This window comes from Burkholderia arboris (assembly GCF_902499125.1).
Classification (GTDB): Bacteria; Pseudomonadota; Gammaproteobacteria; order Burkholderiales; family Burkholderiaceae; genus Burkholderia; species Burkholderia arboris.
The window spans coordinates 1-56708 of sequence record NZ_CABVPX010000045.1 but is presented as its reverse complement, the minus strand read 5'-3'; the positions used below and the strand labels follow the sequence as shown (position 1 = coordinate 56708).

The window sequence follows — 56708 nt, the reverse complement described above, 5'->3', positions numbered from 1 at the left end:
CCCACGGAGGCCGCTGTCGACGTGAGCGCATGGACGTGCCGGCGAGACGACCCGCACCGCATCGTCCCGATCGGCCGCCCCATCGCCAATGCCCGCCTTCATATCGTGGACGCGCAGCTGCAGCCCACGCCGCTCGGCGTGGCGGGCGAACTGCTGATCGGCGGCACGCCGGTCGGGCTCGGCTATCACGGCGAACCGGAACTGAGCGCGGAGAAGTTCATCGCGGACCCGTTCTCGACCGACCCGCGGGCACGCCTTTACCGTACCGGCGATCTCGCGCGCTACCGCCCCGACGGCAACATCGAATTCCTCGGCCGCATCGATCACCAGATCAAGCTGCGTGGCCTGCGCATCGAGCCCGGTGAAATCGAGGCCGCCCTGCGCACGCATCCGTCGGTCGACGACTGTGTCGTGATCGCGAAAACGGAAGGCATCCGAACGTTCCTGATCGCCTATGTCGCGACCGCAGCGCCGGACCTCGCCGATCTTCGCGGCTATCTGGGCGGCAAGCTTGCGGACTACATGGTGCCGTCGCAGTTCGTCGCGCTGGCGTCCTTGCCGATGCTGCCCAACGGCAAGATCAACCGCAAGGCGTTGCCTGCGCCCGCGGACACGATCGACGCGCCACGGCCGCACGCGCCGGCCGTCACGCCCCGGGAAATCCTCCTGGCGTCAATCTGGCAAGACGTGCTGCAACTGCCTTCGGTCGGCATCCACGACAACTTCTTCGAACTGGGCGGCGATTCCATCCTGAGCATTCAGGTCATCGCGCGCGCCAATCGCGCCGGACTTCGTGTGACGGCGAAACAGCTGTTCCAGTACCAGACGATCGCGCAGCTGGCCGCCGCGCCCGAGGAGCGGGCAACGTATGCGTCGAGCGTCAGCCCGCTGGGCGATGCGCCGCTCACACCGGTGCAGCACTGGTTCTTCGAGCAGGAGACCGATGCGCCGTCGCACTACAACCAGACGGTCCTGATCCAGGTGCCGGCGGATATCGACGCGTCGAGGCTCGCCGACGCGTTCCGGCAAGTCCACGACCATCACGACGCATTGCGCCTGCGTTTTTCGCGCAGCGCGGGCCGCTGGACCCAGGAAGTCGTCGCCGGCGGCGAGGCGCCCGCCTGCTTCGCGAAGCGGGAGATCGCCGGCGACGCCGGCGAGCGCCTGGCGGCGATGCGCGCCGCCGCCGCCGAAGCCGAACGCGACATCGACATCACGCACGGCCCGCTGCTGGCGGCCCGGCTCTTCTGCGTGGCCGACGAGCCGCTCGCCCGCCTGTTCGTGTCGGTCCATCACCTGGCGGTGGACGGCGTATCGTGGCGCGTGCTCCTCGAGGATCTGCATGCGGCCTACCACGGCCAGCCGCTGCCCGAGAAGACGACTTCGTTCCGCGAATGGGCAATGCACCTGCAGCAACTGAGCCGTTCGCCGGCCATCGGCGCCGAAGCCCGGCTGTGGCACGCCCTCGTCGCGCAGCCCGTCGAACCGATGCCGGTCGATTATCCGGCCGCGGGTGCGGCCAGCAACGCGGTCGGCGACGCGGCGTCCGTGTCGTTCGAGCTGGACGAAGCCGCCACGACGGCATTGCTGCGCCGGCTGCCGCGGGCCTACGACACCCGCATCAACGACGTCCTGCTCGCCGCGCTGGCGCAAGCCTGCAGCATGGTCACGGGCAACGCCCGCACCCGGATCGATCTCGAAAGTCACGGGCGCCACGTGTCGGATGCGCCGCTCGACCTCACCCGGACGGTGGGCTGGTTCACCTCCATCTACCCCGTCGTGCTCGAGGCCGACGCTTGGCACACGCCTGAGGAAGCGCTGCGTGCCGCACGGCAGCAGTTGCGCGAGATTCCGGCCGAAGGCTTCAGCTATTCGCTGCTCCGCTACCTGAGCCCCGACGACGCCGTGCGCGACAGCCTCGCCGCGCTGCCGAGCGCCGATATCCTCTTCAACTATCACGGGCGGCTCGACACCGTGTTGCAGCAATCCGAAGGCTGGCGCCCGGCGGCCGAGGACCTCGGTTCGCTGCGTGCCGAGCGGTCGCAGCGCACGCATGCGTTCGAGATCGTCGCCGCCGTGGTCGACGGCAGGCTGCAGGTGGACTGGCGCTACGGCGAGCGGCTGCACCGGCGGCAGACGGTCGAGAACCTGGCCGCGCACTTCAAGGACCGCTTGCTCGACTTCGCGGCGTCGGTCCAGGACGCCGCATGGGACAACATCGAGGACAGCTACCCGCTCTCTTCGCTGCAGCAGGGCATCCTGTTCCATTCGCTGTACGACCTGGATCCCGCCGCCTATTTCCAGCAGTTCAGCTTCGTCGTCCGCGGCCCGCTCCAGGTGCCGGCGCTCCGGCAAGCGTGGGGCAATGCGCTCGCGCGCCATCCCGTGCTGCGCACCGCGTTCGCGTGGGCCGATCGCGATCAGCCCGTCCAGACCGTGCTGCACGCGGTCGACCTGCCGTGGACATTCCTCGACTGGCGATCCCGCGATGCGTCCCGCCGTGCGCAGGACTTCGACGCCTTCCTCGCCGATGACCGGCGGCGCGGCTTCGATCTTCAGCGCGCGCCGTTGTTCCGCTGCACGCTGATCCAGGAAACGGACACGCGCCATCGCTTCTGCTGGAGCGCACACCACATCGTTCTCGACGGCTGGAGCACCGCCATCCTGATGAAGGAAGTGTTCGACGACTACCTGTCGCTCGTCCGCACCGGCGCGCCCGCGGTGACTGCATCGGCGCCGGGATACCGCACGTACATCGACTGGCTCGCGCGCCATCCGCGCTCGGCCGACGAGACCTGGTGGCGCGCCGAACTGGCGGGGTTCCATGCCGCCACGCCGATCGCGGCCGGTCCGGCCCGGCAGGCCGCCGGCGACGCCGCGCGGCAGGCTACGCGCCGGACACAGCAGTTCCTGCTCGATGAGACCCTGGCCGCGCGGCTGCAAGCGCTCATGCGCACCCATCGCGTCACCCTCAACGTCCTGGTACGCGCTGTCTGGGCATTGGTACTGCGGCGCCACGCCGGCACGGACGACGTCGTCTTCGGCGTCACCGTGTCCGGTCGCCCGCCGATGCTCGACGGCGTCGAGTCGGTCGCGGGGCTGTTCATCAACACGCTGCCGTTGCGCTTGCGCATCGCGCCGGAGCGCCCCTTCACCGCATGGCTGGCGGAGATCCACGCAGCCCAGACGGCCATGGAGCCGCATTCGTACAGTTCGCTGGTCGATATCCAGTCGTGGAGCGAACTGCCCGCCCGCGACAGCCTGTTCGACAGCCTGCTGGTGTTCGAGAACTTCCCGGTTGCCGCTGCTCCCGATCTCGGGCCGGACGACCTCGAGATCCTCGACACCCGCGCCTTCGCGGAATCGAATTACCCGCTGACCCTGACCGTGCACCCGAACGAGCGCATCGGCTTCGAAATTTCGCACGACGCACACCGCGTCGCGCCCGACGTGGTGCGGCAGATGCTGGACACCCTCCGCGCAATGCTGGAGCGATTCGCCGCCGAGCCTGACCAGCCGACCGGCCAGCTCGCCGATGCGCCGGCTGCCGGTGGCCAGCCGGGCGCGCCGCGCGGCGTGGCCGCCCCTGCCGTCCAGCCCGCCGCCGGTCCGGTTACGGCGGCCCGCGCCGTCGCGCCGACGGCGCACGAAAGCACGTTGCTGGAGATCTGGCAGCGGATCTTCAAGCGAAACGACATCACGGTCAGCGACAACTATTTCGATCTCGGCGGTCACTCGATCATCGCGATCCAGCTGATGGCCAATGTCGAGAAGGCGTTCGATCGCCGGCTGCCGATTTCCTGTCTCTTCGAGAACCCGACGATCGAGAAGCTGGCGGCGGCGCTGGCCACGCAGGAACCGTCCGCGCCCGCCGGCGGACTCGTGCCGATCCGCGACGGCGGTCCCGCCGCGCCGCTGTTCCTCCTGCCGGGCGCCGGCGGGAACGTGGTCTACTTCCACCCGCTCGCGAACCGCCTGAGCGGCGCCCACGCGATTCACGGGCTGGAAGCGCTCGGCCTCGACGGCGCCTGCCTGCCGCTCACCCGCGTGGAAGACATCGCGGCCCGCCACATCGAACGCATCTGGCCGCTGGTGGGCGCGGGCCCCTACTACCTGGCCGGCCACTCGTTCGGCGCGCAGGTGGCGCTCGAAATGAGCCGGCAGCTCGTCGCCAAGGGCGCCGTCGTGAAGCTGCTGGCGATCTTCGATGCGTCCGCACCCATCGACTGCCCGGCCGCCACCTACTGGCGGGACTGGGACGACACCGACTGGCTGGTCGCGATCGCTCACGAAATCGGCACCTTCCTCGGGACCGACCTGCAGGTGACGCGAGACGACCTCGTCCCGCTCGATCCCGACGGCCAGGCCGGCCTGATCCTCGACCGGATCGGCGCCCGCGGCAGCTGGTTCGCGGACGCCGGACCCGACCGCCTGCGCGCCTACCTGCGCGTCTATCAGGCCAACTTCAAGTCGCACTACGTGCCGCAAGCCTCCCCGCTGCCCGTGCCGATCGCGTTGTTCCGCAGTACCGAGCGCGATCCCGGCGACTACGATCCGTCGCCCGAGATCGCGCAGCTTCGCCTGGACCCGGCCTGGGGGTGGTCACGCTTCTCGGCGCTTCCCGTCGAGGTGACGGACGTCCCCGGCGACCACCTGACCATGCTGCTCGATCCGCATGCCGGTGTCCTCGCTGCCCATGTCAATCAGTTCCTTGAAAAAAAGCCCTCATGAAATCAACGCCGACGATCGACAACACTTTCGCCCGCAAGGTCTGCATCAACCTGGACCGGCGTCCCGATCGCTGGGAGGCGATGCAGCGCAAATTCGCCGAGCAGAACATCCTCACGGTGGAACGGCTGCCCGCGGTCGATGCAAGACTCGTGAGCGTTCCGGAATCCTTGAGCCACATGCGTCCGCAGGACTACGGCTGCACGATGAGCCATCTCGCCGCCGTGCAACAGGCCAAGGCCGCCGGCGCGAGCGAAGTCCTGATCTTCGAGGACGACGCGTTCTTCGCCGCCGATTTCGCCGCGCGCTTCCCCGACTTCATCGCGCAGGTGCCGGACGACTGGCACATGCTGTTTCTGGGCGCGTATCACTTCGCGCCGCCCATTCCCGTCGCGCCGAACGTCGTCAAGACCGTGGAGACGCTGACCGCGCATGCGTACGTCGTCAGGAACTCGCTTTACGACGCGTTCATCGCGATCAACGAGCATCCGCCGGCCATCAACGACCGCAACAACCTCGTCCTGCAGAAGACGTTCAACTGCTACTGCTTCGAGCCCAATCTGGTCGGCCAGGAGTCCGGCTACTCCGACATCATGGACGAAGTCATGCCGGAAAAGCCGCTGACCTATTCCATGCCCATTCCGGATGGCTGGTAACGCCTGCGGTCCACGCTCGCCGCAATCCATCACTCGACAGGCCATTGAACATCATGCAAATCACTACCGTTGACCATGAGGCGGCGTTCGTACAGGCCGCGCTGGATGCGCTTCACCGGGACCGCAAGCTCGGCGAGGCGATTTCGCTGGCTTACGGGAAATGCGAATCGACCGCCGGCGTGATCGACCTGATTTTTCCGTTGATCACGAAGAAACTGCGGATCGATTACATCCTCATGTACAGCATCGAAAGCAATCCCCGCACGCTCCTGAAATTTCTTCGGCTGATCGAGTCGCAGCTGATCCGGAACGACAGCTGGACGGCCGCGTCGGTCGAGGCCGCGTTGCAGGGCGTGGCCGATTCCATGAACGTCGGCTGGGACCGTGCGCAGCGCCTGCTGAAGTGCTGCATCCTGTTTTCCGATTCGCCGCTGGAAATCGTCGAAAGCATCACGTTTCTCGGAAGGCACGAGGCGTCGTCGAGATTGAGATCGGCGGCACACACCATCGAACTCAGTCACCTGGTCAACTGAGCCCTTCCCGTTTTCACGCCTCTCCAAAAAGCGACTCATGGACTCCGCCCAAAGCAAATCGCCGCCGTGGCACTCAGCCGTCACCCTGATGTGGCGCAGTCATCCCTGGTTGACCCTGGGCACGGTCCTGACGGGCCTCATCAGCGGCGTGGCGTCGATCGCGGGCGTCGGCCTGATCAGCCGGGTGCTTCACGACCAGGACGATCGGCCGATGCTGTTGATGCTCTTCATCGCGGTGAACGTCGTCGCGGTGATCTGCCGGAGCGGCGCTGCCGCGATGCCGTCCTACGCGTGCATGAAGATCATGACGCGATTGCGCGTCAACCTGTGCAAGCGCATCCTGGCGACGCCGCTGGAAGACATCGACCGACGCGGCGCGCCGCATGTGCTGACGATGCTGACGCAAGACATTCCGCAACTGAGCCAGACCCTGCTCACCATACCGACGATCCTGGTTCAATCCGTCGTCCTGATGTGCAGCGTCGCCTATCTCGCCTATCTGTCGTGGATCGTGTTCGCGTCGACGCTCACGCTGACGATCGTCGGCCTGGTGCTCTACCTGTTTTTCTATCGAAAGGCGGCCAATTTCACGGAACGGGTGCGCGACGAGTTCGTCCAGTTCAACGAATACACGCACAGCCTCGTGTTCGGCATCAAGGAGCTCAAGCTCAACCGGGCCCGGCGACGCTGGTTCACCAAGGCGGCGATCGAAGTATCGTCGCGGCGCGTGGCGGGCTACAACTACATCGAACGCTTCTGGTTCATGACCGGCGACAGCATCGGCCAGGTCACCGTGGCGGTCCTGCTCGGATTCCTGCTGTTCGGCGTGCCGTCTCTCGGCGTCGTGGACCCCGCCGTACTCACGGCGAGCATCCTGGCCGTGCTCTACATGATGGGGCCGCTGACCATGCTGATCAACATTCTGCCGATCGTGGCCGAGGGCAAGACCGCCCTCGCCCGACTGGCGGAATTCGGTTTCCTGATCGACGACACGCCGGATTCATTCGGCAAGCCGCCGTCGCCCGGCATGGGGGAATCCGCGCCGATCCGGTCATGGCAGCGTATCGAGTTGCGCGACGTCAAGATGACCTACCGTGACAACGCGTCGTCGGTCGACTTCGTCCTGGGCCCCGTCAACCTGACGATTCACGCCGGCGAGCTGGTCTATGTGATCGGTGGAAACGGCAGCGGCAAAAGCACGCTGGCGAAGGTGCTCAGCGGCCTCTATGTGCCAACCGAAGGCCATATTGCCCTGGACGGAAAAGTCATCGACGACGATGCGCGCGAGCGGTACCGGAATCTGTTTTCCGCCGTATTTACCGATTTCCATCTGTTCAATCGCATCATCGGGCCGGACCATGAAAGTGCGAGCATCGAGCTTGCGCAGGAATACCTCGAAACCCTGAAGCTGGCGGGCAAGATCGAGATTCATGACAAGACTTACTCGACGACCAGGGCCTTGTCGACGGGGCAGCGCAAGAGACTGGCGTTACTCTGCGCCTACATCGAGGATCGCCCGATTTATATCCTGGACGAGTGGGCTGCCGACCAGGATCCGGTTTTCAAGAAATTCTTCTACGAAGTGCTGGTGCCCGATCTGCAATCGCGGGGGAAATGCGTGATCATCGTGACCCATGACGATCAGTATTTCAGGCTGGCCGGCCGGGTCATTCGCCTGGATAGCGGCCGCATCTTCTCGGACTCGGCCCGGTGTCCCGCCAGCGCCGACATGGCAGGATGACCGATGCCCCGGGCCGCCGGGTTTCGGCGGCGGCGGCAACGATGCGATGCGGGTGTTCGCCCGCGCAGCTGCCGAACCGTCGATGCAACGAGCGGGCGTCCGGACGATGCCGCTTCGTCATGTGACGATCCCGTTCTTAACGGGCGGCGGATCGCCCGGGCCGGCGACCGGATCAAGCGCCGGATGCGGCGCTCTGGCCCGCGGCGCCGCGCGCCGCACCGGATTCGATGGCCGGTGCTTCGCCGGTTTGTCCCGGATATCCGCGACAGACGGGGGAGCGGCACGATGTTCGGATCATGTCGGCGCGTGTCGCGCGCAAGCGCCGCTTCATCACTTCGTCAGGAGTCTTCCGACGGCGTTGAACAAAAGGTCGATGAAACAGCCGAAGCCGAAGCCGGGGCCGCGATCCGATTCGCGAAAGAAACCAGCGTCATGCCGCCGATGTGAGCGGCACGCAATCGTCGATCATCCATTTCGTGAGCCCGTGCCGGCCGCTGATGCCGAGCTTCACCGCGGCGCGCTTGATGTACGTTTCGACCGTACTCTCCTTGACGCCGAGCTCGCCGGCCATTTCGCGCAGCATCTTGCCCGCGAGCAGGCCGAGGCACACTTCGCTTTCGCGCGCCGACAACACGACCGAGGCGCGCGCAAGCCGCGACTCGAACTCGTGGCGCAGCGCCTCGACACCGGGCACGCCCGCCACCCCACCGCCCGGCGCCCCGGATTCGCGCGCGCCCTGCCGCCGCGTCGACGCATGCCACTCGACGAGCGGCAGCAGCGTATCGGCGAAATTCCTCAGGAACGCCATCTCCTGCAACGAGAAGTCGTCATGCGACGCCGTGCGATGCAACGAAATCACGTAGCGGCGATTCGCCTTGCGCGACACGAGGTGGCACTGGAATCCCGCGCTCGCCCCGCGCTGCGGCGCGACCTCGCCGCCGTGGCCGCGCCGCATCAGCGGATCGACGTGAATGAGCTGCCGGTCGCAGGCGGCCACGATCCGGTTTCGCAGCGGATGCGGCGCCGGTTCCCGCTCGCCGTGCACGACGGGCGCGCCGCCGCGTCCGTCGTCGCGCGTCGCACCGAACGCGCCGAGCGATTCCACGTGAACCACTTCGCCAGCCGGCTCGTCGAGCGTCCATTCCGTCATCCGGGTGGTGGCGAGCGGAATCGATCCGGCCAGCAAGGCATGCATGTCGGATGCGAAGCGCTCGCTGCCGGCGCTCGAAATCACCTTCCCGAGCTTCGCGAAGATTGCGACCATCTGACTCTCCTTGTTGTGCGTGCTTGAGGACGGCTGCGCAGGGATTGACGATTGCTGGCGATCCCCGCCATAAGCTGAATAATTCATTTCGGTCATTGAGCGTTGCTGAATAAAGGCGCGCTCCTGGCGTGTTTACTGAAGGAAACGCGACAAAAAGGCGAAACGATTCCTTTGATTGATTTGATGCCGAATACCCCAGCTGCGTATGATAGCGACGATTTAAGATATTTGCAGTCGATTGGATGTTTATCTTCAGCCGTTTCGCTCCGCAGAACGGAATCCGATTGATATGCCAGTTTTCGATGGCGGGATTAGCCGTTATTCATTGCGAAATTTCGCAACAATCCGGCCATGCGTTGCGCGCGGGAATAATCGTTTCCGTTTCTGTTTGCGAAACGTCGTTCGAGAGAAGTCTGGGGGGATCTCGTCCAGGCTTCTTTGTTCTCTACCGTGGCTTTGGCATCGAACATAGCTTTCCCGATCATCGTTTCGACTCGTTCGACGATCGATTGCGCCTGCGCGATGGCGCAGCGTGGCTGTCGTCGCGGGTCCAATTGCCCCGCCGCCAATACGCCTTTTTTCTATAAAAATCATCCCTGATAAATCTGGCAGGCGCCGATAAATAAAGCCGTCGCAAAAGATTCATAATTAACAAAACCGTTGCCAGTCACAAAACGGAAACATTAGATACGATACCGCCAATCCATTTCACCGCTTGTCACTCATCGAACAGATTGATACCCTTTCGGCGATGCAAGGGGTGAATCATCAACCGATCATGAATTGCGGGTGACTTTATTTAAAAATGTGAAACATGAGAATAAATATTCACGTGCAATCTCCCTTTATTGATCGTCGCGGCTAGCGCTTCGTCACGCGATATTCAGTCGAATTCCCTACTCGCTTGCCGGCAGGGCAGGCGGGCGGCCAGTTGAAAAAGTAACCGGGCGGCTTCTGGATTGACTTCCAGAGGCGCGCGATGATGCGCGTCCGCGCATCGCCGAACCGGTCGTCTTTTCAATCCTGACCGGCCAACGCTTTACCTCGCATCGCTGCTGCTCGTATTGCCGTATCCCGGTATCACCGCGTTATCTGTCGTCTTTCCGATCGTCAAAACCATTCCGAAAAAACTGGAGCACACCATGAGTCAAGACTTCCGAGACGAACCAGCGTCGCGCCGCGCTTTCCTCGCCGACATGGCGAAGCTCGCTGCCGCAGGCGTCGTCACCGGCTGGACGCCGCTCTACCAGATTGCGGCCAATGCGCGAACCGCCGACGCGACGCCGCCCGGCTTCCCGGCCGACATCCCGCTTTACAAGCAGGCGTTCCAGAACTGGAGCGGTGAAATCGCCGTGCAGGACGTATGGACCGCCGCGCCGCGCTCGGCCGACGATGTCGTCGCGGCGGTCAACTGGGCGCGCTCGAACGGCTACCGGATCCGCCCGCGCGGCTACATGCACAACTGGTCGCCGCTCACGCTGGATCCGGGCGCCGGCGCCGCGAACGTGGTGCTGCTCGATACGACGAAGTCGCTGACGGCCGTCTCGGTCGACACGTCGGCACGTCCGGCGCGCGTCACCGCCCAAACGGGCATCTCGCTGGAGTCGTTGCTCGCGACGCTCGAACAGTATGGCCTCGGCGTGATTGCCGCGCCTGCGCCGGGCGACATCACGCTCGGCGGTGCGCTCGCGATCGATGCGCACGGCACTGCCGTGCCGGCGGTCGGTGAAACCTTGCAACCGGGACACACCTACGGCTCGCTGAGCAACCTCGTGGTCGCGCTCACCGCGGTCGTGTACGATCCGGCCCGGCAGCAATACGTGCTGCGCCGGTTCGAACGCAGCGATCCCGAGATCGGCGCGTTCCTCGCGCACATCGGGCGGGCGTTCGTCGTCGAAGTCACGCTGACGGCAGGCCCCAACCAGCGCCTGCGCTGCCAGAGCTACGTCGACATTCCGGCCTCCGAACTGTTTGCGCCGGCCGGCACGTCGGGCCGCACGATCACGTCGTTTCTCGATCGCGCGGGCCGGGTGGAAGCCATCTGGTTTCCGTTTACGTCCAGCCCGTGGCTCAAGGTCTGGACGCCCACGCCCAGCAAGCCGTTCCTGTCGCGCGCCGTCACGCAGCCGTACAACTATCCATTCTCCGATTCGATCTCGCAGTCCATCTCCGATCTCGTCAAGCGGATCGTGATCGGCGGCGAAGGCGCATTGACGCCGCTGTTCGGCCAGACGCAATTGGCCATCACGGCCGCCGGTCTCGCGCTCACGCTCAGCGGGGATATCTGGGGCTGGTCGCGCACCGTGCTGCAGTACATTCGACCGACGACGCTGCGCGTGACCGCGAACGGCTACGCGGTACTGGCGCGGCGCGCCGACGTGCAGCGCGTGATCAGCGAGTTCGTGCAGTTCTATCAGAACCGCGTCGACACGTACAAGGCGCGCGGCGAGTATCCGATGAACGGTCCCGTCGAGATCCGCATCACCGGTCTCGACAAGCCGGCCGATGCCGGCGCCGGCGCGGCCGTGCCCAGCCTGTCCGCACTCAAGCCGCGCCCCGACCGGCCGGAGTGGGACGTGGCCGTGTGGTTCGATATTCTGACGTTACCGGGCACGCCGTCCGCCGATCGCTTCTATCGCGAGATCGAGCAATGGATGCTCGCGAACTACACCGGTTCGTATGCGACGCTGCGCCCCGAATGGTCGAAGGGTTGGGGCTATACCGATACGGCTGCCTGGCAAGACGACACGATGCTCACCACCACGATTCCGAACCTGCATCGTGAAGGACAGCCGGCGTCGAGCACGTGGGATACGGCGCGCGCGACGCTCGAACGCTACGACCCGCACCGGATCTTCCGCTCGCCGCTGCTGGATCGGTTGATGCCGTAACGGTCGCGGCGCACGCCGGTGTTGAAGGTCGTGGATTCTGCTGGCGGCGTTCGCTGGAACGCCGATCATGTCCGGCTAGGCGACCTTCATCGCCACGGCTGACGGGCGCTTCGCGACGCCATTCCCGCAGCGCTGTCCGGGCCGCCGAAAACGGGATGGCGGGCTGGCGCTGCCATCCGCGATTGCACCGCCGAGCAACGCCGGCAGTGCCGCACGATTCGGATCCAATCCGGCGTCGAACGCGCCTTTACGGAAGTCCCCCCTGCCCTGATGACGATCACAAACGGCATCGGGACAGAGGGGCGCAGCAGGTCGGGTGCTTTTTCAGGCGCGTCGGTTTCGATTGAATGCAGATCGGCTGAGATGGGAAGGCGTCAGCGAGAACGTCGACTCGCGCTCAAGGCAATATTGACCCACGCTGAACGACGCGTCGGCGGTCCCTGCCCCGACCGCATACTGCGCACCCGCCCGCCAGCCCATCGACATGGAGACCCGCCCCGCCTGCGCGCGTGGTCACCCTTGCCGACTTCGGGCGTAGAGAGACGAATGGTGCTTCGATACGACGGCCACGCAAACCCGGAGACAGAGTGCGCCGCGATACGGTGACGCACACTCGCAACGCATCTGGCACTGAGCCGCCTCCCGGGCATTTCCGCGATACACGAGCATCATTTGTCGCAACTGAACCGGTACGTGTCGTTCAGCTCCAGCGCCAGCACCATCGTGCGCAGATTGTTCGCGCTCGCGGCGTCGCAAAGCGTGCGCTGCCCATCCGGAGTGTGATACTGACTCGCGTACTCCGCATTCAGAACCGGCTTGTTCTTAGACGTAAATACCGAATACTTCCCGCATTCGCCATGTTCGTTGCATTGCTCGTTGACCGCGAAATCGAACGACGGCTCGAGTCGATTCAGTTGGTCGACATCATTCTTGAGAGCGACCGCCAGATTGCGCAGATGCGCTTCCGACGCGAGGAACTCGTTGTAAGCGTATTGGTCATCGGATGTCAGCGGGAATCCTGTCTTGTTCGCATAGCCGTCGACATTGTCAGGTTCCACGCCGTCGCAACCTTTTTCCACGGCGCGATCGAGACGTGCCTGCATGATCTTCCGGACATTTTCGGAGCGGATGTCCAACCAGTTTTCCCGTTTCCATCCTTCCATCTTTTTACCCATGTCCGATGCCTCGAACTTTGCAAAGTCGGAACGCCAGCTCTCCGAACTTCCGGCGGAGAAGTAGCAGACGACCTTGCGCCCCGCATTTTTCAGACTGGCAATGGTCGCGGGATCGACGTCGAACAGATCGATATCGTAGATCGACACGTCATACGAAGTATTGATCGTGCCTCTGAGTTGCCATTGCCAGGTATCGGAGGCCACCGGCACCCAGCGGACCCTGGCGGACGCAGGCGCCGCAGCGGCCACATGACTCTGGGCCGCCAGAGCCTGTGCGGACGGGGCGCTGGAGGCGCCATCTCCACAGCCTTGCAAACTCGCGATGGACAGCAGCATCACGGCGACAACGGACAGGGAACGTGCGATTTTCATCGGGTGAATCTCCGGGTTGACATTGAAAAGGTGCAGGGTCGCCATCTGGCGGATACGCGGATTGCTCGGTGAATCTGGATGACTCGGGTGATACACGTTAAAAATCGGATACGCGCTGCGGAACCGGCGATCGAACGGCGAGTGGCATGCAGGCCCCCGGGCGCCGTGGCGCCCCCCTTACGCCACGACGACGAACGGTTGACGTGCGGCCTGCCCCGGTCAGGCATCGAGAGGATCCGCGCGCATTAGCGACGCATGCCCGAAGCGCAATGCGCGGCGTCGACAATCGCGAAGCGGTCGGCCTGATGAGCCGGCCGTTTATCGAGCATTGGGCCATCCTTGGATTTCGCCGGAATCGAACCGGTCAGCCATTCAAGCGTCTCGTTCGTATCGAAGCGGTTCACCGCGTGCATCGCGCCCGCCGACGTCGACCAGGATCGGGCAGGCTGCCGACCACCACGGAATCCTGCGTCGCGCGGTCATGGCCACACTCCGCAATGGCACGGCGCGCCGACACGACGCGGCAGGGCCTATCGACAAGCCAGACGACCCAGGCAGACCGAGAAAATCGAAAGAAAAGACAAGTGTTCATCCGCTGTTCCTCATGAAAGAGAACTGCGTGTCAACCGTCCGGCGTGTGGCCGCCGCACATCGATAGCCCCCGACGCTGCCCGGCCGCGCCAAGCGGCCCATGTCGCGCAGGTCGGCAATCCCATTAAATCTTCGAGTTCTTTCGTTTTAAACGTTCCGCAATAACGAAAGAAAACGAAGTATCATGGATTTCCGGGCTCTCGATCAAGCTGATGGCAATGAAATTGTGTGCCTCTGTGTGATTGTTTCGTATCTCGGCAACACGTTCCGCGAAAAAACGAAAGATTTCGATACATATCATCACTTTCGAATTATGCGAACCATGCAAATCAACTGGCCAGTTCACACATGCATCACGACGCTGCTGCGGGGTGCGTTGCGCGCATTCACGGGGGTGCGTGCCGAGCGGGGTTTCCCGGACACGCTGATCTACGTGACCCGGGCACTCGCGATGATGCCGCCCGGGCGGATGGCGCTCTGGCACTCCGGTCGGCAGAGGCGTACAGATGGGGTTGATCCGCGCAGACGAATCGGGATCGCGGTATCTCGTGTTTCCAATCGTGTCGCTGTCACCGGTGCTGACGATCGCTTTGTCATTTTTGCTGCCGCGCGAACGCACGGGCACGCTCGGCGTGATCGGAATCGCACTCTGTTCGCTGCCGCTGTTCGACAGTCATTCGGTCCAGGGGTCCGCAACGTCCGGTCAGTCGTTCGGACTGCTTTTGGTATTTCAACGCACAAGTCGTGCTTGTACCGCTGCATCTGGCGCCTCATCTCGGCACCGTCATTCATGCGGTGCACCTTGGAGGTCGGCCGCTCGCCCCTTCGGCATGACGCGTGCCCGGTTCCAGCCAGGGTTTTGGATATCAATTCAGCCTTCCGCCCTGCCGAAATGTCCATGCCCGATCAAAGAGTGCCTCCGTCGTCCGCCGTTGATCACGCGCCCTTGCTTGTCGAAGCGCGGCGCCGTCTGATCCGCGAGTTGATTCGCGAGCGCGAGAAGGTCGCCGTCGACGAACTGTCCGAGCGTTTCGGTATGTCGCTCGTCACGGCGCGTCACGGCCTGCATGCGCTCGCGTCGAATAACTGGACATGTTGATCACGGATGCCGGCGCTGATCCGTCCGTCGTCGATGACCTGCGTCGACGTACTGACCGTATAGCCACGTATATGCGCTCCTTTACACCGGTGTGGCGTGGAGACAAATCCTCTGTGACTACGGACATCGACCGTCGATTGCGCATTTTGAAGTTCGTGCCTGCTCTTTGCCATTGCGCGAGCGGCAGGTAATGCACGCTTAATGGTCCGCCATTGGGTATCCCCTTGTCTTTTATTTGGAGCACGTCATGATTCTGAAACCATTTTCTCCGTCGAAAGGGCAATCTGCGGTGTGGAAAATCGTCACCGTTGCCCTGATCGGGGCATTCGGCAGCAGTGCCTGGGCCGCTCAGAAAGCCGCCGCCCCCCCTTTCGCCGGCGGCCAACAAGCTGGAGACGCTGCGCCCCAGGTTGAGGTTCGCTCCGATTACTCCGACTACAACGGGTCCACGGCTCGATATCGCGGGAATGTCGTTGCAAAAGTGAGCGGCGTCACGCGCTATTCGGCAAAGTCCATCAATGTGCGGCCAAACGGCGAGGTTCTGATGGAGGATCTCCAAGTGCAGTTGGGGCAGGAGAAGCTGCGCACGCGGCGGGCAGTCATGCCTGCGAATGCAACGGACGGGACGGTGATACTCAAAATGGAGGAAGCGGAAGTCACACGCTAGTCTAGGCACCTCTCTCCGGGCGGTGGCGACGCGTCGTTGGTCGGCGCTGCGTCCCGCCCGGCTCACTCACCGTCGCTCGATACACGCTGGGCAACGCCTGCAGAGAAAGTTGCAGCGGCAGGCTTGCCGGTCCGATCGGTTCGGGAATGTGACGGATTGCGGTATGGCATCGGAGAACTGGCTCGTGAAGGGCAGCCGGCGTCGAGCACGTGGGATACGGCGCGCGCGACGCTCGAACGCTACGACCCGCACCGGATCTTCCGCTCGCCGCTGCTGGATCGGTTGATGCCGTAACGGTCGCGGCGCACGCCGGTGTGGACATTCGCAAATTCTGCCGATGGCGTTCGCTTGAACGCCAATCGTGTCTGGACAGTCGATCTTCATGCCGTCCGCAGATTGACCGCTTCGATCGACCTCGGATCCCGCCTGGCCGCGCCTGTCCGGCGTGGCGCGAGCGAGCCCCGGATGCGCCACGCTCGTCCCTCAGGCCCGGATGATTCCGCCCAGGTAACCGAAGTCGCGGATAAACTGCTCCGGCTCGTCGCGTGCCGTTGCCCGGGTGTCCGTCTGCGCCACCGATGACGTGTCCGTTCCGGCCGGCGTTTCCGTCCTGGCGACCGACGACACGGACGCCGTATCGTCGACGGGGGGCAACCGTGCGGGTGGCGGGTCGGTCACGTCGTGCTGCGTGTCGCGACGAGGCGCCGTCCGAATCGCGGCGCTCTCGCGCAGCGGCTTGATCGTATCGCGCAACACGGTGCGGAATCCGTGGGGGCGTGGCTCGGCGTGGAACAGCGTGCCCGCATTGATCTCGCGCATGTTGCCGACGATCTTCGCGTACGCATCGAGGAGCGGCCGCCCTTCTCCGCACAGATAGGTCGTGCGTTCATCGATTGACCCCGCCGCGGCGAGGCGCGCCCTCGCCGCCGCAAGGTCGATGCCGGTCAGATCCACGTCGTCCGCCCACGACGCGTCCGAATCAGGAGACGGCCACCCCCCGTTCGCCGCCGCGCCAGGCGCATTCAGCTGCGTCCGCCGTGCATGGTCTGCCACGCGGCTGAACGGCTCCGACGCGAGCATGCGGAAGAACTCGTTCACCTTCGGCGCGTCCTCGATGCGCGTGCCGTGGCGCGTCGCCTGCGCCTTCGCGTCGAGAAAGACCGCGTAGCGTTCGATCGTATCCACGACGGTCGACGGCGTGGCGAAGTAGCCGTTTCGTACCCGTGGATTCGCATCGAAGCGCGCCTTCAATCCCTCGGGTGTCGCTGCATCCGGATGGTCGAGCACGGCGGCGAGTCTCGGGTGCTGAAGGATCAGATAGCTGAGATCCGAGCCCATGATCTCGCCGACGAATCCCTGTGATGAATCGGCATGCGAAATACCCGGCGTGAACAGGCCAGCGGGGGTCGGTATGGTCAACGATTCATTCAAGCCGGCATTCTGGTTGTGGAGCACGCGCACGTACTGCAAATGGGTCGACTTCGCACTCAACTCCGGCGGCTGCCGGAACTTCATCACGATCGTGCTGCCTTCCGACGCGTCGAACACGAGCCCTTGCATCTGGCGTGCGATCTCGGCGCTGTCGACTTTCGGTTCGTCCGTTGCGAGCGCTTCATTCAGCTGGTTGAGCGCCTTTCGCACCGCCATCCCGAGCGCCGCGCCGGCCAGCGGCTTGCCGCCGTTCGCCGTGAGCGTGATCTGCCAGAACTTGCCGGCCCGGATCGGATTGATCTGATGGTCCGCATAGAGGAATTTCGCTTCCGCACTCAGGGTCAAGCTGCCCGTTTCGTTGGTGACGTCGACTGGACCGAGGGACTTGTTCCAGTGACCGAGCAGCGCCCCCATCGCGTTGATCGTCGCGCCGCCCGCCGCGGTACCGCGCACCACCCCATGCCAGCGTTGCCACTTCCCCTGTTCCTCGAGCGGGCCGTTCTTCTGCACGTCGTAGTGCTTCATCGGCAGATAAACATTGTCCAGCAGCTCCCGGGTCCGGGCATAGCTGCCGTCCGCCCGCGTGACCGCGGCCCGGTTGTTCTCGCTGGCGTCCAGCGACAGGCGTTCCTTTGCGATCCCGATATGCGTCCCCACCGCGCCCAACGCCAGGCTGATGCTCGCGTAGCTCGCGGACACGAATGTGTCCGGATGGGCAAGCGCGTCCGCCTCGGGATAGCGGCCGTGCCAGATCTCGTCGTTGATCCGTGCAAATGCGTGGCCGCGCTCCGCTTCGAGCCGCTCGGTCGCGGCGCGCGGCAGAAAGCGGTCGCCACGTGCCAGCACCGTCGCGGCGTCCTCGATAAAGGTCAGATAGAGCTGCTGCAGCGCTTCTGCCTCGGCACCGGCGCGCTCGAGGTGCGCGGCGGTCGGGTGACGGATCACGTCGTGGAATTGCGACGGAATCGACGCCTCATCGCCGTAGAGCGCCTCGTCGTGAGCCAGGGCAGCCGGTAGCGGGTCCGTACCGTGCTCGCCTTGCAGCCGCTCGCGCGTCATCCCGTACAGCTCGAGTGCTGCCGGCGGGACGTCGCTGCACAGCGCGTCGAGCTGCCGGTGCACGGCAAGCGTCGCCTTCAGGTCTTTGTAATGCGACAGGTCGAGAATCTGGTGCGGTGCGCTGGCCGATTCAACGAAGAACTGCATCAGTTCGCCGCGCGCAAGCAAATCGAAAGCACCCTTTGCGCCGATATTCTCGCTGTCGCCCGTCGACCGGCCCAGGCGCGCGTCGACGCCGAGCGTCGCGTTGCGAAACGCCACCGCCCGGTCCGCGTACGCAACGGAAACCGGCACGTCCCTGCGGGTGGCAAGGGGAAGCCGCTCGCGGTCTGCAACGCGCTGCCGCACGACGTCGCCGACAGCCGGATAGGCGGCCTGGATGATCTCGTCGAATCGCGGTGCGTCGTCATTGCGGTGCAGTGCCTCGTCGAGCTCCGTCGCGAGAAGCGCGAGCTTCACGCCGTTGAAGCCCTTTTCGAGTTTTTTATCCGCCAGGAAGTACGGCCGACCGGGTTCGGACACGTAGTTGCGACCGAAAAGCTGCGACACCGCCGCCATGATGCGCTGCCGGCCATGTTCGAGCTTGCGCGTATTCGGACCGGCAGACGTGATCGTCGAGCGATTCGCGTCCCGGTTCGCAACCAGCGCCAGCAAGTCTTTCAGGTCGGCGTGCTCGAAATAGGTGCCGCCGCCCGAGTACGAGGCCTGGCCATTGATGCGCGCGGCCCAACCCGATATTTCGGTGCCGACGCCGCCCTGGACGGTGGCGCCGGCCGACGGAAAGAAGAGGACGTCGCGATCGTCATCGGAGAACACGGTATGGCCGCCCGAGGCACTGCCGGTGACGTTGCCGATGCCGTTCGAATAGCCGAGGCTCGCGCCCGTACTCGTGACCACGTTCGGGCCCGATACGCCCTGGCCGATGCCATGCGCCACACGTTCGAGCCGCTCGGCTTCCCGGCCGGTGTAATGCGCCATCAGATCCGGCGCCGCCGCGCTCAAGTGGGTGCGCTTCAGCTCCGTCATCAGGGCCGAAAACAGGTCGTACTCGCGTGCGGACGCGGCCCCTCCGTCGCCGGCATTGCGCTTCACGGCGCTGGAGTCAAGGTCACGCGCCAGCTTGCGCGACGTGTCCGCCGCCCTGGCAAAACCATCGCGGACAGCAAGATGCTGCCGCTCCGGATGCGCGCGAGTGGCTTCGGCGGCATTGCCGATCTCCGAGAGTTGCTGCGCGAGACGGTTGCGCAATGCCACGACGCGCGGGTGCCCGTTCGCGATGTCAGCCGGGATGTCGGGCAGCGCAGCCACGAGCGCATTCACGGTCTGCTGCAGACGGGTTGCATCGAGTGCGCCGGAGTCGGGATGAATGACGGCGCCGTCAGGGCGTGCGACGGCCGGCGGCGGCGTTTCCGTCCCGGGCGCCGCCAGCACCTCGAGTTCGATTGCGTGGACGGGCTCGTTTTCCGCCGTCGTCACGTCGACGGACTGCCGAGCTGCGTCGCGCGTTCTCGTGGCGTTGTTCCGCGCGAGCGCTTCGCGATAGGCCGTACGTACGCCACGCCCATTCAACCCCGGATTTTCAAGCATCGCGTTCAACTCGCCGTCGCTCATGCCGCGCGCGGCGGCGGCCTGCCTGCGTGCCGTCGCCGTGTCGACGAGATTGCGCAGCGCCCCCGGAATCGACGTGCTGGCTTGAGCGCGTTGCCCGGCCTCCTGTAACCGCTGCGGCACCCCGTGCCCCTCGTCGGCATCGGTACGCCTGATCCGCGCCATCATGCTCGTTAGCTTCATCTTTGTGCTCCAGCGGCAAGGCGGGGAACCGGCACAACACCGCTCGCCGGCGCCATGTATGACTGCTTGATGACACATCGTAGGTTCCCGCTGCCGTGGGTGGCGGGTGAACGCGAAGCAGCGTGCGCCGTGGCGAAGCGGAGGCCGGTCGCTCGGGCAATGTGGCGCGTCGACGCGGCGCGTGGCGTTGTCCGGAATGGAACGGACGGGGCCGGACCTGCACGGTTCAGCGCGGCGACGCCCCGTTTTGCCGATCTGGCTTGCGTTGCGTCGACCCGCGCCTGTCTGCCTTGCCCCAGGGCATGTCAGTCCATCGCGAGGTGGAGGGCATCGACAGTCACGATTCCACTGTCTCTCTCGACGTGCCGCCGATTACCTGACCATGCCGCGGCGATCAATCCCTGGCAGCCGGCACGCCATCGGTAGCTCTGGCGCCGGCGCCCGGACGCGACGCGAGCCATGCGCTCCAGGTTTGCGGCTGTCCGTCCGGGTTTTGTCTCGCGTACTCATGGAACGCATAGAGGAACGACAATCGATCCTGTCGAAAGACGGCGTTCTGCCCATCGATCTTTCTCAATTGATAGTGACCCAGCTCCCCTTGCCGGTCGATGATGCCGTCTGCCGACACCCGTCGAGCGTTGCGCAACATGTCATAGATCGCCATGAACGTGGTCGTGCGCCCTCTGCCACCCTTGCAATGCACATGCAATGCTGCGCCGGATGGCATCTGACGGACGATATCGACGAACCGGTCGACGGCATCGTTGCCCGGCCGCAGGTGGTCGGTGACCGTCAGACGGGCATAGTTTGCCCCGGTGCGTTCGACGAGCGCCTGCTCGCTGACGATCTCCGGACGATGGAGCGTGACCGACCTCATCGGCCTGACGCCCGACTTCATGTCTTCCGCGCTATGGATCGTCAGATGCTCGCTTCGACGAAGGTCGCCGATCCAGTCGGCTTCGCGCTGCAACGCTTCCTCGTGCGAAAGGCCGACGTTGGCCCAGTCTTTCAGGCCGCGCAACGTCAGTGCGTAGCGGCCGGCTACGACGTGTGATTCCTGGCGGACATCGACGATATGCAATTGATCCCGATTCTGAATGTTCGCGGATCGCGCGATACGTTCAACCTGCCCGGTCGTCGAGATCGTCTCGCTTCCCGATAGTCGCAAGTCGTCAAGTCCTTCCCGATTGAAGTGCGCCGGAAGGGCGCTCAAGTCGCTGGTGGTCCGGAAGTACCGGAAATGTTCCGCGCTACCCGGCTGGTCTTCCGGCGGTGGCGTGCGGTCGTAGGTCAGGACGGGATCCAGCTCTCGCTCCGGTTGTGCGAACCGCAGGGAGCTGATGCGCGGTAGCGTGGCAATGCCGTCGTCGCCGGCCCGGGTGCCCGCCTCCGGTTTGCGAGGCAGTATCGATAGCGTGGGATGCCGGGCAGAATGCTCGGCATCCTGCGGCTGTTGACGTGTCTTTTGAATGCAGCGCTCATCGGATCCCGATTCACTCGTAACCGGTGGCTTGAATCCGCCGGATTTTGCGATGTTCGTCATGACGTCTCCAGAATGCCTGTGTCGCCGCGCGAAGAGTCGAGAGGCGCGCGTCGATGCTTGTACGGAACCACGGAATGGGTCCGATCATGTGGATCGCCCGATCGCCCGACCACTCATCGATCTTCACCGTTTCGGCAAGCCCTCGATCGACGCGTCCGTTGGGTACGGGAAGCGATCCTGCATGGTTGTATGCGCCTTCGAGCCATGCCTCGCGATCGACGCCGGTACCGATCGCCGGAGATCCTGACGCCGCATGCAGACTCGGCGTCTTGATGTCGACGAAGCGCGGGGTCGTCGAACACCGGTCGCCCCGCTCCCGCTTGCCTGCCGATACGCCACGAGCGTGGTCAATGCGGCGCGGTTCCGGATCCAGCGCGCTGTCGATGCCCCCCCTTCGCCAAGTACCGGCCGACGGCCCGATACGTTGACGTCGGGACGGGGATGGATGACGCGACGCTGACGCGCGGCCGCTTGGCGGCGCCCGTTCAGCCAACGAATGTCGCGAGGCGGGAAAAATTGAGCCTGTCTGCAACGGACCCCGCACGGACATGCGCCGCAGAGGTCGATAGGGTCGCGGTTCCGCGGCAACCGCGCGGTCCCGAACGCGAAAATACCATCGGGGGCGCGAAGCACATGAATTCGCGCCGGGTGGAGCGCGATGCAAACACCTCTCGCGTGACATCGAACGCTGCACTCCCGGTGCGAAACGTTCGGATACACCTCGTTCGATCATGCCGGATTTTTACGCTTCGCATGCGTCGCCGTGACTTCGCCACGCCGGCAAAACCATCCGGATCACTTGATCCCTTCGCGTCGTCGATGCCCGCCAAGTTGCATCGACATCTGCTGGCCAGCACCGGACAACGTCATTGAGGACGGCACGGCATGTCTTCGCATCATCGTCCAACGCTTCGCAAGCCGAACAGATCGCACCGCGCCTGACCGGTAATCTGGCGGGTGCCAAATTGCAATCCACATGGAGCGCTCGATGGGATGCACCATTAGCCGTGAGCCGGGCGAGCGTGGCTTGCCCCACACCGACAATCCGCTTGGTGAACGTGTCAATGACACGGTCCCTTCCAGTCCAACACCACCGGTTCAGTTGCAGCAGCTGAGCCGGATGAGGGCACCGCGACACTCGAGGGGCGAACAGGCAACGGGGCTTCGCGAAGAAGCGCGCCGAGCGGGAATCCAGTCAGCCGAATCTCCGGCTGGCAAGCATGCCGCAGATCACGCTCCGGCAAATCCGGCACCTTCGATTCGACTGCAACGACTGAGTCAAGCGATGCCGCCGCGACGCTCGTCGAGCGGGCAGGTAACGGCGCCTCACGAAGATATCCTGCTGGAACGGGAAGCAATCAAGGACAAGGACGAGGAGCGCCGAGATCGCCTATCGCAATTGATTCCCGAGTATTTCGGAAGAAATGAAATTGAGGAAGATAAAAAACATATTGCGATGTGGGTCGTCAATTACCATGAATACGCATTTCGCAGAAGTACTGCGAATGTGGAAATCTCCGGACCATTCAAAGGAAATGAAACATTTTCTTTCGAGAAATCTTCAAATCGGGACGCAAAAGATGACGATATCGATCCATTCGTCAAGCGATGAATCGACCCCGTTCCCGCTCATCGAGATGAACGGGAATTAGCCAAACGAGTGGTACTCGCGGGACGCGAACCAGTGAACGACCGCGCCGGCAACCGCGCGCTGGCCGGACCGTCACCCTGGAACAGGCATTGTCGCTTGGAACACATGCCCGTTCCGAGCCGGTTACTCACGTGTTGCGCCGACCTGCCGGTTGGTGACGAAATCGCCGCTGACCGGTACTTTTCCATATTCCACGACCTGCCGCGAGCGTCCGCGCACGACGAAGTCCGGCGTTGCGGACATGCCAGGACGCGCTACGGTGAAACGGGTTTCTGTTGCGCGTATCCGGAAGGGGTCAGCACCACGAGCAGCGTCGCACCGGCCGGCGCCACGTATGCATGCGGCCGATGCGACGAAAACAATGCACTTTCGCCCGCCCGCAACCGCGTCGGCTCCCCTTGTTCGAAATGCAGTTCCAGTTCGCCTGACAGCACATAGCAAAATTCCTCGCTGTCGTGCGTGGCGAGCCCCCCTGCCTCGTCGAGCGTACGTGCCTCGACCTGCATGCGCAACGTGATCATCCCGGTCGAACTGTCGCGGTGCAGCAGTGCGTATTCATACGGAATGTTGGCGATTCGCGTCGTGACGATGTCTTCTGCGCGACAGACGCTCAGCGTGGTGACCTTGCGTGGCTGGACGGTCAGCACCTCGCTCCAGTCGAACCCCATCCCTTCGATGATCCGGAGCAGCATGCCGAAGGTCGGCGACATCTTGTTCGTCTCGATACGCGAAAACGTCGCGGCAGGAACACCGGTCAGCCGGCTTGCCTCATTCAGCGTCAGGTCCCGCGACTGGCGCAGCGCGCGCAACCGCTGGCCGATCTTGTCGGCGGGTACTTGCTGGCGGCCGCGGCGCGGCGGCTTGATCGACAGTGCCGAAGTGATGGAGGCGACGCGGGTCTTCTTGTTCATTGCCGTTCATCGGAGTTGAAAAACGTTGCGGATGAGTAAATTGAATAGACGGATGAGTGAACTGAATATACCGCATCGCCGCCCCCGCGGACGAGGCTTGTCGTCACACGACAAAGGACGTACACTGAATTCACAATTGCATGACGAAACCGCGGTATCTTCACGGCCACGGTTTTTTTAAACACCCTGATTTGCATATATGTAAATTCCGGGTTGAATTGTTGCCAGTTCAGCCTCGATGGTCGGGGTTCACTATCCAGTAACGAAAGGTTGAAGAAGCTCGGCGTCGCGATTCGGCAACCCGGGATTTACCTATCCGTAAATATCGAGAGCAAGCCATGCCCCTGCAGGATGCCCGAGCGCAGCTTCCTTCCGATGAGCATTTCACGCTGTTCGGCCGTTTTGCCATCGGGCGCAAGTCCCGCCGCTTGTGGGCGGAGGGAAAAGCGCTCGCCCCCAACGAACGGGCCACCGAATTGCTGATCGCATTGATCGATGCGGGCGGCAGGATCGTCTCGATCGAACAACTGCAGCAGCATGTCTGGCCGGGTTCATCCGTGTCGGCCAATAGCGTTCAGGCGCTGGTATCGCAACTGCGCAACGTGCTGGGCGACGATCGGGACGTGATCGAGACCGTGCCGCGCCGCGGCTATCGCTTCGCCGCCGAGTGGTGCGACATTCGCGACGAGTGGGCCGGTCCCGACGGCAGGCGCGCGGCAGTCGATCCGCCGAGATGCGAATGGCACGACATGCGCGATGCCGGCAGGCACGAAGAGCGTGTCGCGGGTTTGCTCGACGATGATATCGAGCATCGGCCGTTGATCGGGCGCGATGCGGAACTCTCCGAGTTGTTGATGCTGGCGCCGAAGCATCGCCTGATTACGTTGACCAGCCCGGGCGGCAATGGAAAAACCCGGCTCGCTCGCGAGGCAGCGCTGTGCACCTCGGCATTGTTCCCCGATGGTGTCGCCTACGTCGAGCTCGCCGACCTGACACTGCCCGAACTCGTCCCGGATGTCATTGCGGCAAAAATCCTGCCCGTGTCGTCGCATGCGTCGTCGGGACCGGGCGGGCTCATCGAGCACTTGACGAATCGCCGCATGCTGCTGGTCATCGATCATTGCGATCATCTCGCGCAGGAGGTCGCCAGTCTCGTCGAGACATGGCTGAGCGTGACCGAGGTGTGCGTGATCGTATGCGCGGAAGCACCGTTGTTCATCGCCGAAGAGCGTGTGCTGCCAGTGGCGCCGCTGCGCTTCGGCGGGCGACCGGCATCCGCTGCGGCGCTCGACACGGCGGACACGCCCCTGTCGGATGCCTGCCGACTGCTCGTCGCGCAGCTCGAATCGAACGGGGGACGGCCGAGCGCCGGGCGCGTCGACGCAACGCCGGATCGCACGCGCGGCAGGCCGCTCGACGCGACGCTGGAATCGATCTCCCGCGCGTTGAGCGGCAATCCGCTTGCACTCGCGTTGGCGGCACGACAGATCGCACGCGCGGTGCGCGGTCGCACGACGCTCGACAGCGCGGCCGAGGACTGGAACGCGCGGTGGCGCCGGCTCATGCAGCATCGAACTGGAAGTCACGAGATTGCACCGGAACCGGCTACGCTGGTGTCGTCCGTGGTCGCACTGGCCTACGGCGCGCTCGACACCGCTGCGCAGCACGTATTGTGTTGCGTCAGTCTGATCGGCGGACCGTTCGACCTGGCCGACGCATGTGCCGTCTCGATCCGACCGGAAGAAACGGGCACCGGGGATACGGAAGACCGGCTGCCCGCGATCGTGGCGAACCTGATCGACGCCGGCCTGGTCGATGCAGGCCCGTCCGCCGATCCTGGCGGCCACTTCGAAGTCTCCCGGCCGGTGCGGCGATTCATCCGTGGGATCCTGACGCATCGTTTCGACCATGCAGACCTGTCCGCGCGTCATGCCAAATGGGTCGTCCGGAAAATCAGCCCGCCGTCCGGGCGGGATGGCAGGCCTGCCGATAAGCGCCGCGACAGCGCGCCGACGCTTGCCGACCTGCGACGCGCACTCGGTTTTTCAGGCAACGCCGGTTATCCGCGGATCGCCATCCAGCTGCTGCAACATTCGGGAGCGATCTGGATCGGCGCGCGTCTCGCCAGGGAATGGCTGACATGGATTCGCCGTGTGCTGGAGCACGATCTGTCGCGCCCGGTCCTCAAGATCCGCGACCACATGCTGCTGTATCTGTCCGTGGCGCAGTCCATGCAGCACGCCACGTCGACAGCGGAGGTCGTTGCATCGTGGTGGCGTGTCTATGAACTCGCCACGGCCTGCGCCGACGACGACAACCGCGTGCTCGCGCTATCGCTGTTGTTGATGCGCTCGCTCGAAGCCGGTTTCAATGACGATTCGCCCGAACTCCTGATGCAGGTGCGGGCGCGGATCTTGCACGAATGTGCCAGTTCGTCGTCACATCAGGGCTTTGCGCTGCTGCACGGTGCGCTGCTGACCTTCGATGGCCGGCACGACGAGGCCATCCGCCTGTTTGCTCCACCGGACGGACATGCGCCGCCGGTTGGCGAACGGCCCGATCGCCAGTGGCCGGAAACCGGCACGCCCGACTATGTCGCCGTGGTGTCGGACAACGCGCTGGCCATGTCGCTGTGGCTGACCGGCGCGCATACGATTGCGCATCCGCTGTTGTTGCGCGCGTTGCAGGACGCACGACACCCCTCCGATCCGATCGCGCGTTGCGCTGCCGCGATGATGGCTTGCGTCCTGTTCCTGCTGGAAGGCAACACGCAGCGTGTCGCACAGCAGGCCCGGTTGCTGCTCGATATCGCGCAACGCAACGGCTTGCAAGGCTGGACGAGCGTCGGGTGCAGTTTCCTGCAGTGGACGCACGCAATCGACGAGACACACGACGAAGCGTGCAAGCTGACTCGACTGGCGCTGGGCAATCTGGCCCGCGGTCATACGACCATCGTCGATCTGGTCGTGCTGGAACGGTTTCGCGGATTGGTGTTGAGCAAGGTGGACGTTTCGATGCTGGTTCCTCAGTTCGAGCAGATGATCGCCAATCTGTCGGCCGGCGGACGCAGGTGGTTGATGCCCGAGGCGTGGCGTGTGTATGCGGTCATCCAGCACCACGCGGGCCTGCCCGCCGAGCATGTGCACGCGGCGCTCGAGCACGCAGCGCACGAAGCCCGGCAACAACGTGCATCGCTGCTGTGGCGCCGGATCTCGGCTACCCGGGAGCAAATCGTACCGTCGCGGAAGGCGGAGGAAGGTCGCGACACAATCACCTGATTCGCGATGCGCTTGTCGTCGCGCGTGCCGACCTGGTCATTCGCCCGAATCGCTCGACCCTATGACGCTATCCATTCGAGGATCGGTGCGATGGCTTCATCCGAGTATCCGAGATTCCAGTACTGACGGCCAAGGATCGCCTCGACACGGCTGCCCACCAGCGACGGTGTCTCCATGACAGCGCCCACCAGAACTTGATCTTCAAGTCTTTGAATTGCCCAGACGTTCAAGCTGCCGGCCCCGCATAAAAGCTCGATACGCAAAGTCTCCTGCCCCGCTTCCTTTGCGTCTTTGCCATTCATCCAGGGGACAAGAGCAGCCACCTCGTCGTCTTTGAGCAGCGACGCACAAAGCTGTGCGGCCTGCCGCGGGACCACGCCGAAAACGCGCAATCGGTTCGTCTTGAATTCCATCTTGGCCTCGAACTTGCGGAGCAAAACCTTCCGCAAAAAACGATAATTGTTCTTGCCATTCAGCCAACATGCTTTCAGAACCGCGAAGATACTTGGACGCTTGCGAACCGACGTGGTGCGGCCAGCGCCTCATGCAGAGGTCGAATGACACACCTGCGGAAGTGGATGATTTTCGTGTTGATCCGCTCAACAGTCTTTCCGCACCCGGTCGCCCCGAATTCGGCAACGATCAATCCCCCCTTCAGCGCACGAAAAAATTCGTCTTTTGAGGCCCCTCCGGATACGTCGCGGGCCTCCCCTGCGGGCTGTTTTCGTCACCGGGCATGTCGTGCCGGCTGCGACGATACTTCGGAAGCCTGACGAGCACGATGGCGGAAACAACCAGCAGGACCGAATCGACCCAAAGCGGCACGCTGTACGATCCCGATCGCGCATGGAGAAACGCCATGATCATCGGGCTGAGGCCCAGGCATGCGATGAATGCGCCGAAGATCCACCCGAATACCCTGCCATACGACCGCTTTCCAAAGTAACGGGATACCAGGTATCCCAGCAGGTCGCCCTCGGTGCCGAGCGCGAAGCCTACCGCGATCGCTGAAAAAGGCGCTGCCGGGATGCCGAACGTCGCGAGTGCGGCATAGCCAGTCGCGGCGACTACCGCAATCGTGCCCAGGATATACGGACCGAAGATGCGGTCGGCGCTCCAGCCCCCGAGCAGTCGGCCCGCTATGCCGGAAATCCCGACGAGTCCGGCAATCTTCGCGGCATTGACGGTGGTCATCCCGCCATCGACCAGCATCGGCGTCAAATGCACGAGCATGCCGCCCACCGCGAGCGAGTAGCATCCGAGCCCGAGCATCAACCGCGAGAAGATCGCGCGCCGCTCGGTCGCATTGAACAGGCTGTCGTCTGGTGCAACCGCGGTCGATTTCGACGCGCGGAGTGCCGCCGGCTGCACGAGCAACAGCGCACCGAGTAACGGCAGCATGGCCGCTGTCAGCGCAGCGAGCGTCAGATACCCAGCCTGCCAGTCATGCGTGGAAATGACCGTGGCGACGAGGAGCGGCGCAAAGGTTGCAACCAGGCTCGGTCCCAGGAGGGTGATGCCGAGGGCAAGCCCTTTGGTCGCCTCGAACTGATGGACCACCAGCCGTGTGTACGCAACCGGGGCGGCCCCTGCCCCCAACGCGGCGATAGCGAGCTGGATCGCATAAAACTGCGCCAGCGAAAAGCGATGCAGCCCAAGCACCGCAAACAGGGCCGCAGCCATCACGAGCGAGCAGGCCGTGATCCTGGCCACACCGAATCGGTCCATCAGCAGCCCGGCGATGGGTGACGCAACGGCCAGCATCAGCGTGGAGAGCAATACCGCGAAGGACAGTTCGCTACGGGTCCATCCGAGATCGTTCGTCATGTACGGGAAAAAAACGCCCGATGTATAGAGGGGCAGAGAAGAAATCCCCAGCCCGCATCCGAACATGGCGACCACGACCAGTAGCCAGTTCCGCTTGAATTCGTCAAAGGTCGAGTTCATCGAGTCTCCTCCTGAATGGTGCGACGGTTCCCTTTGCGAAGCACGAAGCGCTTCCATGCAATCTGCATGACGGAACGGTCTTTCTGAGTAGGTGCCCGGCAGGCCTGGCAGTGGACCGGAACAAGGTCGTACGAAACTGCCGGGCCTGCCGGAGAACGCAGGTGCGATCGGTCCATGCCGGACGCCATTTCAACTCGCGCTGCCATCGCCCGGTCGACACGGGCGCCGACGAGGCGATAACGATCACAAATGATGGACTCCGAAACATATGTCGCAGATTTCTCATTTCATGATCGTTGCCGGATTCTTGTGCGAAATCTCGACAGCGACGATGCAATGCGCGCCGACGCCCGTCGATGCGTCCGGTCAGTCCGACGTGAAATCCGCCCCGGCAGAATACCCTTCGTCCGCAAGAACGAAACTGCCGTGCATCGCGCGCGCGGCGTCGGACACGAGGAACAGCGCGATTTGCGCGATGTCTTCCGGTGACGAGTAGGCGTTCCCGCTGGGCGTCTGATCCACGATCTCCTTGAGGACCGATGCGTACTCCGGATCCTTGCGGATATATTCGTTGATCGGCGTGGCGGTATTCCCCGGCCCGATCGCATTGATGTTGATGCCGTGTGGCGCCAGCTCGAACACCAGTGTCTTGGTCAGCATGATGACGGCTGCCTTCGTCGCGCAGTAGGCCGCAAAGGAGCCGAATCCCATGACCCCGCATACGGACGCAATGTTCACGATCTTGCCGTATTGGTTGCGCTTCATCTCCGGCACGACGGCGCTGATGGCGTTCCACGTTCCCTTGACGTTGATGTCGACGGTGTTGTTCATGTTGGTCTTGTCGTCGGACTCGATCGGTGTCGGCACGAACACGCCCGCGCAATTCACGAGAATGTCGATCCGGCCGAAATCCGCGACGATCTCCTTCGCCAGTTGCGTCATCGCATCCGCATCGCGAACATCCGCGGCATAGCCTTTCGCCCTGCCCTCCGCGGCGCCCAGCGTCCTCGCGACGGCCACGGCTTTCTCGACGCTGCTCGACGCCACGACGGCGACGATCGCGCCTTCTTGCGACAAGGCTCGGGCGACCGCTTCGCCGATGCCTTGAGACCCGCCCGTCACGAGCGCTACCTTTCCCTTCAGTTTCATCAACCTACTCCTGTTCAGGATAACAAAATGTTGATCAGACGATCGATCTGCGCCGATGCACCGGACTCAGGCCAGTGCCGGGTATCGGGCCCGCGCGCTTGCCTGATCGACACCGAGCTTCTCGGCCAGCCAGTCGCAGACAAATTCCTGACCGAGCGTCGGATTGTCGATCTGGCAATGCGCCGCGCCGGTTTCTTCCGGATAAAAAAGCTTGAGTTCGGCGTTTACACCGCTCTTTTTCGCATAGTCGTAGGTATCGGTCGCCGTCTCGAGGCCGAGCCAGTCCTCGGTTCCCTGCAGGACGAGATACGGCACGCTGATGTTGTCGATGACGCCGCTCAACGAGAACACTTTGGCCCGCTGAACCACCGCTTCCGGTGTCGGGCATCCGAAGACCCATTTCAGGTGGCCCCAGATCAGCTTGTCGGGGAAGTCGAGCCACTCGGCGAACAGCGACGACATGTCGAACATCACCGAATCCGACACCACGGCAGCGATCCGCTTCTCGGCCGCTGCGGCCAGCGCCGCGTAGACACCCCCGACGCTGGCACCGTACAGCCCGATCCGGGTCGAATCGACGTCTGCACGCGTCAGCAAATAGTCGACACATGCACCGACCGGGACCTGCGTATCCGGGCGGTTGACGATTTTCTGCCTGCGCAGCGTTCCGCCTTGTCCGGGCAGATCGACCAGCAGCAACGACATGCCGCGGGGAAGCGCGTGCTTGGGCATCTCGTGAAGGAGTTCGTCCTTGTACTCGTCGAGCCCGCCGAAAGCGATTACGACCGGCGAACGAACGTCGCTGCCTGCACACGGGATGAAATAGGCATCCAGGTGCGCCCCGTTCTCGTACGGAACCTTGACGACTTCGCCGGCAGGCGTGAGACCCGCCAGATAACGCTTCGAGCAGCGCTCCACGCTTTCGAAGGTGTCGGTGCGTCGCGGGTCGTCATGCCCGAGATAGAACTCCGACGAACGATAGTAGTTGGCCGCGCGCAGCCAGTTGCTGCTCGCCGTACGAAAGCGCTTCAATTCAAACGCCTCGTTCGCACGGGTCTCGCTCGTCCGTGCGAGGGCTTGCCATTCGCGATACCAGCTCTCGGTATCGCCCGGCGCCATCCGCGATGCCGCGAGAAAGCACTCGCTGATCAGGCTGGCCCCTTCCTGCGCGGCACCCAGCGTGCGCGCAAACTGAAAACTCAGCTCGGGCTGCCCCGGCCATTGAACCCAGCCATTCTTCTCGTAACGACCGGGTGCTACGTTCTTCGCATCCATCTTCTGTCTCTCTCCATGATTGATTTGACTAACCCAGATACGACCAACCGTCTTCATTGATTCTGTTTCTTGCGGGTCGCTTGCCGACGGTGCCGACACCTGCGACCGGTATCCCCTTGAACTGGCGCCCCGAGACCCTTTCACCCCTCAGGCATCCGCTGGCGCTTCGCGAGGGTCACGCCTGAATTTACGGATACGTAAATTTCGATTCATGATAGCGGGTCTGTTATCACATATCAAGATGATGTTCCGTTGGCGCCCCGGAAGCGTCGGCGGTGCCGGCTCCGGGCGGTGGCTGCCGTCCCTGTTGACCGGATTGCCGCCGTCCGGGCGCCGAACGTGGAACCCGGAATATCAGGCGAGCGAGCGCGTTACGTCTGACAAAACCGCTTCGAGGTTCGTCATGAACAGATCGACGTGGTCCGGTTGAAAAATCAGTTGCGGTCTCAACTTGAGAACGTTTCCGTACGGCCCGGTGGCACTGATCAGGATGCCTTTCCTGCGCATGCCATTCACCACCTTCGGCGTGTCGTCGCTCAATGGCGCTTGGGATTGCCGGTCCTTCACGAGTTCGACCCCGAGGAAGAAACCTGCGCCACGAATGTCCCCGATCAGCGGGCACGCGTCCTGAAGCTCGAGCAGCTTCGACCGGAAATAGTGTCCCGTGCTTTGCACGTTGAGCATCAGCCCTTCGTCCCGGATCGCATTCAGTACCGCAAGGCCCGCAGCGCTTGCCACCGGATTGCCGCCAAACGTGTTGAAGTATCGGGTCCGGCTGGCGAACGCGTCGATCAGCGGCGTCCGTGCGACGATGCCGGCAACCGGATACCCGTTTCCCATCGGCTTCCCGAGCGTGACGATGTCCGGAACGACACCGTGGCGCTCGAAACCCCACATCGCGGATCCGGTACGGCCAAAGCCGGCTTGAACTTCATCGGCGATGAAAATTCCGCCCTCGCGACGGATCAGATCGACCGCCGGGCCCAGAAAGCCGGCCGGATCGCCGAAAATGCCGTCGCTGCTGAAAATCGTGTCGACGATCAGCGCGGCGGGCTGAATACCGTGCCGCCTCATGTCGGCGACCGCCGCGGCAACGCTTTCGGCAAACGCGGAAGCGACTTGCCCGGCCGAGTAGGTCCGGTAGGTGTCGGGGGCCGGGACGGTGCGCACATGCTGGCCGAGCGGTACGCCTGCGCCGAACGACGGAGAGATCTCGGCGATCGAGCTGGTGACGCCGTGATACGCCAGCTTCGTCACGATGATGCCCGTTCCGTTCGTTGCCGCACGTGCAACGCGCAACGCAAGATCGTTCGCCTCGCTGCCGGTGCAGGTAAACATCACCTTGTCGAGCGCCGCCGGAAACAGCGCGAGCAGGCGATCCGAATACTCGAGAATCCGCTCTTCCACATAGCGGGTATGCGTCGCCAGCACGGCCATCTGGCTGGAGATCGCCGCCACGACGCCGGGATGCGCATGCCCGACCGACGGCACGTTGTTGTACACGTCCAGGTAGCGCTTTCCGTCCACATCGACAATCCACACCCCCTCGGCGCTTTTGGCATGGACGGGTTCATCGTAGAACAGGCGATAAGCCGGGCCGAGATTGTTCTGGCGACGCGCAATCGAATCGGTTGTATCCATTGAACTTCTCACGATAGGGTTGAGGCTAACCGCGAAGATCGCGAATGGCCTGGAAACGTGTGTTCGCCTGTGCATCGGAGATCCGCGCCAGGCGCTTCAGACCGATCCATGCATTGGCGTTGTTTCGCAAAATGTAGGCGCTGTTCGACGGATGCAGCGACGCGCGCCATTCCGTGATGGCGACGGTCATGACCAGTCGCGCGAGGATCAGCGGAAAGAGTGCGTGAAGCTCCACCGTGTCCAGCGGCATCTCGCCGTGGTAGGCAGCCACCAGTTCGACAACGGGCGCCAGCGGATCGTCGGCGTCCGCGATGAAATACGAAGCCGCGGTCGCCAGGTCGTTGATCAACGGGGCCTTGACGATATCCCCGAAATCGATGACGCCGGACACGCCGTGGGTCGCAGGATCGACCAGCACGTTGTACGGATTCAGGTCATTGTGGATGTACTGTTCCCGTAGCGCACCCGACAGCGGTTCGATGCCCGCTTGAAAGCGCTCGAAGGACTCGATGGCCAATCGCTGCCGATCCGGACCGTCGATGTATTCCAGCAGCCCCCTGACCCGGTCCATGCGCTTCAGATCCCACAGCAGGTCGCGATCGGGCGCCGGGTACGCGAAATCGGCAAGGGCACGTCCGATCCTGGCGTGCGTTTGCCCGATCGAGCGCCGGCAGAATCGGTCGACCTCGATCTGGTGCAGCGGCGTTCCCTGAAGGAAACTGAACAATCGCACGGGCGCCATCCGGCCGTCATGGAGGCAAAACCAGCCGGCGTCGGCCCCGGTGTTGGTCGACAACACCGTGGGAACCGGAATCGACGAGTCGGTCGCCTCGATGTGACGCAGGGCCTTCGTGACGAGTTCCGTCACCTGCGCAAGCTCGGACGGGTGCGTAATTTTGAGCACGTACCGGCGCGCTTCCGCGTCCTCCACCAGGTAATTGAGATCGCGCTCGCCGGTGAGTCTCCTGAGCGAACGCGGTTCGATCGAATAAACGGCGCGCACGATGTCGCAAGCCACCTCGTCATGCACGGCCGGCATGGCTTCGGTCATCGTCTTGTCGAAGGCGTAGCCGGCGTCGGTTCCCCGGCTCATTTCCGGACCTCGACAGCCACCCCGCCACTGGCATCCGCATGAACGTCGACGCCGTAGACCGACAACGCGCGCTCACGCGAAATCCAGCGCTCGCGCACGTCGTCGATCACGGCCGCGACGGCTCGGGTTTTCGGTACCCCGTATCCTCCACCGCCCGCGCATACCGAGCGGATGGTCTCGCCCGGAACCAGATCGACATGTCCCGCCACGGGAATGTCATGGCACTGCCCGTCCTTGTCGATCAGAACCTGCGACGTCGCGCCGCCCGCACCGCCGCCGCGGGCGCCCTGGGCCGGATTGACGGAACCATCCGCGACATACGCAACCGTCATCTTGCCGGACAGCGGGCCGAATTCGGTCACGAGGCTCGACGCGCCGCGATACTGCCCCGCGCCCTCGCTGTCGATCACGAATTGCCGTCTGGTCACGATCACCGGCATGCGCAATTCGTCCAGCTCCACGCTGTCGAGCAGGCATTGGCCGCCGTTGCCGGCATGCAGCATCAATTGCCACGCGTCGGCGCGCGGCCCGGCGCCGCCGCCGGTGAAACCCAGAAACACCTGATTGACATACGCATCCCCGGTGTCTCCGCGCACCCCGGAGAGCACGCCGACCGACGGCGGCTGGAACGGACCGCATTCGGCGGCGCCAATGCTCGCGGAGATGTCCGCCATCGCGACCTGAACCGGGCCCGTGACACGGTCCGCGAGGTTCGTCGTCGCGACCGAACATGAGGTCGGATGACGCGGCACACCGACGACGCATCCTTCACGCAGCTGGACATCGATGCGGCGGAACGCGCCGGCATTCTTTGGAATCGTCGCGTCGATACTGTTGAAAATGCCGATCATCGCGGCGGTCCGCGCGCAGGACTCCGACAGATTGAGCCCGCACGGGTAGCAATCGTCGTTGTCGGTCAGATCGACGTGGACACGGGCGTCGTCAGGATCGATCCGGACCGTCACCTTGACGGTGATCCCGTCGGGCGGCGTGCCCGGGATCGGATCGTGCGTCGACGAGCGCTCCGCACTGGCGCGCGGCAGCTGGCGCAGCGCGGCGATCATGCGCTCTTCGCTGTAGTCGAGGTAATCCTTCGTCAGGGCCTCGAGTGCGTCCCACCCAAGATCCTGTCCCAACGCAAGCAGTTCCTGCTCGCCGATGCGAACGGACCCGAGCATCGCGAGAAAATCCCCCCGCCATTGCTCCGGCACGCGAATCCGCAGTTCGCACATGCGGATCACGTCGGAGACACGTTCATACTGTCGTTGCACCTGGACGCACGGGAAAATCAGCGCGCCCTCTTCATACACGTCGCGCGCAGTCCCCATGTAGGTCGTCGGCTGGGAATTGCCGCAATCCGCCTGGTGCGCCTTGACCAGGATGGTGAACCGGTGCTTGCCGTCGCCGTCGAACACGGGCGCGAGCAGCGTATGGTCCGCAGGATGCGAGCACCCGTGATACGGCGAGTTGTGGAGGAACACATCCCCCGGCAGAAAGCCCGGGTGCAGTTCCTTCATCGACTTCGACATCAGGTCCGGCCCGGACAGCACGTGAATGGGCAGGCTCTCGGCCGCCGCGACGAGTTCGTCGTCGGCGGACACGATGCAGCAGGAAAAATCACGTGCAATGTTGAGCACGCCTGAGCGGCCGGTTCGGGCCAGCGTATTCGACATCTTTCTGGCAATGCCCTGGAGCCGGTTGTTGACGAGCGCCAGCTTGACGCCGTCGCGGCGGCCTTTGGTCGTGTTTTCAGTCATGGTCCGTGGTCCTCTCATTCAACGTCGGTCATCACCAGGCTTCCGGACGGCGTCCGGCTTGCCTCGGCGCCAGGCGGCACCACGATGGTCGTAAAGGGGGATTCGACGATGGCAGGTCCGCTGATGCGGTGTTGCACGCCGATGTCGCCGAGCCGGTGCACCGCCGTATCGATGTAGCCGGTATCCGGGAAATACGCGCGGCGGACCCGCACCGCCGGCTCGCCCGCGCTATCGCCGGCATGGCCGACGCATGGCTCGGATGCACCGCGCACCCGCACGGAAACCGTTGCACACCAGCCGACGATCTCGACCGGCGACGTGTCGTCCTGGATGCCGAAAAGCTCCTCGTGCGCACGATGGAAAGCGGCTTCGAACACCTTGATGCCGTCAGCGTGCGTAAAGACGTCCGGGGTAACGGGCACCTCGATTTCCCAGACCTGATCCGGGTAGCGCGCCTCGACCAGGAACTCGGTCGCGCCTTCGGTCCCGGCTTGATCGAGGAATCGCCGGCAGTCGCCGTTCAGGTCTTCGAGCACGTGTCCCGCGCCGGAAAAATCGAAGCGATCGGTCCGCGTGAAGAACGTGCGGCGATACTGCGCGGTGAGGTCGGACATCAATGCGCCGCACGCCGATAGCGCGGCGCCCAGTTGCGGAATGAGCAGGCTCTTTGCGCCGAGGCGCCGGGCGATCCACGCAGAGTTGAGCCCTGCTGCGCCGCCCCCGCCGATCAGGACCGCGTCCTTCGGATCGACGCCTTGATTGACGGTGATCGTTTCGATCGCCTGGACCATGTTTTCCGTTGCGATCTGGATGATCGCGCTGGCCGCTTCCTCGACGGTTCTGCCGAGCGGTTCCGCGACATGCGCCCGGATCGCCTTCACCGACGCATCGACATTCAGCTTGCGCCGCCCGCCAAGGAAGAAGTCGGGATCGAGATAACCCAGGGCCACGCAGGCGTCGGTGACGGTCGGAAGATCGCCGCCGTTGTCGTAGGCGGCCGGGCCGGGTTCGGCCCCCGCACTTTGCGGGCCGACATGCAGCATCCCGCCATCGTCCACCCACGCGATCGAACCGCCGCCCGCACCGACACTCTTGATGTCGACCGACGGAAACCCCGTAATGTGCGATCCGCTCGGCGATTCGATGTGCGTCTCGCGCGTCACCGGAATTCTGCCCCGTCTCACCAGGCTCACGTCATACGTGGTGCCGCCCGTATCCGCGACGATGGCGAATTCGCTGGGCTCGTCGACCGACGCGAAATAGCGGCCGGAAATGGGTGCCATCGCCGGCCCCGAATTGAGCATCTGGATCGGCATTGCCGCGGCGTCGGCGATGTCCAGGATGCCGCCCCGGGAAGTCAGCACGAGCAACCGCCCCTTGAGCCCTGCCTCGCGCAGGAAGTGTCGCAACCCTTCCAGGTGCTTGATCATGGAAGGCTTCAGGGACGCGTCGATCGCCGTTGCGGACGCGCGCCGATACTCGCGGATCGTCGGCGACACACGGTGCGAAAGCGACACGGGAACCGACGGCAGATGGGCCGCGAGCAGTTCGCCGATCCGCTCCTCGTGGCGGTGGTTGACGTTCGACCAAAGCAGGCACACGGCGACGGCTTCGATCCGGGCGGCCTTCATCTCCTCGATCGAGGCCAGCAACTTCGCTTCATCCAGCGGCGTGCCGACCGAGCCATCCGCGAGCATGCGCTCGGCGACCTGCCAGGTGAGCGACCGTGGAATATAGGGGGCCGGCGTCGACAGCGAATAATCGAATACGTCGGGCCGTCCGCCCTCCCTGAGCACCAGGATGTCCGGGTGGCCTTCCGTCGTGAGAAAGGCAGTTCGGGCCGTCCGCCCGGTCACGACTGCGTTCAGCGCGTGCGTCGTGCCATAGATGAACATGCTGGTGCGCGCCAACAACTGTTCCACCGTGAAACCGCCGTCCTGCGCCGCCACCTGCAGCGCGGCATGCACCCCTTCCAATGGCTTGCCAGGCGTCGTCGGCGCCTTTGCCATTCTCAGTTGACCGTCGTCGTATTCGACGATCAGGTCCGTGAAAGTACCTCCAGTGTCGACAGCGATTCTCATGGCTCCATCCACTTAAATGAGCAGGCTCGATTCCAGTCCGGCGCTTTGCAGCGCACCTCTTTTGTTATCTGTGATAACAGATAACAAATCATAGGCTCAGGTCTCCGAAAGCGCAAGCCGAAACCTGCCGCCCAGCCGGAGCCGGGCCGCGGTTCATCCACGCGCCGCCGCAACGGGCACGGGCCGGGCGGCGCGATCGGCGCCAGATCTGCGTGATAAAATATCTGGCATCACGCATCACGAACGAGGATTCGTATGAACGACAAGAAGGTGGCGGAAATCCGCGATTTGCCTGCATCCGAGCGTGGCGTCGCCAAGGCGGATCGCCCCGGCCTTCTTGAACCTGTCGAGCGCGAGACCCTGTATGACAAGGTCTATCGACAGTTGAGCCAGGCACTGCGGCAAGGTCAGTTCGAGATGGGCCAGTCGTTGACCCTGCGGTACCTCGCCGGCACGCTCGGCGTGAGCATGATGCCGGTGCGGGATGCCGTCTCCAGACTGGTGAGCGAAGGTGCGCTGGAAACCTTGCCGAACCGGCAGGTTCGCGTGCCGCTGCTCACGCTCGGTCAGTATCAGGCGTTGATCGAGGCGCGCGTCGCGGCGGAAGGGTATGCCGCCTATCTCTCCGCCAAGCGGATCGGCGGCGATGCGCTGCGGGATGTCAAGGCCGCCAACACCCGGCTCAAGGCTGCAGCGAAGAAGCGCGATCATCCGACCGTCATGGAGGCGAACCAGGCCTTCCACTTCGGCATCTATCGCGGTGCGGAATCGCCTGCGTTGCTGCAGATCATCGAAAATCTCTGGCAGCAGAGCGGCCCGTATCTGTCGAGCATCGAACGTGCGATGACCGCCAGTCCCGCCAAACGCGGACACGATTTCGGCGCGGCGCAACATGACCGAATCATCGCGGCGCTGGAGAGTGGCGATGGCGATACGGCGCGGGCAACCCTGGTTGAAGACATCGAAACCTTTGGTGCGATTTACCTGGACATCTTGCGGCACGATCACGCGTGAGCATCCAGCCACGCGACGCAGCTGGCGCGCACGACGCCGTGCCGCCTACGGAGCGGGAACCGGGGCCATTCGACGCGCTTTGACGGATGCTTCTGCGTCGACCCGGGCCCGCCGCGACTTTCGCGTCGTATTGCCGTGCACCAGGGCATTCAGTGCGCTGGCCACGTTCTGGCCCGCGCTGCTCTGCGGTCCCACCGCATCGCGAAAAGCCTGGAGATGGCGATTCGCGCGGGCCGCTTGTCCTGAACGGAACAGCATGCTGCGCAGTTCGGCGAGTGTCGGCCGCGGCTGCCCGCTCTCTTCCGGATGGCTGCGTAGCCAGATCGCCAGCCGGCGCAGCAGGCTCGCATGCGTCAGCGCCGTCCTGCGAAGCGTGGCCGAGGTCTGCTGATAGCGCCGGATCAATGCTTCGTCGTCGCTCTGGACCGGCTGCCGTTTCCGCGCGGTATCGCCGCGAACCAGCGCATCCAGTGCACTGGGCGTATTTTTACCCGTACTGCTGCGCCTTCCCACCGCTTCGCGGAACGCCTGGACATGCGGATTTTTGCGCGCTGGCCGGTGCGACTCGATCAATTCGGCGCACAACACCGACAAGGTCGGGCGCGGCCTGCCGTCGGCCTCGGGGTTGGCGCGCAACCAATGACCCAACTGGCGCAGCAGGCTCGCGTGGCTCTCGGCTGTTTTCGGCGCGGTATTCGACGCGTATCGGTATGCACGGATCAGCGCTTCATCGTCCACATGCCAGTGTCGGCCTGCGCCGCGCCCTCGCGCTTCCAGCAGATACCGTTCCTGGGTCAACGACGGGATACCGGCCTCCTGCATGAACATTGACAATGTCGATTCCATGGACGGGATGGATTTTTCAGGCAGCGTATGCGGGCGCCACCCGAGGTGCCGGCGTGTCGAGGCGATCGCGCCACGCGTTGATTCACGGCATTGAACGACGTAGCGTATTGCCGTTCGACAGGCCGCTTGGCCATGCCGGGACAACGATGCCGGGAAGCCGCAGGCACATGATCCGCCAGCGTTGCGTCAAGGAACGAGCCGAACACGAAGATGCGTTCCGAAATGCGAGCGACCGCCGTGGCGTTGCTGCACGGCGGGGTGTCGCGATACGGAAAGGCGGGAGCGAAATGGCAACGGGTGCGCTACCCAACGCTCGAACGGCAGAACGCCCCGCGCGTTTCCGGCTTCACATGACGGGCGTGTCACGGCCGGCTGCGGAAGAGACTGGTCCGGGGCCCCGCGCGAGGGCCAACCGTCCGGCCGGGTTCGCGGTGACGACGTTCCGCAAGGGGCTCGCACGCGTTCGCCGGGAGTCGTAGGCGTTACGCGTACGCGAGGATCCCTTCGCCACGCCAGGAAAAAGCTTTCTACGAATCGTTGGTTTGAGCGGCGCGACGCAGCCCGTAGCATGGGCGCGTCAACCTCCTTCCAGCATCGGAATGTCCGCGCAAACAGACAAGGTCGTCCATTGGCTGCTGTCCAGCCTGGCGCCCAGAAGCCAGCTCTTTCACGTCGGCCAGTACTGCGGCGACTGGCAGGCGTCGACCGCCGGCCGTGCCAAGGCAAGCTTCCACGTCATCCTGCATGGATCGGCGTGGCTTCACTTCGCCGACGGGCGCGCCAGCGTCCCGGTTGCCGAAGGCGAAGCCGTGTTCCTGCTGCGCGACGTGCCGCACGGGTTGTCGCCGAGCCCGGTCAATCCGAACGCCTGCACCGTCGCCGGTGACGGCCGGATCGAGCGACGCGGAACGATGCAGACGCTCGACCCGTCGATCGACGGCAGTGTCGGGCTTGCCTGCGGCTTCATCGAATTCCACTCCACCGTCTCGCGCGCAATCGTGTCGCTCCTCCCGGAGTACCTGATCGTGCGGCGCGGCGACGACGCCCATCGCGGCATCCACGGCCTGTTCGACCTGATACGCGCCGAAGGCCGTCATGGCGTCGACGCGCCATCGCCGCTGATCGACAAGCTGGTCGAACTACTGCTGTTCTATGCGGTACGGGACGCCGCCGGGCACGATACCGTGACCAGCGGGCTCGCGTCGCTGATGCAGCGGACCGGCTTCGGCACGCTCCTGGCCGCGATCGTCGACGCGCCCGGCGACGCGTGGACCACCGAGTCGATGGCCGCGCTCGCCAACATGTCGCGCACCGCGTTCTGCAAGCACTTCAGCGAAGCGTCGGGACATCCGCCGATGCAGTTCGTCACGATGGTGCGGATGAGGCTCGCGGCAGACCTGTTGCAGCAGGGCTTGCCGATTTCGCGTGCAGGCGAAATCGTCGGCTATCAGTCGGAGTCGGCATTCGCGCATGCATTCAAGCGCACGATGGGCATGCAGCCCGGCGCATGGCGTCGCGATCGCGACAACGCGTCGCACGCTGCGGCGCGCCTCCACTAACCGGACGGCGCACCGCCGCCCCGCGGGACGAACGCACAGGAATCGCGGATGTTCGCGCATTGTCCGGTGGCGACGCCGCCTCGACAATGTTCTCACTGCCCTTCCGGAGAATCCTGTGAGCCGCCTGCCCTTGCCTGCCATCGAAACGGCCCCCGCGCCGAGCCAGCCGTTCCTGGAGAAATCGCTGCGTGCGAACGGCTTCCTGCCGAACCTGGTGCGCTCGCTCGCGAATGCGCCGGTCGCCCTCGAAACCTATCTGACCGTCTCGGAGATCAACAGCCGCGCGGGCCTCACGTTTGCCGAGCGCGAAGCGGTTCAGATCACCGCGGCCGCCGTCCACGGCTGCGCGTTCTGCGTGGCCGGCCACACCGCGGCGGCGCTGAAAAAGGCGCATGTCGATCGCGCGGACGTGAACGCGTTGCGCGACGGTGAGCCGGTCGCCGATGCGCGGCTGGATGCCGTCGCCGAATTCACGCGTGCGGTGATCGCGACGCGCGGCGCCGTTGCCGACGACGCGCTCGACGCCTTCGTTGCCGCCGGCTTCACCGAAGCGAACGCGCTCGAGGTGGTGCTGGGCGTCAGCCTCGCAACGCTGTGCAACTTCGCGAACAACCTCGCGCGCAACGAACTCAACCCCGAACTGGCGGCATACCGATGGGAACCCCGGACACAGCTCGCCTGACGGCGCCCGCACTCGACGCGTCGTTCGTCGACTGGCTCGACGCGAACGCCACGCCGCTCGACACGAGCGCCGACCTGAAAGCCGAAGTCGTGCCGCGCCTCGCGGCCGCGGGGCTGTTCCGAAGCGGCGTGCCGGCGAGCCTCGGCGGCGCCGGCGGCAGTACCGCGGACGCCATTGCGGGCATCGCCGCGGTGGCCGAGCATTCGCTGGCGGCAGCCTTCGTTCTGTGGGGCCAGCGCAGCTTCATCGAGTATCTGCTGCAAAGCCCCAATACCGCGCTGCGCGAGCGCTGGCTGCCGGCGCTGCTCGACGGCAGTTGCGCCGGTGCCAGCGGCCTGTCGAACGCGATGAAGTATCTGTGCGGGATCGAATCGCTGCAGATCGACGCCACGCAGCACGCGGAAGCGGCCGGCGACTGGCGGCTGACCGGCAGGATGGCCTGGGTGACGAACCTGCGCGCGGAGCAGTTCGTGGTGGCGGCCGCCGTCGCGTTTCCCGATGGCCGCCCGTCCGCGATCGTCGCGATCCCGCATGACGCGCCCGGCCTGGCCCGCAGCGCGGATCTCGACCTGATCGCGCTGCGCGGCAGCAACACCGCCGCGTTGCGTCTCGAGGACGTGCCGACCGATGCCGCGTGGCTGATCCATCCGGATGCGCGAACTTTCCTGCCGGCGGTGCGACCGGCGTTCCTGGGTTTGCAGTGCGGGCTCTCGATCGGGCTTGCGCGTCGCGCGCTGGCCGAAGCGCAGCGTGCGGCGAAGACGTCGCGCGGCATCCTGGGCGCAGAAGTCGAATCGTGCGCGGCCGGGCTGGCCGCCGCATGCGCGCAGCTGTCGAGCGGCCTTGCCGACGGCAGCCTGCGCATGCACCCCGATCGCCTGTTCGAGCTGCGCATCACGCTCGCGACGCTGGTGGCGACCGCCGTGAACCTCGAACTCGAGGCGAGCGGTGGCCGCGGCTATCTGCGCGATGCCGGGCTCGGTTTCGATCGACGCTGGCGCGAAGCGGCGTTCATTCCGATCGTCACGCCCAGCGTGGTGCAGCTGAAGGCGCAACTCGCGGCGCAGTCGCGGAGCATCGCCGCATGACGCCGCCGCTGCTGGACGCCCGCCACCTGACGCTCGGCTACGGCGAGCCGTCGCCCACGATCGTGCTTGCCGATGTCTCGCTGTCGGTCGCTCCGGGCGAAATCGTCGCGCTGATCGGCCCGAGCGGCACCGGCAAGTCGAGCCTCCTGCGCGCGCTGGCCGGCCTCGAGCGGCCGCAATCGGGCACCGTGTCGGTCAACGGCGCGATGCTGCAGGGTCCGCATCCGAAGATCGCGATCGCGTTTCAGGATCCCTGCCTGTTGCCGTGGCTGTCGACCGAACGGAACGTCGCGTTCGGGCTCGCGTTCGAGCATCAGGATCGCCTCACGCGCGATCAGCAACGCGAACGCGTCCGGTCGGCCCTGCGCGCGGTCGGGCTCGAAGCCGCCGCAGCGCTACGCCCGGCCCAGCTCTCCGGCGGCATGGCGCAGCGCGCGGCGCTCGCGCGCGCACTGGCGCGTCAACCGCAGGCCTTGCTGCTCGACGAGCCGTTCTCCGCCCTCGACGAAGTCACGCGCGCCGCGATGCAACAGCTGCTGGCGGGCATCGTCGCGACGACGCGCTGCGCGACGGTACTCGTGACCCACGACATCGACGAAGCGCTGCTCGTGGCCGACCGCATCGTGCTGCTCGGCACGCAAGGCCGTTTCATCGATGCCTGGCAGGTCGATCTTCCGCATCCGCGCGACGCGTTCGTCAGCGAACTCGGCACGATGCGCATCGACATCCTGAAGGCGTTGCAGGCCGGCATGAAGCGCCCGCACGCGTCCGAACTCCACCCCGCTCACTGACCTGTCCCGCCTCCCATGTGCCAGATACCGATGTCGCGCCGCGAATGGCTGAAGCTTGCGACCCTGTTCACCGCGGCCGGCGCCGCCCCGCTGCTGTCCATGGCGAACGCGCATGCCGCAACGGATCCCGATGCGCCCGTTCGCATCGGCTATCTGCCGATCACCGACGCAGCGCCGCTGCTGGTGGCCCACAACAACGGCCTCTTCGCATCCGAAGGGCTGAACGTCGAGCCACCGAAGCTGTTGCGCAGCTGGGCGCAGCTCGTCGAAGCGTTCCTGTCCGGCCAGGTCAACGTCGTGCACCTGCTGTCGCCGATGACGCTCTGGGCACGCTATGGCAGCCGCGCGCCGGCAAAGGTCGTCGCCTGGAACCACGTGAACGGCTCCGGGCTGACGGTCGCGCCCGGCGTCGATTCGCTGCGCGATCTCGGCGGCAAGACCGTCGCGATCCCGTTCTGGTACTCGATCCACAACGTCGTGCTGCAGGACATGCTCCGTCAGCAGGGGCTCGTCCCCGTGCTCAAGCGGCGCGGCACGCCCGGGCCGAACGAGGTCAACCTGGTCGTGATGGCGCCATCGGACATGCTGCCCGCGCTCGCCGCGCGCCAGATCGCCGGGTATATCGTCGCCGAGCCGTTCAACGCGACGGCGGAATTGATGAAGATCGGCAAGATCCTGCGCTTCACCGGCGACGTCTGGCAGAACCATGCGTGCTGCGTCGTGTTCATGCACGAGAACGATCTGGCGCAGCGCCCCGCGTGGTCGCAGAAGGTCGTCAACGCGATCGTGAAGGCGCAGTTGTGGGCGCGCGCGCATCCGCAGGAAACCGCGCAACTGCTGTCGAAGGACGGCACGCACCGCTATACGCCGCACACGCTCGCGGCGCTCGATCGCGTGCTGGTTCCGTCGGCGTCGCTGGCCGACACCTATCGTGCGAGCGGCGCGATCCGTCATGCGGACTGGCGCGGCAAGCGGATCGACTTCCAGCCGTATCCGTTCCCGAGCTACACCGAGGCGCTCGTTCAGCGGTTGAAGCGCACCGTGGTCGACGGCGACGGCGCATTCCTCGCGTCGCTCGACCCGGCGTTCGCCGCGCGCGATCTCGTCGACGACCGGTTCGTGCGCAAGAGCATCGACGCGGTCGGCGGGCTCGCGGCGTTCGGTCAGCCGGCCGCCTTCCGGCGGGAGGAGATCATCGTTGTCTGATGCGCTTGCCACCCGCCGTTCGTCCGCCCGCCAAACACGCGGGGCCCGCGGCTTCCGTTCCCCGGCGCGCATGGCCGCCGGATGGCTCGGCGTGGCCGGCCTCGTCGCGACCGTCGCCGTCTGGTGGGCCGCGATCCACGCATTGACCGAGCCCGGCTCGCTCGGCCGGCAGTTCGCGCCGGACAGCGCGTTTGCGAGCCTGCGGTCGCTGTGCGCGGACGATCACCTGCTCGAGCACGCGCTCGTCAGCCTGCGGCGCATCGGCGTCGGGCTTGGCGCCGCGCTGCTGGCCGGCGTGCCGCTCGGGCTGCTGATCGGCCGCGTGCAATGGATCGAGCGCATGCTGTCGCCGACGTTCCAGTTCCTGCGCATGGTGTCGCCGCTGTCGTGGATGCCGCTCGCCGTGATGTCGTTCGGCATCGGCGACCGTGCGATCTACTTCCTGCTCGGGTTCGCCGCGTTGTGGCCGGTCCTGATGAGCACGGCCGCTGGCGTGACCCAGATCGACCGGCGATGGCTGCAGCTCGGCGCAAGCCTTGCGGCCACCCGCCGCGAGCTCCTGATCCACATCGTGCTGCCTGCCATCGCGGGACCGCTGCTCAACGGCATCCGGCTCGCGATCGGCATCCTGTGGATCGTGCTGGTGCCGGCCGAGATGCTGGGCGTCAGCGCGGGCCTCGGGTACCTGATCCTCGACACGCGCGACCGGCTCGCGTATTCCGAACTGATGGCGGTCATCGTCGTCATCGGCGCGCTGGGCTTCGCGCTCGACGGATTCGCGCGGCTATTGGCCCGGGCGCTGCTGGCGTCCGGCCGCTAGCGCGATGCGCGGCGGCCGGACGGCCCGACGGCCGCGCGCGGCTCAATTCCACGCATGGCGTGCCGGGCGCACGCCGTTCAGGTAGTAGTTGCCGACGAGGTGATATTTCCAGCGCACCGGATCGTGCAGCGTATGCGTGCGCGCGTTGCGCCAATGCCGGTCGAGATTGTGCTCGGCGAGCGTCGATTGCGTGCCGGCCAGCTCGAACAGCTTTTCGCCCGCGAGCAGCGCGACCTCGGTCGTCAGCACCTTTGCTTCGCCGACCGCGACGGACGCACGCGCGACATCGTCTTCGGTCACGTTGCCGCGCGCCGCGATTTCGTCGAGCGTGCGCGCCGCACGTTCGAGCAGCGCCTCGGCCGCATGCAGCTGGATATGCAGATGACCGATCTCGCGAATCGTCAGCGGATCGTCCGTGGCCCGCTCGACGCCGCTGTCGACCCACGGCCGTGTGCGGGTACGCACGAACGCCAGCGTGTCGTCGATGGCCGCCTTCGCGATGCCTGCGTCGATCGCCGCCTGGATGATCTGCGACAGCGGGCCGTTGAGCGTCGGCACGTCCGACACGCGCTGCGCGGGCAGCACGTGCGACGCCGGAACGCGTACCGCATCGAGCACGACCGTGCCGCTCGCGGTCGTGCGCTGCCCGAATCCCGACCAGTCGTCGATCACGGCCAGCCCCGGAGTCGGCTGCGGCACGTATGCAAGCCATGCCTGGTGCGCGTCGTCGAGGCCCAGCACCGGCACGTAGTGCGCGAACAGCGCACCGGTCGAGTAGAACTTGGTGCCGTCGACCCGATAGTCGTCGCCGTCGCGGCGCACGCGTGTCTTCAGGTCGAGTACGTGTTTCGTGCCCTTCTCCGAGAACCCGTTGCCGAAGCGCTTGCCGCTCAGCACTTCCGCGAAGAAGTGACGCTTTTGCGCGTCGGTGCCGGTCAGCGTGATCACGTCGACCAGCCCGAAATGATTCTGCGGCAGCTGCCCGAGCGACGGATCGGCCGCCGCGACGATCTTGATGACTTCGGTCAGCGTCACATGCGACACGCCTGCCCCGCCGTACGCCTTCGGCACCGTGATCGCCCACAGTCCCGACTGCGAAAACCATTCGATTTCGTCGCGCGGCAGGCGGCGCGTGCGATCGCGTTCGGCCGCGCCTTCCGCGAGCCGTTGCGCGAGTGCGTGCGCGGCCGCGATCGCCTGTGCGTCGTCGGCGATCACGTGGGCCGCGCGATGCGCTGCATCGGCCGGACGCTCCTGGATCGTGGCGCTCGTGTCTGACATCTGCCCCTCCTGTCGAATGACGAAAGCGTTCAATCTAGCAGCGCGGCGCGAGCGCTAAAACCGAGCGATTCTCGGAACGATATTCCTTTGGATAACAAACGACCTGTCGATCTTCACACGCGATGCCGCGCTTGTGCGTCGCAATCGACGTACGAACGTCGATGCGTCCCCGCCCGGTTCCGGTAATACGCAGCGGCGATAACCATCTGCGAATCCGTTATTGGAACGCGCGCGTCGCGCTTCCTATACTGGCCTCCCGGCGCAATCGGCCCCGCTCTTCGAGGAACCCCGCATGACTTCGACGCACGCAGCCTCCGACCTTTCCACCGGCACCGACTACGACACGCTCGCGAGCCGGTTTCGGCCGATCTTCGAGCGCATCGCCGCCGGCACCGCCGAACGCGAACGCCGCCGCGAACTGCCGCACGAGGCGATCGGCTGGCTGAAAGCGGCGGGCTTCGGCGCGGTGCGGCTGCCCGCAAGCGCCGGCGGCGCCGCTGCGTCGCTGCCGCAGCTGTTCCGGCTGCTGACCGAACTCGCCACCGCCGATTCCAATCTGCCGCAGGCGTTGCGCGGGCATTTCGCGTTCGTCGAGGACTGGCTGAATGCGCCGGCCGGGCCGCAACGCACGACCTGGTTCGACCGCTTCGCAAGCGGCCAGCTCGTCGGCAATGCCTGGTCGGAGGCCGGCGACGTGCCGCTCGGCCAGACCGTCACGAAGGTATCGGAACAGAACGGCCGGCTCGTGCTGAACGGCCGGAAGTTCTACAGCACGGGCAGCCTGTTCGCCGACTGGATCGACGTGTTCGCGCAGCGCGCGCACGACGGCAGCGACGTGATCGTGGCCGTCGCGACCGCGCAGCCCGGCGTGATTCGCGAGGACGACTGGGACGGCTTCGGCCAGACGACGACCGGCAGCGGCACGACGCGTTTCGAGGATGCGGCCGTCGACGCCGGCAACGTGATCGACTTCGCGCGCCGCTTCAAGTACCAGACCGCGTTCTACCAGCTGTTCCACGTCGCCACGCTGGCGGGCATCGGCCATGCGATCGTGCGCGACGCGGGCGAGCTTGTGCGCAGCCGCACGCGCGTGTACAGCCACGGCAACGCGGCGCGGGCGGGCGACGACGCGCAGCTGCAGCAGGTGATCGGCGAAATCGCGTCGTGGGCGTACGCGGCCGACGCGCTCGCGCTGCGCGCCGCGCAGCCGCTTCAGCTCGCGTACGAGGCGCGCTTCGGCGGCGACGACGCAGCCGAGCACGCGGCGAACGTCGCGGCCGAGATCGAATCCGCGCAGAGCCAGCTCGTCGTGTCCGAACTCGTGCTGCGCGCGGCGACGCGCCTGTTCGACGCGCTCGGCGCATCCGCGACCCGCACCACGGCCGCGCTCGACCGTCACTGGCGCAACGCGCGCACGGTGTCGTCGCACAATCCGCTCGTCTACAAGGCGCGGATCGTCGGCGACTGGGTCATCAACGGCCGCACGCCGCCGTTCGTCTGGCGCGTCGGCAACGGTGCGGGCGCCGACGTGGAAACGGAAGCCGGAGTCGCGCGATGAGCAAGCCCATCCGTTTCAACGCGTTCGAGATGAACTGCGTCGGCCACCAGTCGCCGGGCCTGTGGGCGCATCCGCGCGACCGCTCGTGGCAGTACAAGGATCTCGACTACTGGACCGACCTCGCCCGCGTGCTCGAACGCGGGATCTTCGACGCGATCTTCATCGCGGACGTGATCGGCTACTACGACGTCTACAAGGGCAGCAACTATCACGCGCTGCACCAGGCCGCGCAGATTCCGGTCAACGATCCACTGCAGCTCGCCGCGCCGATCGCAATGGCGACCGAGCATCTCGGCATCGGCATCACCGCGTCGACGACGTTCGAACACCCGTACACGTTCGCGCGCCGGTTGTCGACGGCCGACCATCACACGAAGGGCCGGCTCGCGTGGAACATCGTCACGTCGTACCTGGAGAGCGGTGCGAAGAACGTCGGCGATCACGGCCTGCGCACGCACGATGACCGCTATGCGGTCGCGGCCGAATACGTCGAGGTGCTGTACAAGCTGTTCGAAGGCAGCTGGGAAGATGGCGCGGTGGTGCGCGATCGGGACGGCCGCGTGTTCACGCATCCCGAGAAGGTGCACGAGATCGGCCACAAGGGCCGCTTCTTCGACGTGCCCGGCTATCACCTGTGCGAGCCGTCGCCGCAACGCACGCCGGTGCTGTTCCAGGCCGGTGCGTCCGGCCCCGGCAAGGCGTTCGCCGCGCGGCACGCCGAATGCGTGTTCGTCGCCGCGCCGACCCGCGACCAGCTCGCGCGCTACGTGGCCGACGTGCGCGCGCAGGCCGCTGCCGCCGGGCGCGATCCGGCCGGCGTGCTGATCTACAACCTCGTCACGGTGATCGTCGACGAAACCGACGAGAAAGCGCAGGCCAAGTTCGACGAGTACCGCCGCTATGTGTCGTACGACGGCTCGCTGGTATTCATGTCGGGCTGGACCGGCATCGACTTCGGCCAGTATGCGCCGGCCGATCCCGTGCGGCGCGTCGAGACGAATGCGATCGTGTCGGCGGTCGAGCACCTGTCGGGCGGCGACACCGCGTGGACGATCGAGGCGCTGGCGACCTGGGGCGGCATCGGCGGGATGGGCCCGGTGTTCGTCGGGTCGGCCTCAACCGTCGCGGACATCCTGCAGGAATGGGTGGCCGCGACCGACGTGGACGGCTTCAATCTCGCGTATGCGGTCGCGCATGAAACCTTCGAGGATGTCGTGCGCCACCTCGTTCCGGAGCTGCAGCGGCGCGGCGTGTATCCGACCGCCTATGCGCCGGGTACGCTGCGCGAGAAGCTGTTCGGCGGCGCGGCGCGGCTGCCGGATACGCATCCGGCCGCGCAGTTTCGCGATATCGAGCAGGTCAAGCGCGATGCGGAGCAGGAAGCGGTCAGCGCATAACGAACGGCAACGTCCAGGCCGGTATGCCCGTGTACGGGGCAACCGGCTTCAGCACAAACGGCTTCGTGCGGCCCGGCGAAGCCGTTTGTGTTTACGGGGAGCGGCGAGCGCCCTCCCGCCAACGCTCACGCGGCGCTTTCGTCGTCGATGTCGCGCGCCGTCGGTTCGTAGCGCACGATCAGCAGGAACACGATCGGCGTGACCGCGCTGATCGCGACGACCCAGAACATGTCGGTACCGAGACGGGCTTGCAGGATCGGCAGCACGAACAGCGCCAGCGCCTGGCCGATGCCGCACAGCGATCGCCCGAAGCCGACGCCGGTGCCGCGGATCGCGGCCGGATAGGACAGCGTCGGATAGATCATCATCTGCGCGCCCGGCCCGAAGCCTTCCGCGAACAGCCACGTACCGAGCATCAGCAGCACGGCGCCAACCGCGAGTGCGCCGTGCGGATGCCCCGCCAGCGCGAGCGCGACGAGTGCGACCGTTTGCAGCGCGAACCCCGCGATCGCGACATGGCGCGACGGGTACCGATACGCGAGGCGCATGCCCAGCAAGCCGCCGGTAAACGCGAACAGCACGTTCAACGCGAGCGAGGCCGCGATCGTCTCGAACACGCCCGCGCCGAGAAACTGCGACAGGATCGACGGCAGGAAGAACGCGATCGCCGTGTATTCGAACGGAATGCACAGGTTCATCACGCTGGCGACGATCGTGCGCCCGAGATACGGGCGCTGGAACAGCACGCGAATCCGCACGGGCGGCGGGCCCGGCTCGCGTCGCGTATCCTCCGCTTCGTGGGCGTGAATGCCGTACGATTCGCGCAGGATGCGCGCGGCATTGGCCAGATCGCCCTGGTTCGCGGCCCACAGCGGCGATTCGTTCATGAACCGGTTCCGGAACAGGATGATGACGAGCGCGGGCACCGCGCCGAAGATCAGCGACGCGCGCCACAGCCAGCCCGCATGCTCGGCCGGCAACAGGAAATACAGGCCGAAGATCAGCAGGAAACAGACCGACGACGCGACGTACCACATCGGGCACCACGCCGCGAGCCGCGACGCCTTGTTGCCGCGACCGTTGAACTTCGAGAATTCGGCGAGAAACGCCATCGCGACGGACAGGTCGATGCCGACGCCGAGCCCCATCACGAAGCGGGCGCCGATCAGCACCCAGACGTTCGGTGCGAGCCCGGCCGCGATCGCCGCGACGACGAAGAACAGCATGTCGGCCATGAACACCTGGTAGCGGCCGATCCGGTCGGTCAGCCAGCCGCCGATCAGGCTGCCGAAGATCGTGCCGATCATGATCGCCGACCCGACCAGCCCGGTCAGCGCGGGCGTGAGGCCGAACTCGCGCGCGACGTCGTCGATGCCGTAAGACAGCGTCGTCAGGTCATACGCATCGAGAAACACGCCGCCGAGCGCCAGCAGCACGATCATCCGCGCATGGCTGACCGAACTGTCGACCGTGTTGATCAGGCGCGCGACGTCGCTCGCCGAGCGGATCGGGGAAGAGGCCGGGGTGACCGGGTCCAGGTGGATCGAACTCATCGCATTCCTTAATTTCACGCCGGATGACCGGCGATGTTCGCGTGGCGCGGGAAACCGGGCGTGCACATTCGCGGAGCGTCAGGCCATCCCGCGAAGGCGGTCCCGCTGCCGGCGAGGCCCGGCAGCCGAAATTCTGTTCCCCCGGTCCGGCAATCCCAAGCGATATAAAGCGATTAATTAATCGCCCTGCGTCATAAAGTTGCGCGGCCGGTGCGCTTAGCAGCCGCGCGCATGTTCAATCGCGGATTTCTTCGTTAACGGATCGCCGGCGCTTGGGTACATTAGCCCGCTACCCTGCCTGTTCGCGGCGCATTGCCGCTCTTCCGGAGATTCCCCGATGAAGCTGTTCTGGTCCCGCGCGTGGCAATCCGCGGCCCTCGTCATTGCCGCGCTCGCCGGTCTCGCATCGATGCCGGCCCACGCGGCGACGCCCGCGGAAATCCGCGTCGACTATGCGTACTACTCGCCCGAGAGTCTCGTGATCCGCCACTTCGGCTGGCTCGACGACGAGTTCAAGGCCGACCGGACGTCGATTCGCTGGGTGCTGAGCCTCGGCAGCAATCGCGCGCTCGAATACCTGAACAGCGGCGCGGTCGATTTCGGTTCGGCCGCCGGGCTGGCGTCCGTGCTCGCGCGCGCGAACGGCAATCCGATCCGCACGGTCTACGTCTTCTCGCGTCCCGAGTGGACGGCGCTCGTCGTACGCAAGGATTCCCCGATCCGCTCGCTTGCCGACCTGAAGGGCAAGAAAATCGCCGCGACGCGCGGCACCGATCCGTTCCTGTTCACGCTGCGGGCGCTGCACTCGGCCGGCCTGACGCGCGACGACGTCGAGATCGTCAACCTGCAGCATCCGGACGGCCGCACCGCCCTCGCGAACGGTCAGGTCGATGCATGGGCCGGGCTCGATCCGCACATGGCGGCCGCCCAGCTCGACGACGGCGCGCGCCTGCTGTATCGCAACGTCGCGTTCAATACGTACGGGTTCCTGAATGTGCGCGACGCGTTCGCCAGCCAGTATCCGCAGGCGGTTGCGCGCGTGCTGAAGGTCTACGACCGCGCGCGCCAGTGGATCGTTGCGCATCCGGCCGAAACCGCGCAGATCGTCGCCGACGAATCGAAGGTGTCGTTGCCGGTCGCGCGGCTGCAGCTCCAGCGCAACGACTTCAGCGATCCGGTGCCGGGCGACACCCAGCGCGCGGCGCTGAAGGCCGCCGCGCCCGTGCTGACGGCCGAGCAGCTGACCAAGCCCGGCGTCGATCCCGCGAAGATCGTCGATACGCTGATCGATCCGTCGTTCGCGCGCCCGATCGTCGCTGCGTCGCACTGAGCTGGCCGCCGATGACGGACACCGCTGCCCGGGACGATGCGCTTGCGCCCCGCCGTCCGGCCCCGCCCGAAGCGAGCCGGCGCGACCCGCTTCGCGGGTGGCGCATCGCAGGGCTCGCACTGCCGTTCGCCGCGCTCGCGCTGCTGGAGTGCGCCGTGCGCCAGGGCTGGCTGCCGGATCGCCTCGTCCCGGCGCCCAGCGAGATTCTCGATACGCTCGCGCGCATGGGTGTCACGCGGGTCGCACGCCATGTCGCTGCGAGTGCGTTGCGGGTGGCGGCGGGTTTTGCAGCCGGCGCCGGGCTCGCGCTCGTCGTCGGCGCGGCGATGGGCCTGAGCCGTCGGATCGACGCGCTGCTCGAGCCGACGTTTCAGGCGCTGCGCGCGATTCCTTCGCTCGCATGGGTGCCGGTGCTGCTGCTGTGGCTCGGTATCGACGAAGCGCCGAAGATCACGCTGATCGCCATCGGCGCATTCTTCCCGGTCCATCTTGCGGTGGTCGCCGGCATTCGCGACGTCGACCGCAAGCTCGTCGAGCTCGGCGCGGTGTACCGGCTCGGCCCATTGGCGCTGTTCCGTCGCATCCTGCTGCCGGCCGCGCTGCCGCAGATCGTCACCGGCCTGCGCACCGGCCTCAGTCTCGCGTGGATGTTCATGGTGGCCGCGGAGCTGATCGCGGCTACCCGCGGCCTCGGTTTCCTGTTGAGTGACGGCCGCGAAACCGGGCGCCCCGATCTCGTATTCGGCGCGATCCTGCTGCTCGCGTTGCTCGGCAAGCTGACCGATGGCGCGATGCGCCGCATCGAGTTGCGCTGGCTCGGCTGGCGCGATGCGTTCGACAGCGTGCCGCGGGAGGTGTCGAAATGAGTGCACATCCTTCGGCCCGCCCGGCCGCCGGCACCGATACGCCGCTGCTCGACCTGCGGATCGTCCGCAAGCTGTATGGCGGTCGCACGATCCTCGCCGACGTCGCGCTGCAGGTCGCACGCGGCGAGATCGTCTGCGTGGTCGGCCCGAGCGGTTGCGGGAAGAGCACGCTGCTGCGGATCGTCGCCGGGCTCGACGCCGACTTTCGCGGCAGCGTGACGCTGGACGGTAGCGCGCTCGCCGGACCGTCCGCGCGCGTCGGCGTGATCTTCCAGGAGCCGCGGCTGCTGCCGTGGCTATCGATCGCGGACAACGTCGGTTTCGCGGCCGGCCTACGAGGCGGCCGCGCGCCGAGCGTCGCCCGGTTGCTCGACGAAGTGGGCCTGGCGGGCGTCGCGCGGCAACTGCCGGCCACGTTGTCGGGCGGAATGGCGCAACGCGCCGCGATCGCGCGCGGGCTGTTCGGCGAACCGGATCTGCTGTTGCTCGACGAACCGTTCAGCGCGGTCGATGCGATCACCCGGATGCGCCTGCAGACGCTGCTGCTCGATGTCGTCCACCGGCACCGGATGGCCGCGATCGTCGTCACGCACGATCTCGACGAGGCGCTGTATCTCGGCGATCGCGTGCTGATGCTCGCGCCGAACCCGGGCCGTATCGACGGCGAAATCCACGTCGATGTCGCGCGGCCGCGCGATCGGCGCGATCCGTCGCTGGCGGCGCAGCGCGCGCGGCTGCTCGATGCGTTCCAGCGCTTTCACGATCGCGCGGTAGGCGACGCGGCCTGAACCACGGCCACGCCTGCCTGAAATCGCGTGCCTGCGCGCCCCGGATTGCGCCATGCGGGCAGCGCGACACGCGCATTCATTGCCGCGACGCTGACTGGACGAACGCGGCCAGATCGCGATTGAACCGCTCGGCCGCCTCGATGAACGGCGCGTGCCCCGACTCCGCGTACACCTTGCTGACCACACGCGGATTCAGCGCAGCCGCGCGCGCCAGCGTCGCGTCCGTATCGACGAGCGCGTCGCGACCGCCGTAGATGAAAAGCAGCGGCACGTGCGCGTGGCCGAGCCCCGCGGCCGCGAAGACCGTCATCGTCGGGACGGCCTTCTGCATGTCCCACGATGCCATCGCGGCGTTGGCGACCAGCCGCTCGAACGTGGCGGCGTCCGGTCGATGGTTGAAGCACAGACCGACGAAGGTGCGTTCGCCGTCGAGATGCGTTTTCAGATCCGGCGCGTTCATGTCCCGGTAAACATCGGGATGCGCGACGATCTGATCCCGCGCAAGCTCCACCACGCCGTCGACATACACCGCGCCGGCGATCCCGTGATCGCCGTACCTGGCGAGGTAATTCGAGATCACGACGCCGCCGAGCGACCAGCCGACCACGACGGGTTTGCGCGCATGCGCCCCCTGGATGACCGCCGCAAGATCGTCACCCCAACGGTTTCCGTCGCGATACGGTTCCGCGCCGGACGGCTTGTCCGACAGGCCGTGACCGCGCAGATCGTAGGTAATGATCCGGTAGCGCCGCAATGCGGGGCTCGCCACCTGGGCGTCCCAGTTCAGGCGACTGCCGAGCAGACCGTGGATCAGGATGACCGGCGGGCCGTCCGGGTCGCCGCTTTCCTGAACGGCCAGCTTGGCCCCGTCCGTCGAGCTGACCGTATAGCTCACGGGCGCGGCGGCCGCGGCGCTGGCGAATGCGACCGGCATCGCCCACGCGATCGCGGCAATCAGCAGGTTGATCAGCGATCGGAATTTCATGATGTTTTCCTGAAAGAGTGGCCGGAACGCCCAGTCTCAACCCTCACACCTGTGTGAGAGTCAAGCGGTTCGTGCTAACCTGCCTTTCATGAAAAATCCGTCTGCGCAGGCACACCTGACCATCGGCGAGCTCGCCCAACTCACCGGCGCGAGCGTGCGATCGATCCGGCACTACGACGAGCACGGCCTGCTCGCGTCGGTGCGGGCGGCCAACGGCTATCGCATGTTCCCCGACAAGGTGGTAACGCAGGTCAAACAGATTCAGCGCATGATCGCGACCGGTTTCACCATCGACGATATTCGCGGCTTTCCGGACTGCATGCTGCTGATTGACGGCGCCCGCTCGTGCGATCAGATCACCGACGTCCAGCGGGAACGCCTCGAAGCCATCGACCGTCAGATCGCGGATCTCGAGAAACGGCGCGCGAGGCTCGTGAAAACTTTGCAGGATGGCGCGGTGCCTCCGCTCGACTGACGCGCCGGCATTCCCGGCCGCCGCTCCTCGCTTCTCGCTCCTCGCTCCTCGCTTCTCGCTCCTCGCTTCTCGCTTCTCGCTTCTCGCTTCTCGCTTCTCGCTTCTCGCTTCTCGCTTCTCGCTTCTCGCTTCTCGCTTCTCGCTT

At 65.2% G+C, this 56708-nt stretch carries 43 protein-coding genes; 25 read left to right on the top strand and 18 right to left on the bottom strand.

The features are described 5' to 3' along the window. From BLA15945_RS34785 to BLA15945_RS34765, 5 genes are all read left to right on the top strand, one after another. Positions 1–4731 (top strand): condensation domain-containing protein (locus tag BLA15945_RS34785; RefSeq protein WP_174994492.1); only part of this gene is annotated, 4731 nt, incomplete at its 5' end. Continuing rightward, complete coding sequence (locus BLA15945_RS34780) at positions 4728–5384, top strand: glycosyltransferase family 25 protein (RefSeq protein WP_059241569.1); 657 nt, start codon at positions 4728–4730, stop codon at positions 5382–5384. The genes BLA15945_RS34785 and BLA15945_RS34780, both read left to right, overlap by 4 nt. Before the next feature lie 53 nt (positions 5385–5437). Next, positions 5438–5917 (top strand): hypothetical protein, encoded by a 480-nt coding sequence (locus BLA15945_RS34775; protein WP_059242453.1) that lies wholly within the window; start codon positions 5438–5440, stop codon positions 5915–5917. A 37-nt stretch (positions 5918–5954) separates the two neighbouring features. Then, positions 5955–7658 carry a cyclic peptide export ABC transporter gene (locus BLA15945_RS34770; RefSeq protein WP_059241567.1) on the top strand — a complete coding sequence of 568 codons (1704 nt, stop codon included), beginning with the start codon at positions 5955–5957 and terminating at the stop codon, positions 7656–7658. Positions 7659–7661: 3 nt separating this feature from the next. Next, complete coding sequence (locus BLA15945_RS34765; protein WP_174994490.1) at positions 7662–8105, top strand: hypothetical protein; 444 nt, start codon at positions 7662–7664, stop codon at positions 8103–8105. Here BLA15945_RS34765 and BLA15945_RS34760 read toward each other — a convergent pair. Further along, positions 8089–8922: a helix-turn-helix transcriptional regulator gene (locus tag BLA15945_RS34760; protein ID WP_059241563.1), complete on the bottom strand. Its 834-nt coding sequence runs from the start codon at positions 8920–8922 to the stop codon at positions 8089–8091. The genes BLA15945_RS34765 and BLA15945_RS34760 overlap by 17 nt on opposite strands. Before the next feature lie 242 nt (positions 8923–9164). On the opposite strand from BLA15945_RS34760, the gene BLA15945_RS34755 reads away from it, so the two are divergent. Both BLA15945_RS34755 and BLA15945_RS34750 read left to right on the top strand, forming a co-directional pair. Then, positions 9165–9509 (top strand): hypothetical protein, encoded by a 345-nt coding sequence (locus BLA15945_RS34755; protein WP_174994489.1) that lies wholly within the window; start codon positions 9165–9167, stop codon positions 9507–9509. Between the two features lie 555 nt (positions 9510–10064). Further along, entirely contained in the window at positions 10065–11813 is a 1749-nt protein-coding gene (locus tag BLA15945_RS34750; protein ID WP_174994488.1) for a cholesterol oxidase substrate-binding domain-containing protein, read from the top strand. Between the two features lie 668 nt (positions 11814–12481). Here BLA15945_RS34750 and BLA15945_RS34745 read toward each other — a convergent pair. Together BLA15945_RS34745 and BLA15945_RS34740 are read right to left on the bottom strand one after the other, a co-directional pair. Then, the gene (locus BLA15945_RS34745; protein ID WP_233464364.1) at positions 12482–13405 is read right to left on the bottom strand and encodes an endo alpha-1,4 polygalactosaminidase; all 924 of its coding nucleotides are present in this window, start codon (positions 13403–13405) and stop codon (positions 12482–12484) included. Between the two features lie 200 nt (positions 13406–13605). Then, complete coding sequence (locus tag BLA15945_RS34740) at positions 13606–13764, bottom strand: hypothetical protein (RefSeq protein ID WP_174994487.1); 159 nt, start codon at positions 13762–13764, stop codon at positions 13606–13608. Positions 13765–14135: 371 nt separating this feature from the next. On the opposite strand from BLA15945_RS34740, the gene BLA15945_RS37775 reads away from it, so the two are divergent. The 3 genes from BLA15945_RS37775 (at position 14136) to BLA15945_RS34725 (ending at position 16011) form a co-directional block, all read left to right on the top strand. Beyond that, a complete protein-coding gene (locus BLA15945_RS37775; RefSeq protein WP_233464363.1) occupies positions 14136–15050 on the top strand; it encodes a DeoR family transcriptional regulator in 915 nt (304 codons plus the stop codon). Between the two features lie 247 nt (positions 15051–15297). After that, positions 15298–15717, top strand: a complete 420-nt coding sequence (locus BLA15945_RS34730) for a hypothetical protein (protein WP_155627336.1) — start codon at positions 15298–15300, stop codon at positions 15715–15717. A 156-nt stretch (positions 15718–15873) separates the two neighbouring features. Then, on the top strand, positions 15874–16011 hold the full coding sequence (locus tag BLA15945_RS34725) for a cholesterol oxidase substrate-binding domain-containing protein (protein WP_196486664.1): 138 nt from the start codon (positions 15874–15876) through the stop codon (positions 16009–16011). A gap of 189 nt (positions 16012–16200) precedes the next feature. On the opposite strand, the gene BLA15945_RS34720 is transcribed toward BLA15945_RS34725, so the two are convergent. After that, positions 16201–19998, bottom strand: coding sequence for a hypothetical protein (locus tag BLA15945_RS34720; RefSeq protein ID WP_174994486.1), 3798 nt, complete (start codon positions 19996–19998; stop codon positions 16201–16203). 394 nt (positions 19999–20392) lie between these two features. Further along, complete coding sequence (locus BLA15945_RS34715; RefSeq protein WP_174994485.1) at positions 20393–21541, bottom strand: phosphatase domain-containing putative toxin; 1149 nt, start codon at positions 21539–21541, stop codon at positions 20393–20395. A gap of 976 nt (positions 21542–22517) precedes the next feature. Here BLA15945_RS34715 and BLA15945_RS34710 point away from each other — a divergent pair. Beyond that, positions 22518–23153: a hypothetical protein gene (locus BLA15945_RS34710; RefSeq protein WP_174994484.1), complete on the top strand. Its 636-nt coding sequence runs from the start codon at positions 22518–22520 to the stop codon at positions 23151–23153. A 293-nt stretch (positions 23154–23446) separates the two neighbouring features. Here BLA15945_RS34710 and BLA15945_RS34705 read toward each other — a convergent pair whose 3' ends face one another. Next, positions 23447–24103 (bottom strand): helix-turn-helix domain-containing protein, encoded by a 657-nt coding sequence (locus BLA15945_RS34705; protein ID WP_174994483.1) that lies wholly within the window; start codon positions 24101–24103, stop codon positions 23447–23449. 338 nt (positions 24104–24441) lie between these two features. Here BLA15945_RS34705 and BLA15945_RS34700 point away from each other — a divergent pair, with 338 nt between their 5' ends. Next, positions 24442–27381: an ATP-binding protein gene (locus BLA15945_RS34700; RefSeq protein WP_174994482.1), complete on the top strand. Its 2940-nt coding sequence runs from the start codon at positions 24442–24444 to the stop codon at positions 27379–27381. A gap of 59 nt (positions 27382–27440) precedes the next feature. Here BLA15945_RS34700 and BLA15945_RS34695 read toward each other — a convergent pair whose 3' ends face one another. From BLA15945_RS34695 to BLA15945_RS34660, 8 genes are all read right to left on the bottom strand, one after another. Then, the gene (locus BLA15945_RS34695; protein WP_155627333.1) at positions 27441–27794 is read right to left on the bottom strand and encodes a hypothetical protein; all 354 of its coding nucleotides are present in this window, start codon (positions 27792–27794) and stop codon (positions 27441–27443) included. A gap of 241 nt (positions 27795–28035) precedes the next feature. Next, positions 28036–29328, bottom strand: a complete 1293-nt coding sequence (locus BLA15945_RS34690) for an MFS transporter (RefSeq protein WP_174994481.1) — start codon at positions 29326–29328, stop codon at positions 28036–28038. 366 nt (positions 29329–29694) lie between these two features. Continuing rightward, positions 29695–30477 carry an SDR family NAD(P)-dependent oxidoreductase gene (locus tag BLA15945_RS34685; RefSeq protein WP_059241542.1) on the bottom strand — a complete coding sequence of 261 codons (783 nt, stop codon included), beginning with the start codon at positions 30475–30477 and terminating at the stop codon, positions 29695–29697. Between the two features lie 66 nt (positions 30478–30543). After that, positions 30544–31752, bottom strand: coding sequence for an alpha/beta hydrolase family protein (locus BLA15945_RS34680; protein ID WP_174994480.1), 1209 nt, complete (start codon positions 31750–31752; stop codon positions 30544–30546). 354 nt (positions 31753–32106) lie between these two features. Further along, positions 32107–33393 (bottom strand): aspartate aminotransferase family protein, encoded by a 1287-nt coding sequence (locus tag BLA15945_RS34675; protein ID WP_174994479.1) that lies wholly within the window; start codon positions 33391–33393, stop codon positions 32107–32109. A gap of 25 nt (positions 33394–33418) precedes the next feature. Next, positions 33419–34486 carry a phosphotransferase gene (locus BLA15945_RS34670; RefSeq protein WP_174994478.1) on the bottom strand — a complete coding sequence of 356 codons (1068 nt, stop codon included), beginning with the start codon at positions 34484–34486 and terminating at the stop codon, positions 33419–33421. Next, positions 34483–36243, bottom strand: coding sequence for a hydantoinase B/oxoprolinase family protein (locus BLA15945_RS34665; protein WP_059241534.1), 1761 nt, complete (start codon positions 36241–36243; stop codon positions 34483–34485). The genes BLA15945_RS34670 and BLA15945_RS34665 overlap by 4 nt, the downstream gene beginning before the upstream one ends. A gap of 14 nt (positions 36244–36257) precedes the next feature. Beyond that, positions 36258–38324, bottom strand: a complete 2067-nt coding sequence (locus BLA15945_RS34660; RefSeq protein ID WP_174994477.1) for a hydantoinase/oxoprolinase family protein — start codon at positions 38322–38324, stop codon at positions 36258–36260. A gap of 255 nt (positions 38325–38579) precedes the next feature. Between BLA15945_RS34660 and BLA15945_RS34655 the strand changes: the two genes are divergently transcribed. Beyond that, complete coding sequence (locus BLA15945_RS34655) at positions 38580–39338, top strand: GntR family transcriptional regulator (RefSeq protein WP_059241530.1); 759 nt, start codon at positions 38580–38582, stop codon at positions 39336–39338. Positions 39339–39383: 45 nt separating this feature from the next. On the opposite strand, the gene BLA15945_RS34650 is transcribed toward BLA15945_RS34655, so the two are convergent. After that, positions 39384–40166 carry a hypothetical protein gene (locus BLA15945_RS34650; protein WP_174994476.1) on the bottom strand — a complete coding sequence of 261 codons (783 nt, stop codon included), beginning with the start codon at positions 40164–40166 and terminating at the stop codon, positions 39384–39386. A gap of 617 nt (positions 40167–40783) precedes the next feature. Between BLA15945_RS34650 and BLA15945_RS34645 the strand changes: the two genes are divergently transcribed. The 6 genes from BLA15945_RS34645 (at position 40784) to BLA15945_RS34620 (ending at position 46330) form a co-directional block, all read left to right on the top strand. Further along, entirely contained in the window at positions 40784–41743 is a 960-nt protein-coding gene (locus BLA15945_RS34645; protein ID WP_174994475.1) for an AraC family transcriptional regulator, read from the top strand. Positions 41744–41858: 115 nt separating this feature from the next. After that, positions 41859–42425 (top strand): carboxymuconolactone decarboxylase family protein, encoded by a 567-nt coding sequence (locus tag BLA15945_RS34640; RefSeq protein ID WP_059241525.1) that lies wholly within the window; start codon positions 41859–41861, stop codon positions 42423–42425. Then, positions 42398–43513 carry an acyl-CoA dehydrogenase family protein gene (locus BLA15945_RS34635; RefSeq protein WP_174994474.1) on the top strand — a complete coding sequence of 372 codons (1116 nt, stop codon included), beginning with the start codon at positions 42398–42400 and terminating at the stop codon, positions 43511–43513. The genes BLA15945_RS34640 and BLA15945_RS34635 overlap by 28 nt, the downstream gene beginning before the upstream one ends. Continuing rightward, positions 43510–44304, top strand: a complete 795-nt coding sequence (locus tag BLA15945_RS34630; protein ID WP_059241521.1) for an ABC transporter ATP-binding protein — start codon at positions 43510–43512, stop codon at positions 44302–44304. The genes BLA15945_RS34635 and BLA15945_RS34630 overlap by 4 nt, the downstream gene beginning before the upstream one ends. A 15-nt stretch (positions 44305–44319) precedes the next feature. Continuing rightward, positions 44320–45510: an ABC transporter substrate-binding protein gene (locus BLA15945_RS34625; protein WP_174994473.1), complete on the top strand. Its 1191-nt coding sequence runs from the start codon at positions 44320–44322 to the stop codon at positions 45508–45510. Further along, on the top strand, positions 45503–46330 hold the full coding sequence (locus BLA15945_RS34620; RefSeq protein WP_174994472.1) for an ABC transporter permease: 828 nt from the start codon (positions 45503–45505) through the stop codon (positions 46328–46330). The genes BLA15945_RS34625 and BLA15945_RS34620 overlap by 8 nt, the downstream gene beginning before the upstream one ends. Before the next feature lie 42 nt (positions 46331–46372). On the opposite strand, the gene BLA15945_RS34615 is transcribed toward BLA15945_RS34620, so the two are convergent. Continuing rightward, the gene (locus tag BLA15945_RS34615) at positions 46373–47611 is read right to left on the bottom strand and encodes an SfnB family sulfur acquisition oxidoreductase (RefSeq protein ID WP_174994471.1); all 1239 of its coding nucleotides are present in this window, start codon (positions 47609–47611) and stop codon (positions 46373–46375) included. 292 nt (positions 47612–47903) lie between these two features. Between BLA15945_RS34615 and BLA15945_RS34610 the strand changes: the two genes are divergently transcribed. Together BLA15945_RS34610 and BLA15945_RS34605 are read left to right on the top strand one after the other, a co-directional pair. Beyond that, complete coding sequence (locus BLA15945_RS34610; protein ID WP_174994470.1) at positions 47904–49169, top strand: acyl-CoA dehydrogenase family protein; 1266 nt, start codon at positions 47904–47906, stop codon at positions 49167–49169. Continuing rightward, positions 49166–50566, top strand: a complete 1401-nt coding sequence (locus BLA15945_RS34605) for an LLM class flavin-dependent oxidoreductase (RefSeq protein ID WP_174994469.1) — start codon at positions 49166–49168, stop codon at positions 50564–50566. The genes BLA15945_RS34610 and BLA15945_RS34605 overlap by 4 nt, the downstream gene beginning before the upstream one ends. Positions 50567–50691: 125 nt before the next feature. Here the strand turns inward: BLA15945_RS34605 and BLA15945_RS34600 are convergent, their stop codons facing one another. Further along, complete coding sequence (locus BLA15945_RS34600) at positions 50692–52119, bottom strand: MFS transporter (RefSeq protein ID WP_174994468.1); 1428 nt, start codon at positions 52117–52119, stop codon at positions 50692–50694. Between the two features lie 337 nt (positions 52120–52456). Between BLA15945_RS34600 and BLA15945_RS34595 the strand changes: the two genes are divergently transcribed. The 3 genes from BLA15945_RS34595 to BLA15945_RS34585 are packed head-to-tail and all read left to right on the top strand — an operon-like array spanning position 52457 to position 55103. Beyond that, positions 52457–53449, top strand: coding sequence for an aliphatic sulfonate ABC transporter substrate-binding protein (locus BLA15945_RS34595; protein ID WP_059241506.1), 993 nt, complete (start codon positions 52457–52459; stop codon positions 53447–53449). Between the two features lie 11 nt (positions 53450–53460). Continuing rightward, a complete protein-coding gene (locus BLA15945_RS34590) occupies positions 53461–54315 on the top strand; it encodes an ABC transporter permease (protein WP_059241504.1) in 855 nt (284 codons plus the stop codon). Beyond that, positions 54312–55103 carry an ABC transporter ATP-binding protein gene (locus BLA15945_RS34585; RefSeq protein WP_059241502.1) on the top strand — a complete coding sequence of 264 codons (792 nt, stop codon included), beginning with the start codon at positions 54312–54314 and terminating at the stop codon, positions 55101–55103. Before BLA15945_RS34590 ends, BLA15945_RS34585 begins: the two co-directional genes overlap by 4 nt. A gap of 76 nt (positions 55104–55179) precedes the next feature. Here the strand turns inward: BLA15945_RS34585 and BLA15945_RS34580 are convergent, their stop codons facing one another. Beyond that, positions 55180–56088 carry an alpha/beta fold hydrolase gene (locus BLA15945_RS34580; protein WP_174994467.1) on the bottom strand — a complete coding sequence of 303 codons (909 nt, stop codon included), beginning with the start codon at positions 56086–56088 and terminating at the stop codon, positions 55180–55182. 88 nt (positions 56089–56176) lie between these two features. On the opposite strand from BLA15945_RS34580, the gene BLA15945_RS34575 reads away from it, so the two are divergent. Continuing rightward, positions 56177–56563, top strand: coding sequence for a MerR family transcriptional regulator (locus BLA15945_RS34575; RefSeq protein WP_174994466.1), 387 nt, complete (start codon positions 56177–56179; stop codon positions 56561–56563). Positions 56564–56708 lie beyond the last annotated feature (145 nt).

Bases quoted from the DNA above. Each gene is read 5' to 3' on its own strand.
- BLA15945_RS34780 (WP_059241569.1), top strand. From the start codon at position 4,728: ATGAAATCAACGCCGACGATCGACAACACTTTCGCCCGCAAGGTCTGC.
- BLA15945_RS34775 (WP_059242453.1), top strand. From the start codon at position 5,438: ATGCAAATCACTACCGTTGACCATGAGGCGGCGTTCGTACAGGCCGCG.
- BLA15945_RS34770 (WP_059241567.1), top strand. From the start codon at position 5,955: ATGGACTCCGCCCAAAGCAAATCGCCGCCGTGGCACTCAGCCGTCACC.
- BLA15945_RS34765 (WP_174994490.1), top strand. From the start codon at position 7,662: ATGCCCCGGGCCGCCGGGTTTCGGCGGCGGCGGCAACGATGCGATGCG.
- BLA15945_RS34760 (WP_059241563.1), bottom strand. From the start codon at position 8,922: ATGGTCGCAATCTTCGCGAAGCTCGGGAAGGTGATTTCGAGCGCCGGC.
- BLA15945_RS34755 (WP_174994489.1), top strand. From the start codon at position 9,165: ATGTTTATCTTCAGCCGTTTCGCTCCGCAGAACGGAATCCGATTGATA.
- BLA15945_RS34750 (WP_174994488.1), top strand. From the start codon at position 10,065: ATGAGTCAAGACTTCCGAGACGAACCAGCGTCGCGCCGCGCTTTCCTC.
- BLA15945_RS34745 (WP_233464364.1), bottom strand. From the start codon at position 13,405: ATGGCGACCCTGCACCTTTTCAATGTCAACCCGGAGATTCACCCGATG.
- BLA15945_RS37775 (WP_233464363.1), top strand. From the start codon at position 14,136: ATGGATTTCCGGGCTCTCGATCAAGCTGATGGCAATGAAATTGTGTGC.
- BLA15945_RS34730 (WP_155627336.1), top strand. From the start codon at position 15,298: ATGATTCTGAAACCATTTTCTCCGTCGAAAGGGCAATCTGCGGTGTGG.
- BLA15945_RS34720 (WP_174994486.1), bottom strand. From the start codon at position 19,998: ATGAAGCTAACGAGCATGATGGCGCGGATCAGGCGTACCGATGCCGAC.
- BLA15945_RS34715 (WP_174994485.1), bottom strand. From the start codon at position 21,541: ATGACGAACATCGCAAAATCCGGCGGATTCAAGCCACCGGTTACGAGT.
- BLA15945_RS34710 (WP_174994484.1), top strand. From the start codon at position 22,518: ATGGAGCGCTCGATGGGATGCACCATTAGCCGTGAGCCGGGCGAGCGT.
- BLA15945_RS34705 (WP_174994483.1), bottom strand. From the start codon at position 24,103: ATGAACAAGAAGACCCGCGTCGCCTCCATCACTTCGGCACTGTCGATC.
- BLA15945_RS34700 (WP_174994482.1), top strand. From the start codon at position 24,442: ATGCCCCTGCAGGATGCCCGAGCGCAGCTTCCTTCCGATGAGCATTTC.
- BLA15945_RS34695 (WP_155627333.1), bottom strand. From the start codon at position 27,794: ATGGAATTCAAGACGAACCGATTGCGCGTTTTCGGCGTGGTCCCGCGG.
- BLA15945_RS34690 (WP_174994481.1), bottom strand. From the start codon at position 29,328: ATGAACTCGACCTTTGACGAATTCAAGCGGAACTGGCTACTGGTCGTG.
- BLA15945_RS34685 (WP_059241542.1), bottom strand. From the start codon at position 30,477: ATGAAACTGAAGGGAAAGGTAGCGCTCGTGACGGGCGGGTCTCAAGGC.
- BLA15945_RS34680 (WP_174994480.1), bottom strand. From the start codon at position 31,752: ATGGATGCGAAGAACGTAGCACCCGGTCGTTACGAGAAGAATGGCTGG.
- BLA15945_RS34675 (WP_174994479.1), bottom strand. From the start codon at position 33,393: ATGGATACAACCGATTCGATTGCGCGTCGCCAGAACAATCTCGGCCCG.
- BLA15945_RS34670 (WP_174994478.1), bottom strand. From the start codon at position 34,486: ATGAGCCGGGGAACCGACGCCGGCTACGCCTTCGACAAGACGATGACC.
- BLA15945_RS34665 (WP_059241534.1), bottom strand. From the start codon at position 36,243: ATGACTGAAAACACGACCAAAGGCCGCCGCGACGGCGTCAAGCTGGCG.
- BLA15945_RS34660 (WP_174994477.1), bottom strand. From the start codon at position 38,324: ATGAGAATCGCTGTCGACACTGGAGGTACTTTCACGGACCTGATCGTC.
- BLA15945_RS34655 (WP_059241530.1), top strand. From the start codon at position 38,580: ATGAACGACAAGAAGGTGGCGGAAATCCGCGATTTGCCTGCATCCGAG.
- BLA15945_RS34650 (WP_174994476.1), bottom strand. From the start codon at position 40,166: ATGTTCATGCAGGAGGCCGGTATCCCGTCGTTGACCCAGGAACGGTAT.
- BLA15945_RS34645 (WP_174994475.1), top strand. From the start codon at position 40,784: ATGTCCGCGCAAACAGACAAGGTCGTCCATTGGCTGCTGTCCAGCCTG.
- BLA15945_RS34635 (WP_174994474.1), top strand. From the start codon at position 42,398: ATGGGAACCCCGGACACAGCTCGCCTGACGGCGCCCGCACTCGACGCG.
- BLA15945_RS34630 (WP_059241521.1), top strand. From the start codon at position 43,510: ATGACGCCGCCGCTGCTGGACGCCCGCCACCTGACGCTCGGCTACGGC.
- BLA15945_RS34625 (WP_174994473.1), top strand. From the start codon at position 44,320: ATGTGCCAGATACCGATGTCGCGCCGCGAATGGCTGAAGCTTGCGACC.
- BLA15945_RS34615 (WP_174994471.1), bottom strand. From the start codon at position 47,611: ATGTCAGACACGAGCGCCACGATCCAGGAGCGTCCGGCCGATGCAGCG.
- BLA15945_RS34610 (WP_174994470.1), top strand. From the start codon at position 47,904: ATGACTTCGACGCACGCAGCCTCCGACCTTTCCACCGGCACCGACTAC.
- BLA15945_RS34605 (WP_174994469.1), top strand. From the start codon at position 49,166: ATGAGCAAGCCCATCCGTTTCAACGCGTTCGAGATGAACTGCGTCGGC.
- BLA15945_RS34600 (WP_174994468.1), bottom strand. From the start codon at position 52,119: ATGAGTTCGATCCACCTGGACCCGGTCACCCCGGCCTCTTCCCCGATC.
- BLA15945_RS34595 (WP_059241506.1), top strand. From the start codon at position 52,457: ATGAAGCTGTTCTGGTCCCGCGCGTGGCAATCCGCGGCCCTCGTCATT.
- BLA15945_RS34590 (WP_059241504.1), top strand. From the start codon at position 53,461: ATGACGGACACCGCTGCCCGGGACGATGCGCTTGCGCCCCGCCGTCCG.
- BLA15945_RS34585 (WP_059241502.1), top strand. From the start codon at position 54,312: ATGAGTGCACATCCTTCGGCCCGCCCGGCCGCCGGCACCGATACGCCG.
- BLA15945_RS34580 (WP_174994467.1), bottom strand. From the start codon at position 56,088: ATGAAATTCCGATCGCTGATCAACCTGCTGATTGCCGCGATCGCGTGG.
- BLA15945_RS34575 (WP_174994466.1), top strand. From the start codon at position 56,177: ATGAAAAATCCGTCTGCGCAGGCACACCTGACCATCGGCGAGCTCGCC.